This window comes from Paenibacillus sp. FSL P2-0322, from assembly GCF_037975315.1.
In the GTDB taxonomy this organism is placed as follows: Bacteria; Bacillota; Bacilli; order Paenibacillales; family Paenibacillaceae; genus Paenibacillus; species Paenibacillus polymyxa_B.
Genome location: NZ_CP150243.1, coordinates 562,844 through 620,514 on the forward strand (window position 1 = coordinate 562,844; position 57,671 = coordinate 620,514).

58 protein-coding genes, 2 tRNA genes and 1 pseudogene (2 of these 61 running past the window's edge) are annotated in these 57,671 nt (G+C 43.6%); 35 read left to right on the top strand and 26 right to left on the bottom strand.

The features are described 5' to 3' along the window. A protein-coding gene (locus MKY24_RS02535; RefSeq protein WP_025723693.1) for a patatin-like phospholipase family protein crosses the window boundary here: on the top strand, positions 1-805 show its 3' portion. The gene continues 2 nt to the left of window position 1, outside the view; the window shows 805 of its 807 coding nt (coding positions 3-807); its start codon straddles the left edge of the window (only 1 of its three bases is visible, at position 1); it ends in the stop codon at positions 803-805. Between the two features lie 180 nt (positions 806-985). On the opposite strand, the gene MKY24_RS02540 is transcribed toward MKY24_RS02535, so the two are convergent. The 3 genes from MKY24_RS02540 to MKY24_RS02550 all read right to left on the bottom strand — a co-directional run bounded on the left by MKY24_RS02540 (position 986) and on the right by MKY24_RS02550 (position 6,289). Then, positions 986-2,737: a methyl-accepting chemotaxis protein gene (locus MKY24_RS02540; protein ID WP_023986749.1), complete on the bottom strand. Its 1,752-nt coding sequence runs from the start codon at positions 2,735-2,737 to the stop codon at positions 986-988. A 166-nt stretch (positions 2,738-2,903) separates the two neighbouring features. Continuing rightward, on the bottom strand, positions 2,904-3,935 hold the full coding sequence (locus MKY24_RS02545; protein WP_023986750.1) for a ribonucleotide-diphosphate reductase subunit beta: 1,032 nt from the start codon (positions 3,933-3,935) through the stop codon (positions 2,904-2,906). A gap of 20 nt (positions 3,936-3,955) precedes the next feature. Continuing rightward, positions 3,956-6,289 carry a ribonucleoside-diphosphate reductase subunit alpha gene (locus tag MKY24_RS02550; RefSeq protein ID WP_339201360.1) on the bottom strand — a complete coding sequence of 778 codons (2,334 nt, stop codon included), beginning with the start codon at positions 6,287-6,289 and terminating at the stop codon, positions 3,956-3,958. 526 nt (positions 6,290-6,815) lie between these two features. Here MKY24_RS02550 and MKY24_RS02555 point away from each other — a divergent pair. The 3 genes from MKY24_RS02555 (at position 6,816) to MKY24_RS02565 (ending at position 8,986) form a co-directional block, all read left to right on the top strand. Beyond that, positions 6,816-7,163 carry an MTH1187 family thiamine-binding protein gene (locus tag MKY24_RS02555; RefSeq protein ID WP_013308518.1) on the top strand — a complete coding sequence of 116 codons (348 nt, stop codon included), beginning with the start codon at positions 6,816-6,818 and terminating at the stop codon, positions 7,161-7,163. A gap of 73 nt (positions 7,164-7,236) precedes the next feature. Beyond that, positions 7,237-7,308: transfer RNA gene (locus tag MKY24_RS02560), tRNA-Thr, on the top strand. 256 nt (positions 7,309-7,564) lie between these two features. Beyond that, positions 7,565-8,986, top strand: coding sequence for a transcriptional regulator (locus MKY24_RS02565; protein WP_075153676.1), 1,422 nt, complete (start codon positions 7,565-7,567; stop codon positions 8,984-8,986). 318 nt (positions 8,987-9,304) lie between these two features. On the opposite strand, the gene MKY24_RS02570 is transcribed toward MKY24_RS02565, so the two are convergent. Both MKY24_RS02570 and MKY24_RS02575 read right to left on the bottom strand, forming a co-directional pair. Next, the gene (locus MKY24_RS02570; protein ID WP_028541186.1) at positions 9,305-10,480 is read right to left on the bottom strand and encodes an MFS transporter; all 1,176 of its coding nucleotides are present in this window, start codon (positions 10,478-10,480) and stop codon (positions 9,305-9,307) included. Between the two features lie 24 nt (positions 10,481-10,504). After that, complete coding sequence (locus MKY24_RS02575; protein ID WP_339201363.1) at positions 10,505-11,323, bottom strand: helix-turn-helix domain-containing protein; 819 nt, start codon at positions 11,321-11,323, stop codon at positions 10,505-10,507. Between the two features lie 310 nt (positions 11,324-11,633). Here MKY24_RS02575 and MKY24_RS02580 point away from each other — a divergent pair. Then, positions 11,634-11,694: transfer RNA gene (locus tag MKY24_RS02580), tRNA-Thr, on the top strand. Between the two features lie 296 nt (positions 11,695-11,990). Here the strand turns inward: MKY24_RS02580 and MKY24_RS02585 are convergent. Continuing rightward, positions 11,991-12,509 (bottom strand): annotated as a pseudogene (locus MKY24_RS02585) (DUF3231 family protein). 291 nt (positions 12,510-12,800) lie between these two features. Between MKY24_RS02585 and MKY24_RS02590 the strand changes: the two are divergent. The 3 genes from MKY24_RS02590 to MKY24_RS02600 all read left to right on the top strand — a co-directional run bounded on the left by MKY24_RS02590 (position 12,801) and on the right by MKY24_RS02600 (position 14,995). Then, entirely contained in the window at positions 12,801-13,451 is a 651-nt protein-coding gene (locus MKY24_RS02590; protein WP_339201364.1) for a glycosyltransferase, read from the top strand. Between the two features lie 409 nt (positions 13,452-13,860). After that, positions 13,861-14,742, top strand: coding sequence for a glycosyltransferase family 2 protein (locus MKY24_RS02595; RefSeq protein ID WP_071639358.1), 882 nt, complete (start codon positions 13,861-13,863; stop codon positions 14,740-14,742). A 145-nt stretch (positions 14,743-14,887) separates the two neighbouring features. Beyond that, positions 14,888-14,995 (top strand): hypothetical protein, encoded by a 108-nt coding sequence (locus tag MKY24_RS02600; RefSeq protein ID WP_023986758.1) that lies wholly within the window; start codon positions 14,888-14,890, stop codon positions 14,993-14,995. A 241-nt stretch (positions 14,996-15,236) separates the two neighbouring features. Here the strand turns inward: MKY24_RS02600 and MKY24_RS02605 are convergent, their stop codons facing one another. Together MKY24_RS02605 and MKY24_RS02610 are read right to left on the bottom strand one after the other, a co-directional pair. Beyond that, on the bottom strand, positions 15,237-16,358 hold the full coding sequence (locus MKY24_RS02605) for an SPRY domain-containing protein (protein ID WP_220030665.1): 1,122 nt from the start codon (positions 16,356-16,358) through the stop codon (positions 15,237-15,239). Between the two features lie 183 nt (positions 16,359-16,541). After that, positions 16,542-17,183 (bottom strand): hypothetical protein, encoded by a 642-nt coding sequence (locus MKY24_RS02610; RefSeq protein WP_339201365.1) that lies wholly within the window; start codon positions 17,181-17,183, stop codon positions 16,542-16,544. 418 nt (positions 17,184-17,601) lie between these two features. On the opposite strand from MKY24_RS02610, the gene MKY24_RS02615 reads away from it, so the two are divergent. Then, positions 17,602-18,657, top strand: coding sequence for an acyltransferase family protein (locus MKY24_RS02615; RefSeq protein WP_339201366.1), 1,056 nt, complete (start codon positions 17,602-17,604; stop codon positions 18,655-18,657). A gap of 130 nt (positions 18,658-18,787) precedes the next feature. On the opposite strand, the gene MKY24_RS02620 is transcribed toward MKY24_RS02615, so the two are convergent. Continuing rightward, entirely contained in the window at positions 18,788-19,777 is a 990-nt protein-coding gene (locus MKY24_RS02620) for an SPRY domain-containing protein (RefSeq protein WP_339201367.1), read from the bottom strand. A gap of 227 nt (positions 19,778-20,004) precedes the next feature. On the opposite strand from MKY24_RS02620, the gene MKY24_RS02625 reads away from it, so the two are divergent. Further along, positions 20,005-20,820 carry a DUF2935 domain-containing protein gene (locus tag MKY24_RS02625; RefSeq protein WP_071639362.1) on the top strand — a complete coding sequence of 272 codons (816 nt, stop codon included), beginning with the start codon at positions 20,005-20,007 and terminating at the stop codon, positions 20,818-20,820. Between the two features lie 82 nt (positions 20,821-20,902). Here MKY24_RS02625 and MKY24_RS02630 read toward each other — a convergent pair whose 3' ends face one another. From MKY24_RS02630 to MKY24_RS02640, 3 genes are all read right to left on the bottom strand, one after another. Then, positions 20,903-21,715: an alpha/beta fold hydrolase gene (locus MKY24_RS02630; RefSeq protein ID WP_339201369.1), complete on the bottom strand. Its 813-nt coding sequence runs from the start codon at positions 21,713-21,715 to the stop codon at positions 20,903-20,905. A gap of 164 nt (positions 21,716-21,879) precedes the next feature. Beyond that, positions 21,880-22,245: a cupin domain-containing protein gene (locus MKY24_RS02635; RefSeq protein WP_025721907.1), complete on the bottom strand. Its 366-nt coding sequence runs from the start codon at positions 22,243-22,245 to the stop codon at positions 21,880-21,882. 17 nt (positions 22,246-22,262) lie between these two features. Then, positions 22,263-22,805, bottom strand: coding sequence for a GNAT family protein (locus MKY24_RS02640; RefSeq protein ID WP_339201370.1), 543 nt, complete (start codon positions 22,803-22,805; stop codon positions 22,263-22,265). 178 nt (positions 22,806-22,983) lie between these two features. Between MKY24_RS02640 and MKY24_RS02645 the strand changes: the two genes are divergently transcribed. Genes MKY24_RS02645 through MKY24_RS02655 form a run of 3 tightly spaced genes read left to right on the top strand, consistent with a single transcriptional unit; the run spans position 22,984 to position 25,628 of the window. Then, complete coding sequence (locus MKY24_RS02645; protein ID WP_339201371.1) at positions 22,984-23,838, top strand: aminoglycoside 6-adenylyltransferase; 855 nt, start codon at positions 22,984-22,986, stop codon at positions 23,836-23,838. Next, the gene (locus MKY24_RS02650; RefSeq protein ID WP_339201373.1) at positions 23,822-24,415 is read left to right on the top strand and encodes a dienelactone hydrolase family protein; all 594 of its coding nucleotides are present in this window, start codon (positions 23,822-23,824) and stop codon (positions 24,413-24,415) included. The genes MKY24_RS02645 and MKY24_RS02650 overlap by 17 nt, the downstream gene beginning before the upstream one ends. A gap of 58 nt (positions 24,416-24,473) precedes the next feature. Further along, entirely contained in the window at positions 24,474-25,628 is a 1,155-nt protein-coding gene (locus MKY24_RS02655) for a hypothetical protein (RefSeq protein ID WP_339201374.1), read from the top strand. Positions 25,629-25,651: 23 nt separating this feature from the next. Here MKY24_RS02655 and MKY24_RS02660 read toward each other — a convergent pair whose 3' ends face one another. Next, positions 25,652-26,341, bottom strand: coding sequence for a winged helix-turn-helix domain-containing protein (locus MKY24_RS02660; RefSeq protein ID WP_339201375.1), 690 nt, complete (start codon positions 26,339-26,341; stop codon positions 25,652-25,654). A gap of 98 nt (positions 26,342-26,439) precedes the next feature. Between MKY24_RS02660 and MKY24_RS02665 the strand changes: the two genes are divergently transcribed. The 4 genes from MKY24_RS02665 to MKY24_RS02680 all read left to right on the top strand — a co-directional run bounded on the left by MKY24_RS02665 (position 26,440) and on the right by MKY24_RS02680 (position 28,795). After that, positions 26,440-27,069: a flavin reductase family protein gene (locus tag MKY24_RS02665; protein WP_279835066.1), complete on the top strand. Its 630-nt coding sequence runs from the start codon at positions 26,440-26,442 to the stop codon at positions 27,067-27,069. Between the two features lie 650 nt (positions 27,070-27,719). Beyond that, entirely contained in the window at positions 27,720-27,980 is a 261-nt protein-coding gene (locus MKY24_RS02670) for a recombinase family protein (RefSeq protein WP_337194206.1), read from the top strand. A 108-nt stretch (positions 27,981-28,088) separates the two neighbouring features. Next, a complete protein-coding gene (locus tag MKY24_RS02675) occupies positions 28,089-28,241 on the top strand; it encodes a hypothetical protein (RefSeq protein ID WP_305953841.1) in 153 nt (50 codons plus the stop codon). Positions 28,242-28,435: 194 nt separating this feature from the next. Continuing rightward, positions 28,436-28,795, top strand: coding sequence for a hypothetical protein (locus MKY24_RS02680; RefSeq protein WP_279835065.1), 360 nt, complete (start codon positions 28,436-28,438; stop codon positions 28,793-28,795). Positions 28,796-28,820: 25 nt separating this feature from the next. Here the strand turns inward: MKY24_RS02680 and MKY24_RS02685 are convergent, their stop codons facing one another. The 3 genes from MKY24_RS02685 to MKY24_RS02695 form a co-directional block, all read right to left on the bottom strand. Then, positions 28,821-29,219 carry a hypothetical protein gene (locus MKY24_RS02685; protein WP_028541163.1) on the bottom strand — a complete coding sequence of 133 codons (399 nt, stop codon included), beginning with the start codon at positions 29,217-29,219 and terminating at the stop codon, positions 28,821-28,823. Positions 29,220-29,536: 317 nt separating this feature from the next. Next, complete coding sequence (locus tag MKY24_RS02690) at positions 29,537-29,707, bottom strand: helix-turn-helix domain-containing protein (protein WP_231517155.1); 171 nt, start codon at positions 29,705-29,707, stop codon at positions 29,537-29,539. Next, a complete protein-coding gene (locus MKY24_RS02695; protein WP_279835064.1) occupies positions 29,704-30,036 on the bottom strand; it encodes a sigma-70 family RNA polymerase sigma factor in 333 nt (110 codons plus the stop codon). Before MKY24_RS02695 ends, MKY24_RS02690 begins: the two co-directional genes overlap by 4 nt. Positions 30,037-30,309: 273 nt before the next feature. On the opposite strand from MKY24_RS02695, the gene MKY24_RS02700 reads away from it, so the two are divergent. Beyond that, entirely contained in the window at positions 30,310-30,657 is a 348-nt protein-coding gene (locus MKY24_RS02700) for a hypothetical protein (RefSeq protein ID WP_339201376.1), read from the top strand. Positions 30,658-30,919: 262 nt separating this feature from the next. Next, a complete protein-coding gene (locus MKY24_RS02705) occupies positions 30,920-31,378 on the top strand; it encodes a DUF5301 domain-containing protein (protein WP_279835062.1) in 459 nt (152 codons plus the stop codon). Positions 31,379-31,444: 66 nt separating this feature from the next. Here the strand turns inward: MKY24_RS02705 and MKY24_RS02710 are convergent, their stop codons facing one another. The 4 genes from MKY24_RS02710 to MKY24_RS02725 all read right to left on the bottom strand — a co-directional run bounded on the left by MKY24_RS02710 (position 31,445) and on the right by MKY24_RS02725 (position 33,212). Then, positions 31,445-31,888, bottom strand: coding sequence for a hypothetical protein (locus MKY24_RS02710; protein ID WP_049828373.1), 444 nt, complete (start codon positions 31,886-31,888; stop codon positions 31,445-31,447). A gap of 535 nt (positions 31,889-32,423) precedes the next feature. Continuing rightward, positions 32,424-32,546 (bottom strand): hypothetical protein, encoded by a 123-nt coding sequence (locus tag MKY24_RS02715; protein ID WP_257791707.1) that lies wholly within the window; start codon positions 32,544-32,546, stop codon positions 32,424-32,426. 38 nt (positions 32,547-32,584) lie between these two features. Next, a complete protein-coding gene (locus tag MKY24_RS02720) occupies positions 32,585-32,713 on the bottom strand; it encodes a hypothetical protein (RefSeq protein ID WP_339201377.1) in 129 nt (42 codons plus the stop codon). Between the two features lie 106 nt (positions 32,714-32,819). Beyond that, a complete protein-coding gene (locus MKY24_RS02725) occupies positions 32,820-33,212 on the bottom strand; it encodes a hypothetical protein (protein ID WP_339201378.1) in 393 nt (130 codons plus the stop codon). Between the two features lie 59 nt (positions 33,213-33,271). On the opposite strand from MKY24_RS02725, the gene MKY24_RS02730 reads away from it, so the two are divergent. From MKY24_RS02730 to MKY24_RS02765, 8 genes are all read left to right on the top strand, one after another. Continuing rightward, positions 33,272-34,564, top strand: a complete 1,293-nt coding sequence (locus tag MKY24_RS02730; protein WP_339201379.1) for a homocysteine synthase — start codon at positions 33,272-33,274, stop codon at positions 34,562-34,564. Between the two features lie 191 nt (positions 34,565-34,755). Further along, a complete protein-coding gene (locus MKY24_RS02735; protein WP_053324523.1) occupies positions 34,756-36,408 on the top strand; it encodes a CoA-disulfide reductase in 1,653 nt (550 codons plus the stop codon). A 137-nt stretch (positions 36,409-36,545) separates the two neighbouring features. Then, positions 36,546-36,875, top strand: a complete 330-nt coding sequence (locus tag MKY24_RS02740; RefSeq protein ID WP_023986776.1) for a hypothetical protein — start codon at positions 36,546-36,548, stop codon at positions 36,873-36,875. Between the two features lie 339 nt (positions 36,876-37,214). Beyond that, positions 37,215-37,337: a hypothetical protein gene (locus MKY24_RS02745; RefSeq protein WP_023986778.1), complete on the top strand. Its 123-nt coding sequence runs from the start codon at positions 37,215-37,217 to the stop codon at positions 37,335-37,337. Between the two features lie 100 nt (positions 37,338-37,437). After that, positions 37,438-37,746 carry a hypothetical protein gene (locus MKY24_RS02750; protein WP_023986779.1) on the top strand — a complete coding sequence of 103 codons (309 nt, stop codon included), beginning with the start codon at positions 37,438-37,440 and terminating at the stop codon, positions 37,744-37,746. 784 nt (positions 37,747-38,530) lie between these two features. Next, positions 38,531-40,033, top strand: a complete 1,503-nt coding sequence (locus MKY24_RS02755) for an HD domain-containing phosphohydrolase (RefSeq protein WP_023986780.1) — start codon at positions 38,531-38,533, stop codon at positions 40,031-40,033. A gap of 172 nt (positions 40,034-40,205) precedes the next feature. Next, positions 40,206-41,651: an ATP-binding protein gene (locus MKY24_RS02760; RefSeq protein ID WP_023986781.1), complete on the top strand. Its 1,446-nt coding sequence runs from the start codon at positions 40,206-40,208 to the stop codon at positions 41,649-41,651. Positions 41,652-41,697: 46 nt separating this feature from the next. After that, the gene (locus tag MKY24_RS02765) at positions 41,698-42,417 is read left to right on the top strand and encodes an NAD(P)H-binding protein (RefSeq protein WP_076158780.1); all 720 of its coding nucleotides are present in this window, start codon (positions 41,698-41,700) and stop codon (positions 42,415-42,417) included. A 75-nt stretch (positions 42,418-42,492) separates the two neighbouring features. Here MKY24_RS02765 and MKY24_RS02770 read toward each other — a convergent pair whose 3' ends face one another. Together MKY24_RS02770 and MKY24_RS02775 are read right to left on the bottom strand one after the other, a co-directional pair. Further along, entirely contained in the window at positions 42,493-43,767 is a 1,275-nt protein-coding gene (locus MKY24_RS02770; protein WP_339201380.1) for a DUF4179 domain-containing protein, read from the bottom strand. Next, positions 43,764-44,291 carry a sigma-70 family RNA polymerase sigma factor gene (locus MKY24_RS02775; protein ID WP_028541151.1) on the bottom strand — a complete coding sequence of 176 codons (528 nt, stop codon included), beginning with the start codon at positions 44,289-44,291 and terminating at the stop codon, positions 43,764-43,766. Before MKY24_RS02775 ends, MKY24_RS02770 begins: the two co-directional genes overlap by 4 nt. A 262-nt stretch (positions 44,292-44,553) precedes the next feature. Here MKY24_RS02775 and MKY24_RS02780 point away from each other — a divergent pair, with 262 nt between their 5' ends. Beyond that, the gene (locus MKY24_RS02780; RefSeq protein ID WP_013308546.1) at positions 44,554-44,934 is read left to right on the top strand and encodes a RidA family protein; all 381 of its coding nucleotides are present in this window, start codon (positions 44,554-44,556) and stop codon (positions 44,932-44,934) included. A gap of 123 nt (positions 44,935-45,057) precedes the next feature. Next, a complete protein-coding gene (locus MKY24_RS02785; RefSeq protein WP_339201382.1) occupies positions 45,058-46,122 on the top strand; it encodes an undecaprenyldiphospho-muramoylpentapeptide beta-N-acetylglucosaminyltransferase in 1,065 nt (354 codons plus the stop codon). A gap of 98 nt (positions 46,123-46,220) precedes the next feature. Here the strand turns inward: MKY24_RS02785 and MKY24_RS02790 are convergent, their stop codons facing one another. Beyond that, a complete protein-coding gene (locus tag MKY24_RS02790; protein WP_339201383.1) occupies positions 46,221-46,976 on the bottom strand; it encodes a tryptophan-rich sensory protein in 756 nt (251 codons plus the stop codon). Between the two features lie 244 nt (positions 46,977-47,220). Here MKY24_RS02790 and MKY24_RS02795 point away from each other — a divergent pair, with 244 nt between their 5' ends. From MKY24_RS02795 to MKY24_RS02805, 3 genes are all read left to right on the top strand, one after another. Next, entirely contained in the window at positions 47,221-48,171 is a 951-nt protein-coding gene (locus tag MKY24_RS02795) for a bile acid:sodium symporter family protein (protein WP_104497221.1), read from the top strand. Positions 48,172-48,421: 250 nt separating this feature from the next. Further along, the gene (locus MKY24_RS02800) at positions 48,422-49,546 is read left to right on the top strand and encodes an NADH-dependent flavin oxidoreductase (protein ID WP_339201384.1); all 1,125 of its coding nucleotides are present in this window, start codon (positions 48,422-48,424) and stop codon (positions 49,544-49,546) included. Between the two features lie 112 nt (positions 49,547-49,658). After that, positions 49,659-50,246, top strand: a complete 588-nt coding sequence (locus tag MKY24_RS02805) for a GNAT family N-acetyltransferase (RefSeq protein WP_071559390.1) — start codon at positions 49,659-49,661, stop codon at positions 50,244-50,246. Here the strand turns inward: MKY24_RS02805 and MKY24_RS02810 are convergent. Further along, complete coding sequence (locus MKY24_RS02810; protein WP_053324528.1) at positions 50,212-51,846, bottom strand: response regulator; 1,635 nt, start codon at positions 51,844-51,846, stop codon at positions 50,212-50,214. The genes MKY24_RS02805 and MKY24_RS02810 overlap by 35 nt on opposite strands. 7 nt (positions 51,847-51,853) lie before the next feature. Then, complete coding sequence (locus MKY24_RS02815; RefSeq protein ID WP_023986789.1) at positions 51,854-53,668, bottom strand: sensor histidine kinase; 1,815 nt, start codon at positions 53,666-53,668, stop codon at positions 51,854-51,856. 208 nt (positions 53,669-53,876) lie between these two features. Between MKY24_RS02815 and MKY24_RS02820 the strand changes: the two genes are divergently transcribed. From MKY24_RS02820 to MKY24_RS02830, 3 genes are all read left to right on the top strand, one after another. Beyond that, positions 53,877-54,758: a sugar ABC transporter permease gene (locus tag MKY24_RS02820; protein WP_023986790.1), complete on the top strand. Its 882-nt coding sequence runs from the start codon at positions 53,877-53,879 to the stop codon at positions 54,756-54,758. Then, the gene (locus MKY24_RS02825; protein WP_023986791.1) at positions 54,759-55,595 is read left to right on the top strand and encodes a carbohydrate ABC transporter permease; all 837 of its coding nucleotides are present in this window, start codon (positions 54,759-54,761) and stop codon (positions 55,593-55,595) included. It abuts the gene before it with no gap. Between the two features lie 227 nt (positions 55,596-55,822). Next, entirely contained in the window at positions 55,823-57,118 is a 1,296-nt protein-coding gene (locus MKY24_RS02830; protein WP_068941227.1) for an ABC transporter substrate-binding protein, read from the top strand. An 82-nt stretch (positions 57,119-57,200) separates the two neighbouring features. Here MKY24_RS02830 and MKY24_RS02835 read toward each other — a convergent pair whose 3' ends face one another. After that, a protein-coding gene (locus MKY24_RS02835; RefSeq protein WP_023986793.1) for a dihydrofolate reductase family protein crosses the window boundary here: on the bottom strand, positions 57,201-57,671 show its 3' portion. 69 nt of this gene lie beyond the right edge of the window; the window shows 471 of its 540 coding nt (coding positions 70-540); its start codon lies off the right edge, out of view — the gene reads right to left on this strand; the stop codon is at positions 57,201-57,203.

Genomic DNA, 57,671 nt, shown 5'->3' on the forward strand with positions numbered 1-57,671 from the left:
GCCGAAGGTAGGATTGGTTTTGGGTGGGGGAGCAGTCAGAGGACTTGCTCATTTGGGGGTACTGAGAGCGTTCGAAAGACACGGGATTCAGGTCGATTGTATCGTCGGTACGAGTATGGGCGGCATTGTTGGCGGACTTTATGCGGCGGGTGTTCCTACGGATGCTCTATTGGATTGTATTAAAAAGACACCTAAATACCGCCTGTTGGATATCGGCATACGCCATCGTGGTTTAATTGGCGGTAACAGCATGAATACGGTGGTGAATGAGCTACTGCAGCAGTATGGACAGCATACGCAGAAGATTGAGGATCTTCTTATCCGTTTTGAAGCTGTTTCTGTCGATTTACTGGAAGGCAAGCAATTCATTTTTGAACAAGGTGATTTGGTGACAGCACTGCGGGCTACGATGGCGTTTCCTGGCTTATTCGCTCCTGTGATGCATGAAGGCAAGATGCTGGTCGACGGAGGGGTATTAAACAATTTGCCTGTAGAAGAGATGAGTCGGGAAGCAGATTGTTTAGTAATTGCTGTTGATGTGGCACGGGGACATGAAAAGAAGCCGCCGCGAAATATGGTGGAAGTTGTATACCGCTCTTACAGCTTGATGACCGCCGAACGAAAGCATAATAGTCTCCGGCTAGCAGACGTTGTTATTCGCCCTGAAGTCGGACATATTGCGGCGTTTGATTTTACAAAATGGCCTGAATGCGTCGAGGCTGGCGAGGAAGCGGCTGAATGCATCATGGATGAACTGAAGCCGCAAATAGCCAATCATGGGCAATCAGCACAGATGCATGTTTAGTATGTAAAGAAAAGAAGTGCCTCTTAGTCGACACGCACGCATAGATCATCTGCCACTGATCCGCTCCAGACACATCTTGTATTCATCTGTTGAAAACGCAAATGACCCGTAAAAGAAACGCTTTTTCAAAGGTTCATCTTACGAGTCACAATTCATCATGCATGGGTAATCCCTTTTTTACTATTCAGCGTTTTTCACCCGGAACTGGTCAGCATGTCGCTGCAGATTGTTTGATAGTGTGGTCAGATTGCGGGCTACTTCGGATAGTTCTTTTACCGCTAGGGCCTGCTTCTGAGCGCTTGCTGATACATCTTCTGTCATTCCGGCAGTCTGCTGTGCCGCGCTGGCTGTGTGATTTAAATGTTGATCTACGCTGTGACGTACCTCTTGCATCTCTGCCGTCAATTGAGCCAGATGTGCAGCTAACTCCTGAACTTCCTGTGAAACCTGGGTGACTTTGTCAACAGACTGTAGACATACCGAAATTTGTACTTCTTGTTCATTGACGGTCTTTATGTTTTCATCAAATTGATCACCCATTTGCTCAATTTGCTCAACAAAGCTTCTTAAGATTTCATCGATTTCACGAATCGATATGGCGGATTGCTGGGCAAGTTGTCCCATTTCATGAGCGACCACAGAAAAACCCTTGCCAGCTTCGCCTGCACGTGAGGCTTCAATAGATGCATTAAAGGACAAAATCTGCGTCTGCTTTACGATGCCCTGTACCTGCTGACCGATGTTAGCCGCCTCGCGGGATTTTTCGGTTAACGCGTGTGACATGCGCTGCATCTGCTTGATACGCAAGGCGCTTTCTCGTCCTTTCTCTAATAACAGTTCATGCTCACTAGCTACCTGATTACGAACCTCATTGAGATGATGGGCCGTATCCGTAAATTGTTGCACATGGCTTCCGACTTCATCCAGCGTTTGTCCTAATCGATCAGATTGTTGAACCGATTCCACCGCTTGATCCGCTTGGTTAATAGAGACATCGGCAATTTGCTGGAGTGTACGGGACAGTTCCTCAGTCTGGTGGAGTGTTCCTTCCGTTGTCACGACGATATTCTCCGATGCGTGCTGGAGTGTGCTTGAACTGCTTTGAATATCCACAATCATATTCGACATGGCTTCCACCATTTTGTTCGTCAATTTGCTGATTTCGCCTAACTGATCATATGTTACTTGCGACGATGTAACCGTAAGGTTGCCGTCGGCTACTTGCTCCAGTGTATTTTTAATAAATCTCACCTGACGCAGTATCCGTCGGGTTACCAGCATCATAGCCGCAATTGAGATGATCAGAATGATGGAGATAACAGGGATAACTAATCGGTAGGCCTCGGGCAAGGTATGTTCGTATACTTCAGTCACAGAGGACAGGGATCTGTCGATTCCCAAATATCCAATGATGGTTCCATCGGTATCCTTAATGGGAGTAAAGGAGGAAAACATCGTCCCCCACTCAGGGTCCGTTGTAATATCTGTAGTTACCGTTTCCCCTTGTTTTAATTTCTCTTCCGTTTCTTTAAGGGTAAAACTTACAGGAGTTCCGAATGGACTGTAGTCTTTGTCGTCCCATGCGGCTCCATCCACTGTAATTTTCCACTCATTTCCAACCCGGTTGTACATATAGATGTACAGGATTCCAGTTTGCAACCTGAGCGTATTTAACTCGTTCCGAAGCTGCTTATACTCGCTGCTTTGCTCAGATGAATTAGTGTTTAAGCTCTTGACTGCGGACTTGTCCAGTAACTGGGCCGTGTTCTTTGCCAGCGTTTCATTGTTTAGCTGCATGGTTGATAGAGAAGCATTTTGGATAGATTGATTGGTCGTCCACAGAACAATAACGCCAATCACTATTAAAGGAATGAGCAAGATGAAGTAGAGTTTGGATTGTAATCCCATTCTTTTTTTAACGCTGCTTTTCATAATATGCTCCTTACTATATTTTTTTCACCTTCATATATATCGTGTACAAATAGGAAAATATGAATAGTAATTCAGATGTTTCATGATTTTTTTTGCGTATTTGCGTAAATTCTCATGAAAAAAGCCTTAGCCCGGTAAGTACCGAGTTAAGGCTGTATCTTATGACTTACAAATCGTCAAATCCGTTGTCATCTCCGACCTTGCCATAATTGCGTGATTTTGCTTCAAAAAAGTCTGTTTTTGTCGCATTCAGCGCTTCGTCTGAGAATGGTTTAATCCAAGGCATACAGTTTACATCTACGCCTTCGTATGCTTTGTCCATACCAAGCAATCTCAGGCGCATATTTGCCATGTATTTGATATAATCGCTCAGCTCGTTCAAGTCGATGCCGCGAACCTCTTTGAGCGTATAATGCGCCCAATTCGTTTCCAGCTCCACAGCGCGGTTAATCATACGATAGACATAGTCCGTATTTTCCTTGGTGTTCAGCTCAGGGAAATCGGACAATAGCTGCTTGAACACTTCGGCAAAGAAGTAGCAATGCTGATTTTCATCACGCTGAATATACGAGATCATTTGGCTGGTTGCCATCATTTTCTGATCACGGGCCAAATTGTAGAAGAAAGCAAATGTGCTGTAAAAGAAAATGCCCTCCAAAATCAAATCGGCTACCATCGCTTGGAAAAAGGTTTGCGGGTTCTGCTCATCGCGGAACTCCTGGTAAATATCCGAGATGAATGTGTTACGCTCCAGCAGGACAGGATCGTTTTTCCAGTATTCAAAAATTTCCTTCTGTTCCTGATCTGACACCAAAGAAGACAGAACGTAGGAGTAGGACTGGTTATGCACCACTTCCTGCTGCCCGATAATCGCCGAAATAGCTTCCAGCGAGGAATCGGTAAAATAGCGTTTTACATCCCCGACAAACATCGTTTGCATGGAATCCAGCACAGCCAGCAGGCCGATGTTAATTTTGAAGGTGCGCTGTTCTTCGGCATCCAGCACAGGGAACTGGGACGCGTCCTTGGACATCGGAATTTCATCTGGAATCCAGTGGTTCAGCAGCAGTACTTTATACAGTTTGTACATATGCGGCATCCGAATATCGTTCCAATTCAAAATACCGGAGCTTTCGCCTTCAATAATACGGGTAGAGCGATTTGGCGCTTCCGTGTTAAAAATCTTCTGTAACTGCATGAGAGCTTCTCTCCTTTAGTTTAGGATGCGCAGCTATCACATTCTTCAATCGTCAGTGCGCGGCTGCGTACATAATAGGTCGATTTCATACCTGATTTCCAGGCATGGATGTGCAGCTCTAAAAATTCAGTTGCTTTAATATCAGGCCGTACATACAGGTTAAAGCTTTGGCCTTGGTCAATATGACGCTGACGTGCAGAAGCCATGTTGATCGAAGCGTGTTGATCCAGCAAGAAAGCTGTCTTGTAGTACCAGATGGTTTTCTCGTTCAAATCCGGTGCTGGGTTAGCGATCTTGTAAGTTGTTTTCTCTTCATAGGAAAGCAACTCATACAATGGGTCAATGCTGGCGGTAGAGCCTGCAATAATAGACGTGGACCCGTTAGGCGCGATGGCGAACAGCCATGCGTTGCGGACACCGTTTTGTTTGACTTCTTCTGCAAGCTCGATCCACTCGGACGTTGTGACAAATTTCCCTTCGAGTGTACCGTCCGTATAGCCACGGGAAGTGAAATAATGCCCGCTAGACCAGTCAGAACCCTCGAATTTCGCATAACGGCCTTTTTCTTTCGCTAGCTCCATGCTGGATTTGACTGCCAGGTAGTTAATCTTTTCATACAAATGATCGTTATAGGTTACCGCTTCATCGGATTCCCAACGGATACCTTCCAGTGCAAGTAGATGATGCAGTCCAAATGTACCCAGACCCACAGCGCGATATTGGCTGTTCGTATATTGTGCTTGCAGCACTTCAATGTTGTTGATATCAATAACATTATCCAGCATACGTACCTGAATCGGTACGAGGCGATCCAGCACACCTGCCGGAACCGCACGAGCCAGATGGATGGAGTTCAGGTTGCAAACAACAAAGTCGCCAGGAATTTTGGAAATAACAATGCGTGTTTGTCCGTCCTTGGTGACCAGTTCTTCTTTTTCCACTACAGTTGCAGATTGGTTTTGCATAATTTCCGTACACAGGTTGGAGGAATATACCATACCATGGGCGCGGTTCGGGTTGGCCCGGTTTACCGTATCACGATAGAACATGTACGGTGTACCTGTTTCCAGTTGTGATTTCATCAGGCGCTTCATGATGTCGATGGCAGGCACTGTAATACGAGAGAGAATGGGATGCTGTGACGCCTCCTCATACTTTTCGCGGAAGGTACCTGAACCGAAGGTTTCATCATAAAAATCTTCCAGGCCCAGTGGACGACCCTTGTCATCTTTCCAGCCCATCACCTTCTTCACTTCATGCGGACAGAACAGATTCCATTCGCCCCGTGCTTCGACCCGCTCCATGAACAGATCGGGCAGACATACGCCGTGGAACACGTCATGTGCACGCATCCGCTCGTCACCGTTGTTCAGCTTCAGGTCAAGGAACGCGAGGATATCCTTATGGAATACGTCCAGATATACGGCAATTGCACCTTTGCGAGTACCCAATTGGTCTACGCTAACAGCTGTATTGTTGAGCTGACGAATCCACGGAATGACGCCAGAACTTGTATTTTTATGTCCACGGATATCGGACCCGCGCGCCCGTACTTTACCGAGGTACACGCCGATGCCGCCGCCCATTTTGCTAAGACGGGCTACATCCGTATTGGAGTCGAAAATACCTTCCAACGAGTCGTCTACGGTGTCTATAAAGCAGCTGGAGAGCTGTCCGGCCACCTTTTTTCCGGCATTGGACATGGTTGGTGTAGCTGCTGTCATGTACATGTTGCTCATCGCCCAGTACGCTTCTTTGACCAGCTCCATACGCTTGTCGGCAGGCTCTTGGTGCATCAGGTACATCGCGATGATCATGTAGCGTTCTTGCGGCAGTTCCATTACGCGTCCATCAAAATCATTGGCCAAATAGCGCTCAGACAGCGTTAATAGCCCGATATAATCGAACAGCAGGTCATTTTTCGGCAATATGGAATCGCCCAGCTCATCAATCTGCTCCTTGGTATAGTAGTCGAGCAGTTCTTGACGGTAAATTCCTTTTTGGACCAAATCGGTAATCAGCGGATAAAAAGCGCCGTAAGGCTCGTCCGCATAGGATTTGTAACGTCGGTGAGTAGCAGCTTTTTTATACAAGGAAGTGAGCAAAGCACGTGCAGCGGCAAATTTCCAGTCCGGTTCTTCCTTACTAACCAATTCAAGGGCAGCCATCGCAAACGCGTTGCTGATGTCATCCCCCGTGACTTCGTCCCGGCGCAGCTTGCTAGTTACACCGCGAATGAGACGATCTTTATCCAGCTTGTCCAGCCCGCTGAGTACACGGTCGGCATATACGGAAATGCGTATTTCATCAAAAGCCAACTGGCGATTGTTTGGTTTGGTTACGAGTTGTGGCATAGGATTAATTCCTCGCTTTCCTGATTTGGAATCATACTTGGGAATAGCATGAAAATGATCATGATGAGAAGATAATGGCGAAAAAAGCGATGGTCAGACAGCATTTGGGGGCTGTATGTAATCCAATAACATAGAAATAGCGATGCACCTGCCAATGAAGGGGGAAAAGATGGTTCCCGTACGATTTATCGGCTACATCACTATATTTAGACGTGTTATGAATATTTAACCCAACATATTGTGTGTATAAACTTAAAATTTCAAATAAGTGCAAGGAGTATTATAGCAACATTCGAAGCCATACGTAAAGGAAAAGGAATGGAAAATCAAAATATGCAGAGAAGTCGCGGGCTGTATTTGAATTGAGGCAGTTTGAACGGTACAATGAATGATAAAGATGTTTCCTACAGAAACAAGCAGCATACATATGAACTTTTTTTGTGAAATAAGGTTGCTCGTTCTATCGGACTGAGGTTTTAGATTTTTAAAGAAGTGACGATTTTAAATTAAAAGGAGGAACTTGGCGATGGCTATTGCAGAAGTGACAGTGATCCCGATTGGAACGGGGAGTACAAGCCTGAGCGACTACGTTGCCCAGATGCAAAAAGTGTTGAAGACGCAAAAAGGAATTACCTATGAGCTTACCTCCATGAGTACGATTATTGAAGGTTCGTTGGACGATGTGTTCACCGCCATTGCTGCGCTGCACGAAGCGCCATTCCTGTCTGGAGCTAAGCGTGTTTCCACCTCGGTCAAAATTGATGATCGCCGTGACAAGCCTTCCTCCAGCCACCAAAAGCTCCGTTCCGTCGCAGAGAAACTATCGGGCACCGCGACAGGAAATGTTACCGAACTAAATCCAAATCCTAGTTGAAAAAGTTGATGTAAGTGATTGATTTTTATGTAACTAAGAGTATAATAGTTTTTGTTGTCAGTTACACTGACCTGCTGGTGTAGCTCAGGGGTAGAGCAACGCACTCGTAATGCGTAGGCCGGGGGTTCAATTCCCTTCACCAGCATAGCTATAAACTCAAGCACAGCGCGGCTTCCAAGCTTTTGGAGGGCGCGCTTTTTTGTGGTTTTGGACAATCTTCTACGCTGAGGTCTTTTTAGTAGGATTATTATGCTATATATAATTAGTTCTTTGTTTTGTTTCATGCTAAAAATCGAATTCTTACATTAGTTGCATAGTATATTGACAGGTGGTTAATTTTGGTGAAAAATGAAGTATGTTTTTAAAAATTATGGAAAGTTTATGCGAAGGGTGGCTATGGCATGAAGCATACACCTACGATACGAGCAGAATTAGACAGATACTTAAAACAAGAGAGCATGAGTCTAACGCAATTCGGGCATATAGCAGGCATGAATAGGGGAATAGTAAGTGCTATTGTGACGGGGAATAAGTCTATGTCTGTTAACCAGCTTGACCTAATTACTGAAGCTATGGATTTACCGGAGGGCTACTTTTACGACTTATTTATAGAAAACTACATCATCGACACTCCCCCGAATATGAGACGAATCGAGCCGTTTTTGTTTCGCTGTGCGGAGTTGGACAAGCTGGATGCGATCCGTCGAGTGGTGGGAAGCATTATGGACAACGTACTCTATTCGCCTAAACTATTTGATATAGCAGAAGTACTATTAGCACAGGGACGACATGAGGCTGCATTGCTGCTCTATGAGGGCGTAGCTGAAGCGGAGAAGTACCAACATTCTGAACGTTTAGCCATCTGTCAATATCGTATATTCACGATTCAAGTTGGAGACGATCAAAGTCGCAATCTCAGTGCAGCTACGATATTTGAAGCTTTTGTTGAACGCCTAGATGAAATAGACCAGCTTGATGCATTGAAGGACTTGGCTAATGTGTACAGGTCTTTGCGTAAATGGAACAAGGTAGATGAAGCGGCGAAAAAAATGAAGCAGAAAGCGAAAGCTCAATATTCGTTAAAACATCAACAAGAGAGTCGAGAGCGTGATGAGTCTGCCAAGAAGCTAAGTCGCCCGTTGTTTGTATATATTTCATATGCCGATTTATTGTGTGCAAGTGTCTGTGAAGCCCAAGGCGACTATCAACAAGCTCTAGATTATACATACACCTACGCTAATCTAGATTGGGTCAAAGAGACTGACGAAGACACTCAACACTGGGTTAGCTTGTTTAAAAGTTGGGCAGAAGGTAATACTTACGTATATAAACTGTTGTCAGGAGATATAAGTGTGCTTCAAGATTATGTTGAATATATTGCAGTGACATCAGCCACTAACGAGAATGAGAAAATCTCAAAACTGTTGAATGTTATAATTTCAGCAAACCAATATAACATAGATGTGGAAGGTATACTTCAACAATTTGAAGCCGAAATAAACGCTTTTGCACAACAGCAACCATCATCAGATGATATGTATACCCAACAGGTGATACCGGATTATATCGCGTGGTTTGGTTACGAGTTAGCTTATTATTATTTACATCGAGGCTCTTACATTGATGGTTTTAAACATTTGATGTATGCAATGGTAAGTTATCATACATTAAATAATGAGACTAATTTTATAAACTGTATGGGTTTGTTTTTACATTTTCGGGATTATGCAGTTTCAGAAACTAAAGCAGCATTTTTAAATTTCATTGAAAAGGTGTGGATGACCAATGTTAAAAAAAATGGTACTGCTGATCATCGCGGCTAGCTTTTTGTTTATTGTTACTGTGCCGGATCAAGCCCTTAACCACCACAATAGTATTCAGCCTTACGTTACCATTGGAGGTGCTTAAACGTAAGCAAAGCAAATCCCCGCTAACCTTAACTGGTCGGCGGGGATTTTTGTTGAAGGAATTACTACATCGTTCACCGAATGAATTATCAAGGTGATCAGCATGAATCATACATATAAAGTGTCAAAATCGGATATAGAACTGTTTGCAGCTACATTAAGCTAGGATCTGTATTTTAAGACGATATATACCATCTTTGAAATTGCACTGGATGTGGGTGTCCAGTCCATTTCTTATTTAGTAACAATAGGGGTTCCAGTCCTACTGCTCATTTTTTTAAATAGTAAGATGGCAAGAAGTAAAGCTATGCTTACAGCGGCAAAACCCAGCCAATTCAAATATAGGACAGATGTACGACTGATGACTAGCCCACCTAATCCAGATCCCAGTGCAAAACCAAATTGGATGAACGAAGTATTTACGCTAAGAGCAATGTCCGGATTTCGAGGCGCCAGAGTAACCAGATAAAGTTGCTGGGCCGGGGAAATACTCCAAGTTGCTAACATAAAAATCATTAAAACCAAGATTAATACCAAGAGATTGACTCCGGCTAGAGCGAATAAAAGAAGAGTCGCCCCTTGTAAGATGAGCCCGAGACAAATGGTAAATTTCGATCCCTTTGCATCTGCCAATTGTCCGCCCACTCTTGATCCGACAAAGCTGCAAATGCCCGCCAGGAACAGAACACCGCTAATTTCTGTCATGGAAAGAGAGGACGTGGCTTGCAAGAAAGGCGTAATATAAGTAAACAGTGTAGAATAGCCGCCGACATAAAATAACGTAATAACCAAGGCCATCAGAATGGTTGGATTTCTTAAAATAGAGAGCTGCATTCTTAGGGTAACCTTTTCTTCTTCTTTGATTGCCGGAACTTTTTTATAGATGATAAGTAATGGAAGAACACTTAATAATCCGATTAAAACAAATAGCACTCTCCATCCAAACATCTCACTAAAAAATGTGCCCATGGGAACACCAAGCACTAGCGAACTGCTAAGCCCCATCAAAATGATACCGATGGCATTGCCCCTTTTTTCTTTTTCAACGAGTCGTGTCGCTACTGCCATGGCTACAACGGTAGCGATTCCTCCGCTAGCCCCTTGGATAATTCGTATCCATAGTACTGTTTCATAAGCAAGATCTACAAACATAAGTCCGTTGCTGGCAATAAACACACCAAGGGTGGTCATTAGTAGTTTCTTGCGATCTGCATTGATCGTTAATGCAATCAAAATCGGAGCGACAATGGCCGCGGCGAGAGCAAACACAGTCACCAATAACCCAGCTTCTGAAGTAGATACTCCCAAGTCCACAGCGATCATCTCAATGACTCCCGTAATAATATATTCAATGGTTCCAATCAGAAAAACAGCCAGTGCCAGGACATAGATGATCCGTTTATTTTTCAATTTACCCCACTCCACCTTCTTCAGTTATCTATTTATAATGGGAATTTGTATTTCTATGAATTGTGCATCTCGTTCTGGAGTTAACGGTAAATATAGTTCCCTACCTAATTCGTTTTCCTTGATCTGATAGTTATTTTTCTCAATCCATTTAGCTAAATGAACACAGGCCGCACCATCAAATTTTGAATTTGAATGAAAAGCCATTGTAGCCATCATCGGTTCAGGAGGAAGAGTCCGTAGCCGAAACGGTTCTGGAAATGACCGCAGCTCACAGGTTAAAAAATAACCGACTTCAAACTCAAACTCATCCTCTTTTCCGTCGATGTCTTTCCACAAAACAACCTGAGGGCCTTGGATCAGCTGGCGAATTTCCGTTGTTAATAACTGATCAAATTGACGAAACAAATCCGGAATGTCCTCTTCTTTCCCGCATGTTTTCTGATAAAAAAACGATTGAGCACCATCTGCCTTGACTCTGACTTCTTGACCCGTTTCGAATTGCCCCTCTTTTTCTATAAGCTGCATACGCTCCTCAATCCTGACGAGTTTGGCTTGTTCCGTATCGATGATATGCTGGATTTCACTTCTTTTCAGCTTAAACATGCCTTGAATATTCTCCAATGAAATATCTTCCTGAAGCAGCTGTTTAATTTGGGGCAATGTAAAACCCAATTCCTTATAGATTAAGATTCGGTTGAGCTCAAGAAGCTGATCTGCGGAATAGTAACGGTAGCCCGTATCGTAATCCACTTTTCTCGGCTTAAGTATGCCAATCTGGTCGTAATAACGCAGTGTTTTTAAGGAGACCTTGCTTAGCCTGGAAAATGTACTGATTTTGAACAAAATATCATCTCCAATCTATAACATAATGTGAGTATACAGTTTCCCGTGCAGGGGAAAGTCAAGGATGTGAATGCTTTTCCTTTTTATAGCTAAGACCGACTGCCATCCTTGTCACCACTCTATGGATTCTGTTGGTTCAAGCCTTAGTAATTGAGTTAATCTATCTATTGAAAAATCCTTCTAAAAGATGCTTTTATTTATTCGAGAAATTTCTCTCATGCCGATTGTAGCACTAGCTATAGCCTAACTGTCCTTTAGCGAACAAAAGGATGCCACTTATCACGGCATCCTCTAGATATTCATTAATCTATCCTGAACTGTACCGGAACGCACTCGTAATGCGTAGGCCGGGGGTTCAATTCCCTTCACCAGCATTCAATGAAACTCAAGCACAGCGCGGCTCCCAAGTTTTTGGAGGACGCGCTTTTTTGTTGGAGTGAGCATTCTTCTCCCAATCAATTCATATTATAACTACAATTGCATGTGTCCTTAGCTTTAGGCTTGTTATCTCCTTATATCTTACAAAGGAGACATCTGCTCAAAATATCAAACGGTGAAGTTAAGTGAATACTCTAAATAAGATTAAATCCCCGCAAACCTTAACTGGTCGGCGGGGATTTTTGTTAAACAATCTAAGGAACGGTGTGTTGAAGATCGTACAGGAAATTTAGGCTTTAACTGGTTCAGGTCTTTTTAATTGAAGAGGAGGAGGTATTAGCCAACCCTTTTCTTTGTTCATTTTTAGAATACGGACTCCCAAAGCAGTCTTAGTTAGATGATATTTCGCAAATAAAGCCCCGATGTCTTCTCTAATGGATTGACCCATAGCTTGGCTGCAAGATGTCAATCCCACAGAGGTATCTAATGCGATTTTAGCTGCAATTTCGGGATCAGTAAACCTTGCACCAACCGGGATATCCTCAAGTTTCACAGGGGGTCTTTCAGGCAAAATAGGAGCTGGGGCAATTCCATTATCAGTAAGCATTGCGTCGCATTCTTGAATTTCCAGTTTAGCTTGATCAATAAGATCATCCAGTACTTTTTTGAGTTCCTTGTCTCCTGCGTGGTTTAAACATGCTTGGTAAAATGAAACGCTGCCTTTCGCTAACGCTGACAACTGCTACACACTATAAATTTCTCCGTAATGCATGGGCTCGTCTTTTGGATTCCCGCTTAGGATACCCATTATAAAACCACTCCTTGTTTATTTTAATGATGTACAAATTTATGATTCCCAGTAGTAAAGAATTAATGTGTGTATATGAAATAAGTTCTATTGGGCATGCTAAATACGTATGTTGAAAAAATGAAGATAATGGTTGTTGTTGCATTAATGATTTCATGTTTTGAAGCGTATATAAAGTCGCTCTGCTGGCTAATCACCGGCAGGCTTTTTTTGTGTTTTGAATTAAAAACGGATATTTGAACCATAATAAGACAGCCTGTTTTATTCCAAAAGTACAGAGGAGCAGATGAATTGAAAAACAAATGGCTGTTGGCATTGCCGTTAACCTTGGCGCTCGTTTTTAGCATGACTCCGTTAGTAGTCGCGCAAGCGAAGGTAGGGGAGGAGAAGGATTCTACTTGCCTAAGTTCCAAAATGGTGCAACTGAAAGGCGATATGCAGAAGGTATGGATCGACCATACGATATGGACGAGGAACTATATTGTCAGCGCCATATCTAATCTTCAAGATCAGAAGGACGTATTGGACCGGCTTTTACGGAACCAGCAAGATATAGGCAATGTGATCAAGCCTTATTATGGGGAAGCCGCTGGTAATAAGCTGACTGATCTTCTGAGGGAGCATATTCTAATCGCAGGGAAAATTGTAGCGGCTGCTAAAGCGGGTAATCAGGCGGATGTGAAAAAGCTAGAGGCGGATTGGCGTACAAACGCCGATGATATCGCCAAATTTTTAAGTGCAGCGAATCCGAACTGGCAGTTTAAAACACTACAAGATATGCTGTATACGCACCTTCAGTTGATTACGGAATTAGTCCTTGACTATATCAAAGGAGATTGGAAAGCGGGTATTGCATCAACTGACAAAAACGAGATCCATATGATTCATTTAGCGGACATCCTGACAGAAGGCATTGTCAAACAGTTTCCTGGAAAATTTTAAGTGAGCGCTATAGACGCTGCAAAGCAGATTAGCTTTCTATGATCACCCCAAAGGGTGATATAGAAAGCTTTTTTATCGGTTTAATGAATCGTTAATACAAGCTCAGTTCTATTGAATCTATTACGAAGCACTCGTAATGTGTAGGACAGGGGTAAGGTGGTTCATGAATAAAAAAATTACAATAAGTCTATTTTATTTCAATAATCTTTTTAAAAGGGGAAATTATATTGTCGGTTCTACTAGTCTTTTTTAGTACGACCTTTTTTACCGAGAAGCCGCCTCAAAATATATTTCAATACATATACTTGGAGCATGAACATATGAAGAACTGGTTTCGAGAAAAAAGGGTAGTTCGCTTATGTAAAATAATATTTTCTTATTTTAAAATGTAGAATGGAGGGAACTTCTTGTGCCACGAGCTTCAGTTATACTGCCAGTTTATAATACTGTGGCTTATGTTTGGGAAGCAGTCCACAGTATTTTAGTTCAAACCTATTCCGATTTTGAATTAATTATTATTGATGATGGCTCAACAGATGGATCCGCTTTTCTTATTTCACAGATAACAGATCCTAGAGTAATTAAAATCTTTCATAGTACCAATCAAGGTTTGGTCGCTACTTTAAACGAGGGATTCAATAGGGCAACTGGTGAATATATCGTTCGTATGGATAGCGATGATATTTGTACGCCAGATCGATTGGATGTGCAAATATCATTTATGGATCAAAATCCCTTAATTGATGTATGCGGTGCTGCTTTTACTACTTCTAGTGGAGGAGTACTTAAGGTGAATCCGGCCAGTCATGAAGAAATTAAAACATGGTTGTTATTCCATTGCTGTATCTGCCATCCTGTCACAATAATACGCAATAGCATGATACGTCGGCTAAACATTCAATATGATAGTAATTATCCCCATGCCGAAGACTACGAACTGTGGAACCGATTAGCTTCTCAGGTACAAATAGCGAACCTCCCCATAAACTTATTGTATTATCGTCAACATAAAGGACAAGTGTCCAATCAGTACAAAGCAATACAAGACGCCACTGCTCGGAGAATTCGACAAAGACAGTTTAGCCAGTTGGGCTTGGAATTATCAGATGAAGAAAATCAGATTATGCTGGATATTCTTGAGTATAAAATTAATCCCTATGATTATAATTGCTACACTAAAGCTGTAGGATTTGCGAATTGGGTGTTGGATCAAAACTGTAAGTATCAGATTTACAATCAGGAACTATTAAGCATGGCTTTTTCACGGTGTATATCCCATCTCCCATATTAACAAAGATATCAGCAAGCGATTGGAAAGTATCCTAATATCCCGCTGGCGTGTGTAAATGGGGTGTTTTATGTTTACCTGAATGCCCGGTCATAAAACATATTTACACATATATTAAAATGACGACAAATAAAGGAGGGCTAAAGCTATGAGCGGATGTGCAGGTGCAGCTGTTTGCGGTGTGTGGACTTCTACAGCGGCCATTTTGGTGCTCTATATCCTCTTGGTTATCATCCTTAAATCATGTTGGGTTTAATTTTGTGAAAAGAATTGTATGATTTCATAATCTGCCCGAAATTAGATTAGATAAAAAGCTCTGCTAACCCTATGGGTCGGCAGAGCTTTTTTCTTTTGAACAATTTCTTAATCACTTTAAATATATCGAACATGCTGCGATTGTACACCTTATTGTAAGCAACCTTGCGTGGGTTTCTGGTCCACTTAAGCCGCGAGGCATCTTGAGTCCTGCACAGCGGACAGTCTACCTCTTTTGTTGTTTATTTCGTTGAATACTCGCTTACTTCAAATGTAAGGATTTTATTGAATATTACGTAGTCCTTACGGTTGCTGAATGGACCTTTGTTATTATTATGCTTATCAATGGCAAAGAAAGAAGCACCTCTCCCGGCATCTTTAGCATCATACCAAGCGACAAAGGCATTCAGTTCTTTTTTACTCAGATCGAATTCCTTATCCAATCCATTGTCCATCGTTACAACCAAGATGGCACGGTCACCACTAGGTTGTTCTGGTTCGGTTGGATCAGACGGATCGGGCGTGGATTTCTTTACAATAGCATTTGCTTCATTGGATACAACTTGATCCATGGAGATATTCGCAGAAACTACGTAATAATAGGTAGTGTTTTCTTCAACTTTATTATCAGTATAAGAAGTACCAGAAATATCTGAGGCAATTTCTTCATACGGACCCCCAGGGGCTAGTGCTCTTTCAATTTTATAAGTAGTGACTCCTGTTATTTCATTCCACTGCAATTGAATATTTTCTTCATTCCCTGTTGCATTAAGAGTTAATGAATTTTCAGGTTGTTGGTAGGGGAGGAACCCTTCTGGAATACTGTGCGTGAATGGAGTCGCACCAAAATTTGTGTCAAACGAAAAGCTGCCAGCTGAACCACCTGTGATCGAAGGAGTCACAATCTCTCCTGGAAGATCGCTTGGTTTAAAGGTACTTGTATAAACGAATACACCATTCTTATACCAGCTTATCTTGTCATCATCCATATTCAAAGCCACACCAATAACGTCTTTTAATGTGTAGGTTGTTCCAGAAGAAACGATCCCCGGATAAGTGTTTCCGTTTGCAGCATAATACATCCAATTCTGAAGAGCTCCTGCACCTGGTCCATTGTATTGCTTACCTTCACCGACGATACCAATGCCAGTTGTGGTACTTGCTTGAGCTGTTACTGTGACTTCCCAATACCATTTTCCTTTGGTTTTTCCCACACTTGCTTTAGTTCCACTTGAATCTACGGTGGCCGAAACAGACTGGCTCTTTTCCCACACTACGTTTTTTGTAGCAGCGTATGTCGAGGAACTAAAACATATTAGAGTAAAAAATCCCAGTAGCAATAATGACGAAATAACTCTTTTCAACAAAATCTCTCCTTATTTATGTATTATTATGCGAGTTTAGCAGTTTCAATATGTATCGTCTAAACATTTTAATGCATATATTGAATAAGAAGTAAAATAATTACTTTTTAACAATGAAACGTAACAATTTAATTCTGTTTTTGCTTAAAAGAAAAAGCCCCGAAGGGCTTACATGATTAAAATTTATTGATTTTCTTTCGTGAGAAAAGAAGCTGCTAACAGTGTAGTATTCGTATAGCCACCTGAAACATTTTCATATGAAAAATTAGCGATAGGAACTCCAATAACTGTAGCAACGTCTCCTTCAAAAATTTCTCCACTTGCTCCCGGATAAACTGCCATTACTGTATTATCATTTTCATCACTAATATAAACGATAGCCGTTGTCCCTATAGGAATATTATCTTCTTCTATATCTATTACATCCCCGCTTATTTTTACAAATTTGTTTAAGTATAAGTTCAAATTTTTATTTAAGTGTTTTGTTGTTACGGATTTGTCTACTAGATTAATGACTTTGCTTTTATCTGTGGAAGGAAATAAGTCACTGTTTTTAGCAATGAAGTCATAAGAGGTTTGTTCCATAGAAGCTTGATCTTCTGTTAACACGGGTGTTCCATCTTTCAAGAATTCAGCAAATAAATATTCTTTATCTGTGACCTCATTTGTAGAAGCTTGCTGAGCAGTATTTTCATTGCTTACTGTTTGTTCAGTAGCAAAGGACGTGCTTGAAGACCCAGACCTTGTCGTTGTTTCTTTAAAATTGCTTCCACAAGCTGTTAGAGCTACAGAAAGTAGAGCAATGAATAGAACCTTTTTTAACATGACGAATTCTCCTGTGAGTGTCCTCATCGGTTGAGGTAGTTGCTCATTTTATCTTGTTACCTTTATTATCGAATATTAGTGTTGAATACATAATACTTTTAAGTTTAACAACAAGGATAATACAGTGGATTTTTCTATTCTAGAGGCCTTTCATTAATATGTGATATCGGACGCACTGAATTGCTAAAAAATGTATAAATTACTCATTCTATCAAATTAGGCAATACCGCAAAGGCGGGGGTTATCTCCTTCACCAATAACTTACAAACTCAGGCACAGCGTGGTCCTAGGCTTTTAGAGACCGCTATTTTTGTATAAAAATGGAGGATGTAAGGGTATTAAAAAAAATAAATATTCTATATTTTTGGTTTGTGCTAATATATCTCTATTCAAGTACAACTAGAAAAGAGGATATTGTGTGCACCATGACAAGGAATTAAAGCTTGCAGAAACAAATATTGCAAAAGGTATTGCTGTAATACTACTTTTGATCCATCACCTTTTTGCTTTTCCTGACAGATTAAAGTACGACTATGTTTCATTATTTAGTTTATTTCATGAAAGAGGGGAATTTTATGTAGGACATTTTGGGCAAATAGCAATATCTATTTTTTTGTTTCTAAGTGGTTATGGATTATATAAGAGCAATGTTCAAAATCCACATCATTTGATGCAGAAAAGCTTTACAAGATTAAGCAAAATAATGATAAATTACTGGGTTGTTTTTTTGCTTTTTATCCCAGCTGGTCTATACTTTTTTGGAAATTCTGATAGGTTTCAAAATAATTCAATAATGGATTTTTTGCGGAATTTTATAGCCCTATCAAGTTCATATAATGGTGAGTGGTGGTTTTTATATGATTATATTCTGCTGCTATTAATTTTTCCGGTCACCTTCCAAGCCTTTCAACGTAACGCATGGGTAACTCTACTCATTTCCGGCCTTGTTTTTTATAATTCATATTCACAAGGAAATTATTACAGTATTATGTATTGGCAGTTGCCGTTTATGATAGGGTTGTTCTTTGCTAAATATAAATTGTATTCATGGATGAATAAGATTTATAATTCCATCATATTTAATAACATACTGTTTGATATTATAATAATTGTAGTGCTATTTCATTTTCGTACCACGAGTCAATTATTTGAGAAGACAACGATTGATATGATCATAGCTCCTGTACTTATCCTCGTTAGTATTCATTTAATGAATAAATTAAAACTAGCCAGACCTTTCGCTTACTTAGGTAAAAATTCAATGAATATTTGGTTAACTCACACCTTTTTTTGTTATTATTATTTTCAAAGTATTGTTTTCTTCCCCAAGATATCTATCTTGATCTTGTTGTGGCTAACGTTGTTAACGGTCCTTACTTCAATTGTAGTTAACAGCATCATTAGTCTCATTAATACCAAAGTGTACACAAAAAATATTGATCTAAGTACAAACAAAGTTGGGGGCCAAGTGTAGGTGTGCAAAGCTTTGGTCTAGGAAAAATGTATCATCCAGTATAGCAATGTAGGCGTGATTTCGAGATTAGGGTAACGGTGAAAAAAGGACTTCATTGGCATGTTAGCCGATATGAAGTCCTTCATCATGTTTATTTCGTTGAATATTCGCTTACTTCAAATGTGAGAATTTTGTTGAAGATTACGTAGTCTTTACGATTGCTGAATGGACCTTTGTTGTTATTGTGCTTGTCAATGGCAAAGAAAGAAGCACCTCTACCAGCATCTTTAGCGTCATACCATGCGATGAAGGCATTGAGTTCTTTTTTACTCAAATCGAATTCTTTATCAAATCCATTGTCCATCGTTACAGTCAGAATGGCGCGATCACCAGTTGGCTGGGTGGCCCCATCGGTATCTGACGGATCCGGCGTAGTAGATGGATCAGGCTTTGTAGACGGATCCGGTGTAGTAGATGGATCAGGCTTTGTAGACGGATCCGGCGTAGTAGATGGATCAGGCTTTGTAGATGGATCCGGTGTAGTAGATGTACCCGATTCTTGGTAAGGCAAAAATCCTTCAGGGACTGGATATTTAAATTGGCTAGCACCGAAATTAGCAGTATATATAGTAGGCCCTTGTAATAGATCGTTGCTTATGAAAGGATGTATAGGAGTACCGACTAAAGAAGGGGTATACTTTGAAGCACCTTGTGATACACCGTTGTTGTAGAAGGTTATTGTATTATTTTCTAAATCTAAGGCAACCGATATCACATCATTTGCCATGAAAGATTTTCCATAATCATAAATACCAGTGCCAAAGGCAGGGCTTGTGGGACCGATATTCACCCCCAAGTGACTACCGTAAATGATTCTTTTTGTCTTGTCTGCACTAGCGACTCCGATGTATCCACTTCCTTTATCAAGAGTTACTTCCCAGTACCATTTTCCTGAGTTTTTACCTATCATAGTAATATCGTTTTGATTCCATTCAGGAATTGTTTTTGTTAAAGACCCATTTGTCCAAGTCACGTTAGTAGTCTCAGCTTTTGTAACGGTAGGGAACAATGAGAACACCGAAACCCCAATGAGAAGGGCTAACACTATTATTCCTAGTTTTTTGAATATAATATTTTTCATGACTTCCTCCTAAATATATGTAATAACAAGTGAATTATAGAACTGGATTGGGATAATTGTCCAAACATTAAATGATATATATTCCAATATGAGTATTATTATGGAATTTAATTTGTTGACTTCAGAATTAGATTAGTATGAGGCGTGGGATTCGATATTCATAATGACCTGGCATATTCCATATGACTAAGTAAGTGCTTTTTTGCTCACATAGAGGAGGGATATGATTGGATGCATTCGTTTCACGCTCATTAGATGAAATACGATTTTGGTCCAGGATTATGAAGGAGCATTCCTTTTTTCTGGGGTTAGGTTTTAGAGCGGAAGATACTCAACTTAAAACAGAAGCCAATCAGTTTTACGCTATTTTTGAGGATATTGAGAAAAGATCGTATGAATTTAATATCGAGACAGATCCTTATACAATCAAAGAGTTTAATACGGAAGTTCAGAATGCAGCGACAAATATTTGGGCATTTAAGAGAATGGTATTGGGTCTTATATTACAATGCAAGCTTCCTGGGCAAACCAATTTCCCCTTACTGGTAGATCACGTAAGCCGGGAAGCCAATTATTTCAGAAATCGTTTAGGAGAACTCAATTCAGGAAAGCTTGAACCATTACCCGATGCAATTATTGATGAAAATGTATTTTTCTTAAAAATCATGGCCGATCACGCAAAATTTATAGGCCATTTGCTTGATCCATCCGAACGTAAACTGGTTGAACAAGCGAGGGAGTTTAGTAATGATTTTGATATGCTGATGTTTCAAGCGATTGACCTAAGTCATATGCGGCCACAGTCACAAACCGTTCCACTCCTGAGTCAATTTGTTGATGAGAACCGTGTCTCTGTGAAGTCTTTGCGTGATTTTAAGAAAACAGCGCGTGATTTAATCGATGAGTGCCGAATAAAAAGCATTATCCATCCTTTATTGGCCGATCATGTATTTCGTGAAGCTGAGAGGTTCCTTTTTATTCTCGATATGTTTGATCAATCCTTATCAGGTGTTAAGGTGAACAAGAGAGAAATCATGCACTAAACTTTAAAGTGGACAAAAAATCAAACAGCGGCAGACCAAGACTTGAAAAATAAAGTTTTAGACAGCCGCTGTTGTCATCCAACTAACGTGTATGAGTACATAGAAAATCCAATATGTCAGCATTAAGCATCTTATGGAAATGTTCGCGATCAAAGCCGGGAGGGTCTTGCGATGGGAGAAAGGCCGGAGTCCTCATCGATTCCGGGAAAGGACTCAGAAAGGAGAAATGTCCGGCGTTTTTTACTGTTTTGTATTGCACCTTCTTAGGATCTGGCACGCCATCTAATATTAAACGAGCGTGTAAAGAAGGAGTGTACTGATCCTTCTCTGCATCCATCATTAAGATAGGTAGATTAACCGCACGCAAGCTACCTTCAGCTCGAAACCAGACCGACGCTGGCGCTAGTAAAACGAGACATTTTACTCGGTAATTTGGTGTAACCTCTATAAGCTGGGGCTTTCCGTCCGAGGTCTCGTGAGGCAAAGAAGTCGGCACGCCACCCGCCACCGCTAATGCCGTGTAACCGCCCATGGAATGTCCGATGAGAGACACAGCATTCTGTATTAATTTGTCCTTGAACAGCATACTATCGAAAAACCAGTCGGTGACCATATTAAGGTGTCTAGGTCTATAGGTAAGATTCTGTGCTGTTCCTTCCAAACTATTGTCATTTCGATTGTTAAATGGATGCTCTGGAATGCCGACAATAAAACCATTGCGTGCTAAATGCTGCGCCAAAATCCGATACACAAGCGGCGTACTGCCAGTACCGTGAGAGATGATAACCAAAGGGAATCTTCCTTCTGATAGATCTGCCTCTCTCGCCAACTCTAACTGGTATGGACCCAATCGCTCTATTTGTTCGGGTTCGTCCGCTGGATACATTACCATCATGGGAAATGTAATGCCTAGGGAGGAATCCTTTATTTCTACTTCTCGCCATCCTGCATAACTATTCTTAAATTCTGCGTTTCTTATCATCCACCATACCTTTCCTTTCTCGAATTAGCACAAAATACGTATGTTTATTCTGTATTAAAGCTCGTCATTATTGCATTTTAAATCCAAATATCATTGACTGCCGTTAATTCTGACTCTGCTCCTCCAGTATTTACTACACCTCTCGGCTCTACTAGCATGATATGGCACTCCTGATGTGCGAATGGCTTGTGTTCGACCCCCTTAGGTACAATAAACATTTCTCCCTGAGAAACCTGTACCCGTCCATCTCTAAAATCAATGAACATCTCACCTTCAAGTACAATAAAGACCTCGTCGGTATCTTGATGATCGTGCCATACAAAATCCCCAACTATTTTCACCAATTTAAATTGATAGTCATTCATTTCACCAATAACTTTCGGAGACCAATGATCACTAAACTTAGATAACTTTTCATTCAGTTTGATGGATTGATACTTCATAATACCCTCCTTTTAAACTAGATATCCTCAGACGGATTTATAATCGCCAGAACCTGGTGATCCTCCCATTTTCCGTTGATCTTTACGTTGCTTCGAGAGATGCCTTCTTTATGAAAGCCAGCCTTCTCAAGCACACGGATGGATCCTGGATTCCGAGGAGAGGCTTCCCCGAAGATCCGGTGAAACTTTAGCTCATCGAAAGCATAGCGAACCACCTGCTTCACCGCCTCCGTCGTATAGCCCTTGCCGTTATATGCTTGGTCTAGGCTGTATCCGATCATACAGCTCTGAAGCGGTCCCCTCACCACAAAAGATAGATCTATGCTGCCTATAATCCGGTCGTCCTCCTTGTGACATACCACGAAGGAATATTTCCGGTCCTCCATCATGTCGGCCTTGCTCTTAATAATCGTCTGGAGCTGGTGCTCCTCCGTATAGTACTTCTCTTGGTTGTTTGGCGAAAACTTCTCAAACAATTCCCGATTGCGCTTGTACATTGCTGTCAATTCTGCGGCGTCCGTCTCCTCAGAGAACCGGATGTATACTGGCTGCTCCAACATCTGCACCATCCTTCCAAACTGTAATATTGAAAGAATTATATCACAGGCTGAAGACTAGGAAATTGATTTGACGAATGGTGTATATCAGGAAGCATTCCTTTGAATGTTAACTAAAAAATATATACCGTAATTATTGGAAGGGATATAATGTTTTCTAAAAAAAGGAGGATATATTGTAATGAATAATGCTTACGAAGTGCTCGAGGAGCGCATATCTGAATGGGGACTCTCTAATGAAGAAATTATTGCGGTTTATATCGTTGGGTCCCGTGCAAGAGAGGACAAACCTTTTGATGAGTTTTCTGACTTGGATGTAGTCGTCTTTTCAACGAATCCAGATTACTATCTTCAAAATGATCAATGGTTACTAAACATTGGCAAGGTTTGGACCAGCTTTATGTTTCGAACGGCAAAAGGAGATCCAGAAAAACTAGTTCTCTTTGACCAAGGGGCTGAGGTTGATTTTCTATTCCGTCATACTTCTGATCTGGATCATATAATCAAAAATGGGCATATTCCTGAAGGATTTCAGCGTGGGGTTAGGATGCTGCTCGATAAGACGGGAAATGGAAACCAAATCATCCCTCAAACCACTACGATCCCGGGTACTCCTCCGATATCTGAAGGTGCTTATCTACAGGTTGTTAATATGTATTGCTTCGCCTCTCTATATGTGGCTAAACAAATTTTGCGCAATGATCTGTGGGTAGCTAAGCAAAGAGATACGGACTGTAAACAATTATTGCTGCAAATGATAGAGTGGCATGCAAAAGCTGTACATGGATCGGAATATGATACTTGGCATGCAGGGAAATTCATAAATGAATGGGCTGATCAAGATGTGTTTGCTGATTTGAAAAAATCTTTTGGGGAATACGACCCCAATCATAGTTGGGAAGCACTGATCGTATCCTTGGAGTTGTTCAAACGGTTATCCTCGGAAGTAGCAGCTAAGTATAAATACGCGCATCCGAATGAATTATTTTCCCATATTCAAGCCTGGTTAGGGGGACAATATGATAAGCATAGATAAAAAGTCGGACACCCTAATTGTTGTGCTGCATGAGATTTATGGGATTAACCAGCATATACAAAATTTTTGCAGCCTATTATCGGATCAGGGTTATGACGTCATTTGTCCAAATTTACTAGGCAAGGAAACACCTTATGACTATTCGCAAGAGGAAACTGCCTACACCAATTTTATGGATAATATAGGATTTGAGCGCGCTTTCTATCATATCGAAAGTTTATTATTAAGTATTCGAGCTCGTTATAAAAAGGTATTTATCGTCGGCTTTAGCATAGGGGCAACGATTGCCTGGCTGTGTAGTAAAGAAAAGTATGTTGATGGAATCGTAGGATACTATGGCTCTCGTATTCGAAATTATTTAGAAATAGCTCCACATTGTCCAACATTGCTTTTTTTCCCACAGGAAGAACCATCATTTAATGTGCATGAGCTCATTTCAATTTTAGACAACCGTAATATCCGGGTACATAAATTCAGTGGACAGCACGGATTCAGTGACCCGTACTCTCCCCGATATAACGTACACTCAGCCCAGCAATCATTTAAAGAAATGGTAGGGTTTTTCAAGGAAGGTTGATCAATGAACAGTTCATCTAGCCCACACCTTTTTCATTGTTCTAGGGAAACGCACAGTCATGATGTGCCGATTAGTCATATGTATATACATCATTGACTATGAAAAGGGGATGTATGTGGCTTTGGCTACCTTTTATCAAGCCTTCAAATTGAAAAGCCGGATTTGGCGAACGATGCTAAAGCGGAACGGAGTAACAGGGATTGGCGTAGGTTATGCTGATCCCAATAGACCGGCAAAGGGTGCGGCGATTGTGTTATATACCTTGAGAAATCTTTCGGCTGTGACACAAACCAAATTGCAGGCAGTAACAAAGGATATAAGTCGAGCTTCTGCGATTCCTATCCGAATTCTAGGTGCAGGCTCCTTCAAGATGGAAGCGGCGGCTCCTACCCAAACGAACCCTCGCCAAAGATGGCGTCCTGTGCCCGGTGCGGTTAGTGTAGGAACGACGGTTCCCACCACTGCGGGAGGGACCGGTGGGCTCATTGTCATTAAGAATAATACACTGTTTATTTTGAGTAATGCCCATGTTCTAGTCCCGACGAATACAAACCAATTTCACAATACCATTCAGCCTTCTCCGGCAGATGGGGGCAGAACGGCGGATCAGATCGGGAGAGCTTTTCAATTTGTCCCGCTTACTACGACAGGGGTTAACTTTCAGGACTCCGCCATCGCTATTGCCAATTCAAACAGTCTGCTTAACCCAAGGTATCTGATTAACCAAAGTGGTGGCCTCATTACCGTACCCGGGCACTTATTAAGCTACCGTCTGGGAATGACGTTTAAAAGAATGGCAAAAACCAACGGCTTCGCCAGAGGGGTCGTGGAGGCGATTGGCGTGGAACAAAGGGTGAGAGGCGATTCGGGAATCAAGATTTTCCGTGATCAAACCGTCATTCGTTTTACCCAGGGACGAACTGGGCCTGGAGATTCGGGTTCCGTATGGCTGAATGACAGTAACGATCGGTTGAATAACTATGCGGCCGCGGTCCATTTTGCCGGATCTACCGACGGAACGCGTTCCGTATCTTTCCCGATTGAACGTGCGATGAGAACGTACGGAACCTTGGTCGCCATCCCGGCTGGAGCTGGAAGATATAAAGCAGGTGTGACAAAAGGAAAGGCTCCAAAAAACAATTATGCCTATGTCCGTCCGATGACGAGAAAACAACTGGCCTTGTCTCCAATCATAAAATCCGACGCGGATTAAGAAAAGATTAGAACTATGATGATCTAGTCGACCTCTATCGAAAATATCTCTTTAAAACCTCTTTTACCATCGGCTGTAACACGTATCGCTCGGGTTGTAGGCAGACGCTCGATCCAATTTAATTCGAATAATCTGTCCAGAACAGCATTTCCTAAAGCACCTGCAAGGTGATGGCGTCGTTCACTCCAATCCAGGCATTTATGTGAGAAGGAGCGGCGCTTGTGTCTTGTTTGTGTAAGGTCAATCTGAAAGTCAGTGAAGAAAGTCTCTCCTGGTTCCGTGATATGAAGCCCGTCCTGATCTTCGGAAAGAATCCCCTTTTGAATGAAAAAACTCATGAGCTGCACGCCTAATTGACCCGCAACATGATCGTAGCAAGTTCTTGCCAACCGTAGGGCCTCGTTTTCGGAGGCATGTTTGAATGAATGAATGGGAACAGGTGGAGCTATGGATAAAAGTGACTCCATCACCCGGGCAACTTCGGGGTCTTGAATGCCATAGTAACGGTGACGCCCTTGTTTTTCCACAGTAATGACTTGTGCCTCGGTCATTTTAGCCAGATGGAAGCTGGCTGTTTGCGGTTTGATGCCTGCCATATGGGCCAATTCACTTGCCGTGTGGAACCTGCCGTCTAATAAAGCGGTGAGTATAGCTGCACGGGAAGGATCGCTAACAAGAGAAGCGATCATGGCTATATTTGATTTGGTGCTCATGGCACGGTTATCCCCCTTTGTAATCCATACTTCGATGAAGGTTGAAATATTTATATTTTACAATAGGGAGGTAGATCTGAATAGAAGGAGAAGAGATGATGAACCCAATAAATCAGATGAATGAGATGAATTATAGTCCAGACGTTAAAACGATTAATCCTAGCATTTTATATTACGGAACCCCTGTGATTTTACTCAATACGCTGAATGAGGATGGAACAACCAATATTAGCCCCATTTCCTCCTCGTGGGCATTAGGAGATTGTGTGGTATTAGGCATTGGAACAGGTGGCAAAGCATTAGAAAATATGGAGCGGCATTCCGAATGTGTAATCAACGTCCCGGGGCCTTCAATGTGGGAAAATGTAGAACGTTTAGCCCCTTATACAGGCAAGAATCCTGTTCCAGTGGAAAAGAAGGAACATGGATTTATGCACCATAAAGATAAGTATGAGATCAGCGGACTAACTTCGATTGAGTCGAATAGGGTCAAGCCCGCCCGAATCAGGGAATGTCCTATTCAAATTGAAGCCAAGGTGAAGGATGTAAGAATTCCTGACCATTCTCCTTATTTTGCGATCGTCGAAACTCAAGCCATCCAGGTGCATGTTCATCAGGATATGATCCTCGGTGAGAACCATATTGATCCGACAAAGTGGAGCCCACTCATCTATAATTTCCGTCATTATTTTGGCCTGGGTGAGCATTTGGGCAAAACCTTCCGATAATGAGTGGGACAAGGTAACTGGTGGGGAATGACACGGCGAAGCTACCCGAAAGGGGGGGCTGCCGTGTCTCTTGATTTGTATCTGAAGCTTTTGGACGTTGTGCGGAAGCTGGTTGGTATTATTATTGGCATAAGTATGATAGTAAACGTCTATAAGCGAGCGTGAGACAGGAGAAAACCACCGGGAATAGGTATGGAGCATATTGGCGCGGTCAATCTTCGGCTGCTGCTTCAACTACTTTATCAAGCGTTTTTAAGGAGCCAAGCAAGGCGAATATGCGGAGTGGCTTGGCATGTATAAGCCCGAATATCTCAGATAAAAAAATATTATAGTCATGGCCTGTATATAAAAAAGCCTAAGAAACAACTAAAGAAGCTCCAGCCTTCGCCATCGGTATGGAGCTTCTTTGATTTGTTCAGCCATTATTTCGCGTCCGAATGCAACGAACCGGCTACGCCCCATACTTCTACATTAACTTTGTTTGAACCGTGTATATCTTCCGGAAACTTTGTGAATGGATTCCTAAAAGCATGCTTTTAGGAACGGTTCTAAATCAGTCTACATCATGTTCCGAAATGTGTATAAATCACTATTGGAACGTTCCTATATTAATGGTGCACTTTTTTGGAACTGAAAGGACGATGCATCACATGGTAAAAATGGCTTATGCCCGGGTGTCGGCCAAAGGCCAAAATCCAGAACGGCAGCTCCTAAAATTCCGGGAGTTGGGCATTGAGGAACGGTTTACTTTTATAGACAAGCAAAGTGGAAAATACTTTAACCGGATACGATATAACGCCATGCGGCTGATGCTTCGGGAAGGGGATCTGTTATACCTGTATGCACTTGATCGACTTGGCCAAGATATAATGGCATTTTGTGCGAGTGGAAATATATTACCCCTGAGCTGAAGGCCGACATTTTATGCATAAGAATGAGAGCTTATTTGATAGTCACCGTTTCAAGGCCCTGGGTGATATAGGCAAGCTACTGGAAGACCAGTTTCTTAGTATGCTGGCATGGGGAGCCGAACAGAGGACCGGAAAAAGAATCGTGTCAGGCAAGCAGAAGGGATTGCTGTTGCTAAAAAGGAAGGTGGGGAGTTTGGTACGGCCCAAGAAACAGATGGGTTCGATATTTACTCAGGTGTACGAAAAATGGAAAGCCAATGATTTTACTAGAGTCGCGGCCATGAATGAATTGGGCGTGTCGAAGAGAATCTTCTACCGATACGTAGCCGAGTATGAAATACAATTATTAAAACGGATAAAACCGATCTTGTGGTTACAAGTATGTTTATTTTATGGAATCTTCATACACATACTGTATAATAATTGTAAAAGAAGTAAGGGGAGAAACTGAAACTATGCTAAAGAAACCCTATTATTCAATTGTCCTTATTTTGATTGCTTTCTTGGCCACCTTAACATTGCGTATTGTTTATCATCCATCTCATTTTATTTATGATTGGTTGATGGCTACTTACGCTATTCGTTTGATTGGTCGAGCTTTGTACGAAAAATACCAGGCTAATCAGAGAAGCAGGATTAAAAGTGATACAATTGTAGAAGTGATTATGATTATAATTTCATTCGGAGTTATCATGTTTTTATTTCTGTCACAAGAAACATGGATGCATAAGCTGCTTTTTCTAATCGCAGAATTATATTTCCTCATTTACAGTAGTGTAACTTTTACTGAGATTATAAAAAAAGGGCGGAATTGATCCGCCCCTTTTTTATGTTTACTGCTTAGACTGCTTCATAGGAGACTGTCGTATAATAGGTGTAATAACCCATTGTCGGACCTTCATGCCATTCCATCCAAATGGTCGATACTACTTTGAATCGGGTGTACTGTCTAGGATTATCGACTAGATTTTGCAACAAACCTACAAAATTCTGTCTTTCAGTATAGGTGCTAATATCCTTAAGAAGGGCTGCACCAGCTACAACAGTAGTAATTGCCCCCAGCCATGCTACAATCACAGGTGGGATTTTTGCTTTAAGGGCGTTAGAACAAAGTTTATAACCGAATGCACCAATTGCATATCCTAATGTCGAAGCGGATTTTCCAGTATATTGTTCGATCATTTCCTTTAATTGATCTTTTGAAAGATAGGTTGCGTGTTGAGAATGAATTTGTGCCATAATTTATTACCTCCCGAATTTTTATGAGAGAATTGATGGAGTCGCTGACATCTAAATGGCTCCACATTTTTTGACGTCAGTCTTCAATTCCCTCTCACTTATGTAGGTGATTTAAGGCTGTGAATTACAACCAAATCGTGAAAATTGCGAAGTCATGAATTTTTGTAATTCATGTTCTTTACTCGATTATCCCTACACTTATGTAGGAGTTAGGGACTGAAACTACACAACCTGAATATGAAATTTTTTCTGGATCAAGAAGACTAAATAAGCTGCTCACGGTAGGGCACCGGAAGCAGCTTATTGCCAAGGGCTCTTTATTTTTTCATGATAAACTCAAGAAGTTCGGTTTTCATACTCTGGATCGCATCCTCTTTTGGCATACGGATAAATTCACTTAATCGTTTAATATCTGGATCGAAGTATTGAAAAATTGCATTCATTGCCTCTACATCGGATTTGGTTTGGGCAAGTTCTACTAGTTTCATAAACTCATCATCTGACATAAATCGTGTAGCGCCTTCTTTTTCCATTTGTTCACCGCCTGTTGTGTAATATGGAGTTCCTTGGCAACTTGGGCTTCTGTTTTATCGTTTATGTAAATTTCATAGATGACTTTTTTACCTATCTCAGACCTTAATCTATTAATATACGATTGTATCATTATTTTGTTATCAGACTCTTCCGAAAAAGAGGATTGAAAGAGATTAGGCTTGAATTCTAAAGAAATTTCACGTTTACGATTGCGTTTTGTATGATATTGAATTCTCCAAGCAATTCTATATAACTCGCGTCGGTAATCTTCAATAGCATCCATAGAAAAATTTCCTCCCTTATGTTCATATACGTACATATAAGGTAGGAGTTCTCAAAATTAATATAACAACCAATTTATAGAATGAATTTTCTTTTTTAGCGAATATAATAAAATTTTGAATTATTTTGGAACTATTTGAAATTTCCTTTAAGAAGACGATATAGCGAAGCCAACTGCTAGTATAGAGTTGTTAATTCGTATGGGGAGCTGAAGGAATCTATTTTTGCTTACGACTGGGAAAAGGAAGCAAAGTAGGTGCTCACGCTCACCATTGTGATTGAAGAAGCCATATGTGCTCTGACTACATTTGATGAAGTCGGTCATGCGAATTATGATTTAAAGAACGGTGAAGGTGCAGGCAACCCACAAGAAGCAGAGGAACAGAAGGAAATAGCCCGTAAGGAAATGCGCCTGATCCGAGCCTTTATACGTAAACACATTTATTGGTTCGGCGGTGGAGCGAAAAGACAATATACCTGGCTTTGGGCAAGCCCAAGAGCAGGGCGGCCAGAATTATTAATACTGGGCGAGAAAGGCGTGGACAATAGAAAAGATTCTGAGGGAGTGTGCCGGATTTTATCCGGTCCAAATTACACCGAATTATTTAAACCTGTTCCGTGAGCAGGCCATAAATCTAATGAAGTTCCGATGCTTATACTAAGTGATTTTATTCCAAGTATCCTGCTCACAGCGTTTTTTTGTTATTTTTTTAAAAAACAGTCTGGCGGCTTTACCGTCGATAGGACATATATGAAGACAAATTGCATACAAAGATGTTCGACAATCATCAGTTCTCTTTTTTACAAACAGCAACAATAATACCATGGAAATATTTTTATATTAATGGTACATTATGTATACTTCGATTTATAAGGAGGGCTTTATGAAAATACAAAAAAAGTATGCTCTAAGTATCATAATACTTTTCGTAGTAATCGTCGTCGTGGGAGGCATTTTTGTATCTAAATCGACTATTTCTTTTAAAGAAGCAGCTTTAGAGCAAGTGAATCTGAAAGAAATTGATACCATTGAAATCATTAAATCAGAGGACAATTCTGCCAATGAAAAAAAGATAACTGTGTCAAATGCTAAAGAAATTCATCAAATCATAGAAGAACTTTCGAAAGTACAGCTAAAAAAATCTGATTCAAGCGCTCCTTCGTCCGGCTTGTATTGGATTACTATACGATCAAAACAAGAAAGAAGCGTTGGATTAACCATTTTTGGAGAAAAAAGTTTAGTGGTTTATAAATACAACACGCCCGTTCCTAAAAGTAATGTTGTTTCATATGAAATCATCAGTGGATATAATGGGAAGCTAATAGAAAACTTGTTCGAATAAATTTTGAAGAAACAAACGACCGCTTGTCTTAGCTAGGCAAGCGGTCGTTTGTTCTATAACTGACTATTACATAAGCATCCATCCACCGCTGGTGGAATGCACTCGTGTTACTACACCTTTACCAGTAATGAATCTGATCCCCTGTGTTTCATATTCAATAAATGGAAATTTGACATCAATCAAATCATATTTCCCTTGATTGTCCTCCAAAAAGTCTTGAAGATATCCCATCTCCCAGTAACCATTAATAACCATACTTTTGAGAGCATCTTTTTCATTAGGGACCATACCTAACAGGAGAGAGGCAATGCCTGCTGCCAAACTAGGTGCAGTATACTTAAAAAATATAGCCCCTAGTATAGAAAGCGAAGAACTCAACCCAGCGGCCAAAGCATTAGTATTCTGCTCTACAAGGCCCTTATCATAAACAGTTCGTTGTGCTCTTTGCAGTTGTCTAACCTGGTCCAAATTCAAAACAACATTAGCAGTGTATTCTTTTGTAAATGCCATAATTAATTAGCTCCTTTTACTTAAAGTTTTTTTGTCTAATCAGACTAGAGAGCTGCGCGCTTTATTTGCTTCTCGTTATATAGGGAAAAAAAGGAGCCATTTTTACAACACATTAATACTTTTTATTTGGAGGTTTCTATTTTGGGCCGGGTGGACATCCAGAGAGTAGTAAGTTTCTTGATGTATACGTACAGAATGGCCTTCTAGGGATCGTTTCAAAGAAAAGGCTTCAAAGGATGCTTAAAAGGCCATCAGAGCTTTTGTGGCCTAATGGGGACGCTGGAATGGGTGTTAATATAGCCCGAAAGGCACCGCCCAATTGGTCTAAAATCCAAACTTACAAACAAGGAAAGCCCCTGCCAGCTGCAGGGGCTTTCCTTGTTTATTCGAGTCCTGAGGAAATGGCTTGACCGCCAATCCCTGGGGGGAAGTCCTACGTGTTTCTTGAGACGGTTGGCTGATTGTTCCGCTGGAGTCTTGCTTATCTCTGGGTTAGGGGGCAGAATAGCATTGGGATTATTGCCCCCTGTTGTATTTAAATAGTGGACTGCTGCGATTTAAGGAAACCAGCCTGGCTTCCAAATTTCTTCATAGCAGCTAAAATGTCTGCATGTTTGTCTGTGTTGAAAGTGACTTCTATTCTTACTTTATCGCCCATTTGTTTCACTCTGATCTAGCGGCTACCATAGCTTTTGCTTATTTGTAAAAACCGAGCACATTAGCGATTTCCGAATCCTCTACAAACCGGGCAAATTTGTAATGTGCTTTAACTTCCTTCTGACCGATTAGATTGGACCGGCCACCAGTAAATAGCACGGTATTCACGGTATCATTTCTTAATGTTGCCTTTAATGTTGTACTAATCGTATTCAGGATTTCTCTTGTATACTTTATAACAGCTTTTACCACAAAAATGGTGATAGGGAAAGATTTATTTTTTATTAGGTTGTAAGAAGTATCTTTCCTTTGTGGAAACAATTACTTCGAGTATAGAAGTTTTCGCTTCTTCATAGTCACGTGCTAGTTCAGCCAGAGCAAAATCGGTAAGGAGTTTGAATTCTTGTCGTTTGTAATGATCTTCAAACCCAATTGTATTTATAAATCGGTCTTTGGCATGTACCAAATGAAGATCGGTGCCCCATGTATATGAAAATCCTTTATCTATTCCAGAAACAAATTCATCAATATGTAGCTTATTGCCTGTAATTGCTGTATGTTGGTAGAAAACTGATATTTTAATAAAATTATAATATCCTACCTGAATAATGAGAATTATCTTCCCAAATCGTTCTTTTTGTGCGAGAATGATTGAAAAATCATCCATGAGTACGCATACAGGAAGAGACGATTCATACAGCACGTATAACAAGGGAGGAAATAACCATGTCAGAAGAACGCAAGCTGTCATTCGAAACTCTCGCTGTCCATGCCGGACAACAAATTGATCCTACTACCTTTGCCCGCGCCGTTCCGTTGTATCAAACCACTTCATATGGATTTCGGGATGCGGAGCATGCGGCTGATTTATTCTCGCTGAAAGAATTCGGCAACATTTATACGCGTCTGATGAATCCGACCACGGATGTGTTCGAGCAACGGATCGCCGCGTTGGAAGGCGGGGCTGGCGCGTTGGCAACGGCTTCGGGAGCGGCGGCGATTTCCTTCTCCATCCTGAACATTGCGGGAGCTGGGGATGAAATTGTGTCGGCCTCCAGTCTGTATGGCGGTACATATAATCTATTTTCTACAACACTGCCGAAATTGGGCATTAAAGTACATTTTGTTGATTCGGATGATCCGGAGAACTTCCGCAAAGCCATTACGGATAAGACGAAGGCATTATTTGCCGAAACGATTGGCAACCCACAGGGCAATGTGCTGGATGTGGAAGCTGTAGCGGCGATTGCGCACGAATATGGTATTCCGCTGATTGTGGATAACACGTTCCCAAGTCCTTACTTGTTGCGTCCTATTGAATACGGAGCGGACATTGTCGTGCATTCTGCAACGAAGTTTATTGGCGGACACGGTACGTCTATTGGTGGGGTGATCGTGGACAGCGGCAAGTTTGACTGGAAAGCGAGTGGTCGTTTCCCAGGACTGACTGAGCCGGACCCGAGCTACCACGGAGTTGTTTACACCGAGGCGGTGGGACCTATCGCATATATTATCAAGGCACGGGTCCAATTGCTGCGGGACTTGGGAGCGGCCATTTCTCCGTTTAATTCATGGCTGCTGCTTCAGGGCTTGGAGACACTTCATCTGCGGTTGGAAAGACATAGTCAAAATGCCTTGAAGGTAGCGCAATATCTCGAAGGCCACAAGGATGTGGAGTGGGTCAGCTACACCGGGTTGCCGAGCCATCCGTCCTATGAATTAGCTCAAAAGTATTTGCCGAAAGGACAAGGAGCAATCCTGACCTTTGGTATTAAAGGTGGAAGCCAGGCGGGAAGCAAGCTAATTGCGAATGTAAAGCTATTTTCTCATTTGGCGAATGTAGGTGATTCCAAGTCTTTGATTATTCACCCGGCAAGCACAACGCACCAGCAGTTGAATGTGGAAGAACAGGTTGCTGCCGGAGTCAAACCAGAGCTGTTACGCCTATCTGTCGGGACAGAAGCGATAGACGATATATTGTACGATCTGGAGCAGGCGATCACAGCCAGCCAGCAGTAGTAGTAGTCGAACACTTCTTAGACCAAGTGTGACAGAGCATTCGTGTAGCATTCGCAAGTGATTTTTCGACCCAGATCAGTATTCGTTCAATGTTTATCAGGCGGGGGGCAACCTCCGTCTTTTTTTCGTATTGACAACATACCCCCATAGGTATATATTATACCCCGTAGGGTATATGAGGAGGGGAAGAAATGGGTAGGAAAATAGTTATTATTGGCGGGGTAGCAGGTGGAGCCTCTGCTGCTGCGAGATTACGTAGATGGAATGAGGAAGACGAGATTATTTTGTTTGAACGCGGAGAGCATGTTTCTTTTGCAAACTGTGGCCTTCCTTACTATATTGGCGGGGCAATCCATGCGCGGGAGAAGCTGTTTCTCCAGACACCTCAAGGGATAAGAGACCGCTTTAATATAGATGTGCGGGTACTGAAAGAAGTGATACAAATAGACCGAGAGCAGAAGCTCGTCCATTTCCGCGATATGATTACAGGGGAAACAGATGAGCAGCCGTACGATATTGTGGTATTGTCGCCGGGAGCCAAACCGATGATACCGGACATTCCTGGATTACATGAAGCTATGAATTTATTTACATTAAGAAACATTCATGACACGGACGTTATAAAGGCATATGTAGATGAAAGGCATCCAAAGCATGTCACGGTGATCGGGGCCGGATTTATTGGGCTGGAGATGGCCGAGAATTTGCGGGAGCGTGGACTTGCAGTAACCATTATTGATATGGGACAACAATTATTGAATCCGCTGGACCCTGAAATGGCCAAATGGGTAGAACAGCATATGAGGCTGAACGGGGTGGAGGTGCGTTTAGAGGAGGGAGTCACGGCTTTTGAAGGGCAGGGTACACAACTTCGTTTGACTTCCGGGGGTGTGCTTCAGACGGACATGGTTATTCTCGCGATCGGTGTTGTTCCTGAAAATGAGTTGGCCAAGCAAAGCGGATTGGAACTTGGTTTTCGCGGCGCTATTCAGGTGAACACCCAACTGCAAACCAGCGATCCGGCCATTTATGCGGTCGGGGATGCCATCCAGGTCAAAGACCGCAATCATGGGTTTGCAACGATGGTATCGCTAGCCTGGGGAGCCAATCGTCAGGGGCGTTTGGCAGCGGATCATATTAACGGTCAGGCAATTTCTTATGATGGGGCGCTCGGAACATCCGTAATTAAGACCTTTGCATTGACTTCAGCTTCTACAGGTAATAATGAAAAAACATTACAGCGGCTGGGCGTTCCTTATCAGGCTGTTCATATTCATCCTGGTTCACATGCCGGCTATTACCCTGGCGCATCACCCATTGCTATGAAGCTGCTCTTTAATCCCGAAAACGGGATGATCTATGGGGCGCAGGCTGTTGGAGCTGATGGAGCAGACAAAAGGATTGATGTCATTGCGACGGCTATTCGTGGCCATTTGAACGTCCGTGAACTGGCTGATATTGAACTTGCTTATGCACCTCCTTATTCTTCAGCGAAAGACCCTGTGAATATGGCGGGTTACGTGGCTTCGAATATCATGGATGGGCTGGTCCAAACGATACAGTGGCATGAAGTTGATGATTTTCACCGCAATGGTGGTCTTATTATTGATGTTAGGGATGCGGTGGAGCTACAGGCAGGGGCCATTCCAGGTTCGATTCATATTCCTCTGGCCGAGATTAGAGAGCGGATGGCAGAAATCCCTAGTGATCTAGAGATCGCGGTATCCTGCCAAGTCGGTCTGCGAGGCTATATTGCTGCCCGAATTTTGACTCAATACGGTTATCGGGTGAGGAACGTTGATGGTGGCTATAAGACGTATTCGGTTATGGCTGAACGTGAGTGAACATTTCCTTTCATGTCTTTGGTGTAGGATCGCTACTGTACATTATTTACGTTATCCGCAGGGTTTACCCCTTTTCTGATCAAATTATGGCTTGGTTCACTGTGTGACGTCTGTTACAATAGAAGAGGCATATACGAATGGATAGAAAAGAGGTTGAGCAGGTGGGCACTTCAGTGATTTGGGAAGCAGTTATATATTGGGTGATCTTGGTGATTTCCGCTCTGTGCGTGATCGCAGTATCTGGTACTCGGAAGACAGCAAGCACGATTATTTTAGCGCCCGTTGTTTTGTTCTGTACCATATTTATGATGCAGGGATCAGTGTTTACTGCCATGAATCACCCGACGATGGGGTCTAATGTCGGTTTGGGTATGGCATTTCTGACAACATGGGTGGTCAGCGGAATATTGTTTGCTGTAGCGCTTGTAATTGCTTTTATTAAATATAACAAGAAGAACAAGGCGTAATTTAGCCTTAACCTCAGATGGATAAAGGCTTTCGGTGATGTACCGAAAGCCCTTTTTGTATTCCTTTTTAACCATGCAGGATGTCTCCGCTTATCTGCGTCTTCTCATAAGCAACACAACGATCAGCACGACGATGATCACGATCAATAGGAATTTCATATTCGATAACCTCCTTGGTCTGTCTCATATTTGGTATTAACCACTTTTAGTTAGTATGCACCGATGGATCTCAAGCAAGTATCTATTGTCGAGTGCTTGGGGAAAATTAGAATGTGGGACTAAAAAGAGGTTTACAGGCTTAGCTGGAAAGTGTATACATAAAGTAAGGAGGCGATTGCCATGAGTGATCGTGCATTTCATTTGTTCTATATTATTTTCTTAACGGTTCTGGCACTTGGAAGTGTGGGTGGAATCGCTTGGTGGCTGCGCTCTGTCGGTCGTCAGGAGAAGGAAAAAAACTAAATTCAACATGGGCATACAAGCCCGAATGCATCTTCCAGTAGGAGGGTGCATTTTTATATGTTATAATGGGAACATATGTTCTTTGTAGGGGGGGAAGACGATGTTGCCAGATTTGGAACGAAAGCTGCTACGTATTTTGTATAATTATTTCGCCCAGCATCGCCACATGCCCACAATGGCGGAATTGACCGTAAAAACGGGCAAGCGAGATGCTGAAATTACAGTCGCCTTGCGACATATGGAACAGGAGCGCTACATCACTTGGGAAAACAATTCGGGTACCCAGCATGTTGTTTTACTGGAAGGGTGGGAGCGTCCCTCGACCCAAAGGCGCACCCAAGCGGAAACAAGACGTTCCACTACGCAAACGATGCCGCCCGATGGTACAGAATACTGGACGAATTATTAGAAGGTATATAAAACTGGAAAATTAATGAGTTTTTAAGGTGCATATCATTTAGTTTTAAGAAAGCGAGACTATAATGACCCTATTAACCCCTTTTTGATCAAGCTATAGGCCCTGCCGATGTATCGGCAGGGCCACTTTTTTGTTCATAGATACGCTTATGTATATGAAAAATCCCCCGGGGATCATCCGGAGGATGGTGCAGTTTGCATATACTGCACGGCCTGCTCAAACTTCATCGTTTGATGGCAAAATATATATTCAACCCCTGCTACCTTGCATTATATGGTCAGCATGTTCATAAGGGGCAGTGTGATTCCACTGTTCATTTTCCAAACGACAAAAGCCCTACCTCTCTTTCGTCCTTGCGGCTCCGATGACCGCGCCAGTGTGAATGTGAAAATCTTCGGCAAAAGCTCAAAATTCTACATTAGGGTTATACATAAAATTAGGAGAAGCTCCATACGGTGATTAGGAGTAATAGCTTGTTGCGTGGAATCTTATGGGGTTAATACATACTCCAATAGTATAGCAAGAATGATTATAAAACACAAGTCATTTTTGGCTTTTTGATTATAGACTGGAAAAAATGTTGGCTAAAATGCTCTTCCCTCGAGAGTTTCTTAATTAAGAATAAGATGATTTCCCATCTATAGATTGCAGATTAAAAGCCGTCCTCGTATTTATGTAAAATGCTCGAGCAAGAAGGTAAACTTTTGATGGTTGGACTCCGATATTGAATACACAAGATATTTTAGAGTGTACGGATGAAAAGAGGGGTAGCAATTTGCCGACCTATAAGCGCTTTATTCAGCATGTTATCCTGAACTATATTATAGGTTCGTTTATCGCTGTATTGTTGGTAGGTATGATTTTTGTATTTTCCACGTTAAATGTAGCCCACTATGAAATTCTGGGTCTTGTTAAAATTATTGCATTTTCCAGCGTCATTATGATTGCTTGTGAAACCATAGTGTTTCGAATGCATTTGAGACCGGTTCATCGTTTTTTTTACGGCAATCAGGAAACACTCAAGGATGTAGAAGCGGTGTATATCCGGGTTCATCATCTGCCTAATTTGTCAGTTTTACGTATTGTTGGACCGCATTTGTTGGGTTTCTCTATCCCGGCAGCCGTCATTGCCTTATGGATGATACATACTGGACAACTTACCTTTCCCTTGTATTATGTAGGAATCGCCTGTATAGGAGCTTGTCTGGTTGCTTCGATGCACGCACTGGTTGAATTTTTCCTGACAATGAGAGCAATCAAGCCGCTGCTGGAGGAAATCCGTGATCGAACCTATCAGCAATATGGATTAAACCTGTCCCTGCGAGGACGAGTCCTACTATCGCTTCGGCATAAATTTCAGTTAAGCGCGACGCTCATTGGTGCTTTTCCTCTGTTTTTATTTTGTCTAGCTACACAGATTCGCCTGGAACGTTTGGAGGCGACGGATTCGAGTTCCTATTGGGCATGGGCGGGTACGATTTTAATTTTTGGTGTAGCCTTTGCTTATCTGGGAGGAAGGTTGTTGACCCGTGAGATCGAACAGCCGATCCACCACCTGCTGGAAAAAATGAATGCAGTGAGGGAAGGCCGCCTGAACAGTAATGCCAGCGACTTGTACTCCGACGAATTTGCCGAGCTGGTTGAAGGCTTTAACATGATGATCGAGGGCCTGAAGGAACGGGAAGAAAAGAACGGTCAGCTATTGGACAGTTACTTCGCCACCTTGGCGGCAGCGCTGGATGCGCGAGATGCCTATACCGCAGGACATTCTTTGCGTGTGGCTGAATACTCCGTACTCATTGGGCGCAAGGGAGGTTTGAATGAGACAGACCTCGACTTGCTGCGCAAAACAGCTTTGCTGCATGATATCGGTAAAATCGGCGTGGCTGACGCTGTTCTGCTCAAGGACGGCAAGCTGACGGACGAGGAGTTTGATCAGATTAAAATGCACCCGGTTATGGGAGAGAGTATTCTCCGGCAAGTTGAACCAGCTTATGCTATGGCCCCTTATTTGCCCGGCGTGCGATCGCACCATGAACGTTATGATGGCAAGGGATACCCTGACCAGCTCGCTGGGGAAGATATCCCCTTATTTGGGCGAATCATTGCTGTAGCGGATGCTTATGATGCGATGACGTCTGATCGTCCCTATCGGCAAGGTATGAAGGAAGAGAAGGCGGTTATGATATTGGAAGAGGGAAAGGGAACCCAATGGGACCCTTATTTTGCCGAATTATTTGTCAAGGAGTGGCGCCGGAACAAAGGCATCACAAGCTGACTCTGTATATATCAGCACAACAGGGCGAGCCATTGAGGTTCGCTTTTTTATATAGGAATGTAAGCATCTTTTATGTCGAAAGATGGGGCTTCATGTTATGATGTACAAGAAAGGCAAACGCGGTTAACATAGGCCTGGCATCCAATTTTTTGCGCTATGGGAGTGTGAGTCCATGCAATTTTCAATGATGTTTTTAATGAATTTAGGGATGCTGATTGCCGTTGCCTATGTGGCGAACGTGATTTATAAATATGGTTTGAGTCGTACCTCTTCGCGGTTCAAATATGTCAGCTCGGTGCTGCTAGTGATATTTGGCGGATGGGTCAGTTCTTGTTTTGGTTTTAACTTTAGTGAAACGGTTATTTTTGATTTGCGTTTCGTACCGCTGATTATCGCGGCATTGGTGTATCCCCGCTCCTATACGCTTATTATTATTGGGGTCGCAATCGGACTAACGAGATTTACCTTCGGTCTGCATATGGCGGCGTGGGTCGGCTTTTTGAATATGAGCATTCTGGGCGTCCTGTGCGCCGGATTGAACTACTGGATGCGCCGTTCCACCTGGCGTTTGATTATTAAGGCATCGGTGACCATTTTAGCGGTTAATATCGTAAATACGTTAAATATTGCCTGTCTGGGCGTCATTCCCTGGCGCTATTATGTAGCGGAGGTTGTTCCTCTTACACTGCCAATCGGCATCGTCCTCAGTTTTTTATTTGCTCTGATTTTAAGGGACTTTCAGATGGAACAACAGCGGAATCATCAGATTAAGCAGGCGAATGAGTTGTTATCAGAGCAGCGAGATGAGTTGCAGAAGGCAAAGGTCATTCTAGAGGAACGTGCCAAGCAACTGATGATGGCTTCCCAATATAAATCGGATTTTATGGCAACGATGTCGCATGAGTTACGTACACCTCTTAACAGCATCATTAACCTGGCGCAGATTATCAACGAGCAGGGAAAAGAATTGGATGAGGACGAGTTATACCAATACAGCGATCTCATCTATGCCTCGGGGCATGATTTGCTCCAAATGATTAACGACATTTTGGACTTGTCCAAGGTCGAGGCTGGGCACATGGAAATCGTAAGTGAACCAGTCAATGTGCGTGAGATTGCGCAGGTGATGATGATGCATTTTGAAGTCACTGCGAAGGATAAAAACCTGGAATTCAGCTTAAAGGAGCATGAGCCTATACCGAATGAAATTCGGTCCGATTCTAAACGTGTACAGCAAATTTTGCGTAATCTGTTATCCAACGCCTTTAAGTTCACTCATGAAGGACGTGTATTGCTAGAAATGAGTACACAGCATCTGGATCGAAAGGGACAGGAGGGAGATTGGGTTGTATTTGCTGTAAAAGATACGGGCATCGGTATTTCCATGCTTCAGCAACACGTTATTTTTGAGGCATTCCAGCAGGCGAACGGTTCCATTAATCGTAAATATGGAGGAACCGGGTTGGGATTGTCCATCAGCCGTGATTTTTCCCGCTTGTTGGGCGGGTTTATCCGTTTAGAAAGTGAGGAGGGTAAGGGAAGTACGTTTTCCTTGTACCTACCCATGTGTCCGTCCGTAAGCAAGGAGGCGGACGAACAACCCTTTAAATTAACCTAATCGCAATTGTAGGAGCAGGAGCGCTATGGCACAAAGGAGGTCTATCATGGAACGTAAAGCGGTCGTTGTGGGTGCAACAGGGCTTGTCGGGGGTTATGTTGTACGAGAGCTGCTGGTGCAAAAGGAATACAACCGCGTCATGGTTATGGGCAGACGTCCGTTGGACATCAAGCATCCCAAGCTGGAACAGGCGCTCATCGATTGGGAACAGCCACAGAAAGCGGCGTTCGCCTTCGAAGGGGTGGATGATGTTTTTTGCTGCCTTGGGACAACGATGAAAAAAGCTGGCACCAAGGAGCAGTTTCGTCAGGTGGATCTGGACTATCCGGTGCTGGCTGCCCAGTTGGGCAAAGAGGCTGGTGCTGTACAGATGCTAGCTATCTCAGCGATGGGGGCCGATCCAGATTCACGTGTGTTTTATAACCGCACCAAGGGTGAGGCTGAAGAGGCGCTTGCCGCTATCGGGCTGCCTGCGCTGCATTTGTTCCGTCCGTCGCTGATTTTGGGCGCGAGACCTGAACGACGTATGGGCGAAGCCGCTGCCGCTGTTGTCATGAAAGCGCTGGACGGTCTAATGACGGGCAAGCTGGCTTCCTACCGCGCTATCCCGGCCTCGGTCATCGCACGAGCCATGGTACGAATTGCTCTTGCGCAGGCGAGCGGCGTACATATTTATCCGAACGACATCATTCGGGTCATTGGTGCAGAGCTAACATCCGATGTTGAGGAGCCTGTTACAGGAACGGCTCCTGATGAGAACGTGTAAAACCACGGCAGGATTAAAATGACAATAACGCCGCTGCTGCCCGAATCATCGGGCAGCAGCGGCGTTATTTGTGTTTTATTGGTGGTTTGTATTTTGCGGCACATCTATCGTAATCTCTAATTCATCAATGTAATGGCGTGTCCAGTTGCCATTAGCATCGAGCAGGGCACTACCTCCTGGTTGTGTTGGCAATATATAAGGCTTGAAATTGATCTTCTGGGGAGTGTCCACAAAAGGAGTAAACAGGGTGATCATTTTGCTGTCACGTTCTTTGGTAAGGGGAACTCCAGAGCCGCTCAGGAGCTGGAGTTCTCTTCCCTGCTCGTCGAATATAGCATACTCAAGCATATCCAATTCCTTTTTGGTGTACTGGATCGTGTGGCCGTTTTTGTTGTACTTGTATTCTCGCTCCACGGTGTAATCATCCGGCATATGTGCAATATCGGTCAGCATTTTGAACGACGTTGTGATCTTGGTCGTGATGGGTGTAAGTTCTACCTTTTCTGCCGTAAATGCAAGATACGGATTAGACTTGCTCATTTGCAGCTGAAGTATCTTATTATTTATTTTAGTTTTGTGAACCGTGGTTTGTATGCGAAACGGCTCGGCTACACCTTTTAACTTTGCATATACCTCTAGCTCAAACTGATCTGGTAAGGCGGGTTTACCACTGGCAGGGTCACGCATATACGCAATCAGCATAGAATTACTGTCTTTACCTGGGCGGCCATACATGAAATTAAAGGCGCCATTATTGCTATTGACCGATGTCCCATTGATGAACAGGTCCACTTTCTCCAGAATGTCCTCCTCGGGCTGTCCTTGCGTTTGGATGGCCGGATATAGGGTTTGATGTTGTGAATCTCCACCGCTCTTTTCCAACGCCACGACCAAGCGTGTCCCGTCAAATATGATTTGTGGTACCTTTAATGTAATGCCGCTATGGGTAATACTGAGATTCGAGGAAGTTGCCAACCCTTTCTGATCAGCGGTTTGTAGCCCGAGATCCCCAGCAAGCTTGAACACACTATCTACAAGGGGAACCTGTTTCAATGATTCTGCCATTGTAGGCGAAACAAAGGCGCTACCAATGATCATAACGCTAATGGCAGCCGCAGAAGCAGCGACAATTGCGGTTCCCCGAAGAAATCTTTTGACTGGTCCATGTAAGGAAGAGGAAGGAGACTTGGATAACGGCTCCACATCCGATTCCATTTGTGTGTAAAATGCATCTAAGCGTTCTCTTACCAAATCGGGAATCATTACCGTGTCTGCTTCCAAGTTTTCTTTTTCTGATTGTAATTTCTGGTCCAGCTCTTTATTCTGTTTCTCAAACTCTGAAGGGCTCATTGAAAGGTCACCTTCCTTTCTCCGCGATTTTGTAGCAGGTCCATTAATGTTCTGCGAGCACGGTGTAATCGTGTTTTGACGGCCCCCTCTGATACATCCAGTACCTCTGATATTTCTCTGATCGGCATATCCCGCAAATAGTGCAGGGAAATCACAGTTCGCATGGACTCCTCCAAGTGGTCGATGGCCTCGCGCAGTTCGATTTTTTCATATCCGCCCGAAATGGAGGGTTCCTTTATAAATTCCGCCACGGGTACGATCCGTTTTTGCTTGCGGATAATGAGATGGCACTCATTAATGAGGATGCGAAGCAGCCATGTTTTAAAATAGCGAGGTTCACGCAGTTCACCCAGAGACTGGTATGCCTTGAGCATCGCCTCTTGCATCGCGTCCGCGCAATCTTCATTGCTGCGAAGAATGGAACGCGCCATGCCATACATATCGGATTCCATATGTTTCATCAAGGCGACGAATGCCTTGCGGTCCCCCTGCCTTGCTTGGTGTAAGTTTGTTTCGAGATTCAAAGGATGGTGCTCCTTTCCCGTCTATACTGGCTATGATCATTGTACCTGTATCTGTATTTGTAGAATTTATTTTGTAGCAGGTTATAGGAGTTAGATGATACATAGGCGCTAAAGGTTACAGCGGATATAAAAAAATATAGCACCGTCGCAAGGGATGGCTTAAAAGAAGCCCATTGCGTTAATCCGTCGCACGGAATAGTGGCTTTGGACTTCACATGCTATAATACGGTGAACCAGTATCAGGAAGGAGAATCCAACCCATATGAAAAAAACAATTGCTACTGAAAAAGCACCCGGTGCTATCGGCCCTTATAGCCAAGCGGTAGAGGCAGGCGGGTTTATTTACACCTCGGGACAGCTTGGACTGAATCCGGCAACAGGTGAGTTCGGTAAGGATGTACAGGAGCAGGCACGCCTGTCCTTGAGCAACGTACAAGCCATTCTGGAAGCGGCAGGCAGCAACATGAACCAGGTTGTGAAAGCGACTGTATTCCTGAAGGATATGAACGATTTTGTCAGCGTCAATGAGGTGTACAGTTCTTTCTTTGAGCAACCCTATCCAGCACGCAGTGCGGTGGAGGTAGCTCGTCTGCCTAAGGATGCACTGGTGGAGATTGAAGTCATTGCATTGAAGGGCGAATAGTCTGAAAGGTCCGTTCATAAAATAAAAAGTTTGTATGGCAACCGGGTGTCCCTATTAAATAGAGGCACCCGGTTGCTCAAATTTAATGTGTTTTGTTTTTTTGAATACAGAGTGGAGGTGGAGATGATTAAAAAAATAATTTTCACTGGTGGAGGCTCTTCAGGACATGTAGCAGTAAACCTAGCTTTGATTCCTCACTTACTGGAACAACATTGGAGTGTCCAATACATAGGCTCTGAACAAGGGATTGAAAGAAAATTGATTTCTGGACTAGAAGATGTGTGTTATTTCAGTATCTCAACTGGGAAATTACGCAGATATTTTGATTGGAATAATTTTAAGGACCCTTTTAAAGTGCTGAAGGGGATTTCTCAAGCGTACCGGATTATAAGAAAAGAAAAACCGGATGTTATTTTTTCAAAAGGCGGGTTTGTTTCGGTTCCTGTGGTATTGGCTGGGTGGTTGAATAAAGTCCCTGTAATCATTCATGAATCAGATATTACCCCTGGATTAGCTAATAAGATTTCCAGCACATTTGCTACAGAAATTTGTACTACCTTTCCTGAAACCACTCAGTACTTTCGCTCTAAGCATACCCGGTATGTAGGTGCTATTGTGAGAGATGAACTAAAAGATGGGGAGGCAGCCAAAGGTTTGACCTATTGCGGATTTACTCGAAATAAGCCGATCATTCTGATCATGGGTGGGAGTTTAGGTTCCAAGAAGATCAATGAGATGGTCTGGATGAATTTAGAGGCTTTGCTCGTTCATTTTCAAATCGTCCATATTTGTGGTAAAGACCAAGTGAATTATTCCATTCATATGCATGGTTACAAGCAGTTTGAATACATAAACGATGAACTGGCGGATGTTATGGCGATGGCAGATATGGTTGTTTCTAGGGCGGGTTCAAATTCCATTTTTGAATTCTTAACGCTGCGGAAGCCTATGCTATTGATCCCTCTTTCAAAGGCAGTCAGCCGGGGAGATCAAATTCTAAATGCCAAATCATTTAAAGCGCAAGGCTTTTGTGAGTTTTTAGAAGAAGAAGAGTTGGAATCTGAACGATTTGTTGACATGATTCTTGGTTTGTATGAAAAAAGGTCGGATTATATTATCAATATGAAGAAAATGAATGCAGATCACTCGACAAGCAAGCTTATAGATTTGATTAAAGTCTATACCTAATCACATGGTTAAAATGAATAAACAAAGCAAGCGAGCTTGGGCTAGATGATTCAGACCCAAGCTCGCTTGTTCTGGCTAGGAGATCATATTCGTTTTCTTTAATCCCGTTCTCGATTACGGGCAAAGAATAGCCATAGCGCGTACACCAGAATGATTGCCGCCAAGATCAATGCAGCCAGCCGTACATTTTCATTGTTCGGATGCTCGACGGCGATGGCGACATAGGCCCATACAAATACGAGAGGATAAATGCTGTCGCGATAAGGGAAGCTGACCATGATGGCCAATACGGTGCCGATGAGCAGGATAATGATCGCCCATGTCGTATCGCTGAGTCCCCAGCCACTCCATTCATTCTTTTCCAGTGCCACTGCAATATTGATAATAGTAGCAATAGATACCCAACCGAGGTTCAGGCTGAACGGTAGCTTGACGAACCACATTTCTCCGCGGGTTGGCTGCGGCGTGCGGGTACGTACATACACGACGCTCAAGGAAAGCAAGTATAGAATAATGACGATGACGCACAGCTCTACGTATACATACTGCCAGAGGAAAATCCAGATGATATTGAAGAGACAGCTTAGAATAAAAAAAATACCGATGGACTGAACGCTTGTCTTGGCTTGCCCTGTAGGTGTAGCTTGGTACACGACAAAGCAGGCGAGCAGTACGTAGATGACCGACCAGATGGAAAAAGCGTAACCCGCTGGGGTGATCAAGGTTGGGTACATGTTGGATACAGCAGCAGTGCTTCTGCCACCGATAGGAAGTGTAGCAGCCAGAACGTTAACGAGAACGACAGCGATAAATGCAATAATATTCCACCATTTATACGGATGGCTTCGTGACATAGGGATATCTCCTCCACAACGAATGATGATCCAAAAATGACCGACTGGTCACAAGTTTCTATTATGAATATACCCACTTTGCTTTCGAATATGTCCTAACCGGAAAAAGTTTCTTGATCCCGGTAAAATCATAAAAAGTTGTATGTATATGCAGTCATATGTAGTACAATGGTGAAAATTTTAAGCACTATATAAGCTGAATTTCCTCAAATTCAAATTATATAGAAGTAAGGAGATAAGTAGAATGAATGGCTTGGAGAAAGTAGGGAAATTTGTAGGAGGAACCTTTTCCATCTGGGTACTTTTATTTGCATGCTTGGGATTTTTCTTTCCTGCGGCGTTTACAGGGTTGAAAGGATACATACAGTTATTTTTGGGCATAGTCATGTTCGGGATGGGGCTGACTTTATCTGCGGCTGACTTTCGTGAAGTATTCCGGCGTCCAGTGGATGTGGCTATTGGCGTGGTCGGACATTATCTGATTATGCCGTTACTGGCCTTTGGATTGGCATTAGTATTGCAGCTGCCACCGGATATTGCGGTAGGTGTCATTTTGGTAGGCTGTTGCCCGAGTGGAACCGCGTCCAACGTAATGACGCTCTTATCCAAAGGCGACGTGGCATTGGGCGTGTCGATTGCTTCGGTGTCGACGCTGATTGCTCCACTGGCTACCCCGGCCATGATTAACCTGCTTGCTGGACGTTGGATGAATATTGATGCGAAGTCGCTGATCATGGATATTCTCATCGTGGTTATTGTCCCCATTGTGTTGGGTGTTATCGTCAAATCGCTATTTCGCAAACAGGCAGAAGCCAGTGTCCAGGCGCTGCCGCTCATATCAACACTGGTGATTATGCTCATCGTGGCTATTGTGATTGCAGGCAGCAAAGGCAAGATTTTGGAGACAGGTCCGATTATTTTTGGTGTGGTTATTTTGCATAACGGTATCGGGTTCCTGCTCGGATATTGGTTTGCCAAGCTATTCGGTATGAATCTTTCCAAGCGTAAAGCTGTTACTCTGGAAACGGGAATGCAGAATTCCGGACTGGGCGCTGCGCTGGCAGCAGCTCATTTTAATCCGATTGCTGCTGTACCGAGTGCGATTTTTAGCGTGTGGCATAATATTTCCGGCTCGTTGCTCGCGACCTGGTTTTCCCGCCGGGAGGAGAAGAACAGCACATCCGGGAACCATTAAGCTTTGTCAGTGGCTTGTGACAAGTGGCTGCGGTTCAGCTTTTTCGAACAGTTTGGGGAAGGTCAGAAAGGATAGATTTGACTTTATAGTTGCGGATCATTATACTGTGGTTGTTACAACCACTGTATTTAAGTAAGCAACAGTAGTTTGAGTTCGTTATGGAAGGAAAACTGCATCCAATTCATATTCGGCTTCATGCTTAACAGCCTTATATTATCTGATCTGATTTAAACTGAAGGAGAGAGAACGAATGAACCCAAAATATAATTCTCTATTTGAAGCTTTTACCCTGCCATCCGGTGTTACGTTGAAGAACCGTATTACCATGGCACCTATGACTAACTTTGCTTCCCACGAAAATGGTGAAGTCAGTGACGAGGAACTGGCATACTACCGTGAACGCTCCGGTGGTGTGGGCGCGGTTATTACCGCTTGTGTGTATGTAACTCCAGATGGCAAAGGATTTGTTAATGAGTTCGGTGCGGACAAGGATGAAATGATTCCTAGTCTGCGCCGTCTAGCAGATACGATTCATCAGGAGGGCGCGAAAGCGATCCTGCAAATTTATCATGGTGGCCGCCTGTGTCCACCGGATCAAATTCCAGATGGACAGCCGATCAGTGCAAGCGCAGTAGCCGAGGAAAAAGAAGGCGCGCCTGTGCCGCGTGAAATGACATCCGACGATATCCACCGCGTCATTCGTGCCTATGGCGAAGCGACTCGCCGCGCGATTGAAGCAGGCTATGATGGTGTGGAGCTTCACGGAGCGAACGGTTACCTGGTGCAGCAGTTCTTCTCCCCGCATTCCAACATTCGTACTGATGAATGGGGAGGAAGTCTTGAAAAACGATTGACCTTTCCACTGGCGGTTGTTCACGAAGTGAAGAAAGTGATCGCACAACATGCAAAGCGGCCATTCATCTTTGGATACCGCTTGTCTCCTGAGGAAGGACACACACCAGGCATTTCGCTGGATGATACGATGGTGCTTGTAGACCGTCTGGCGGATCAAGGGTTGGATTACCTGCACATTTCCGTAAATCATTTCTTTGGTGGTTCGTTCCGTGACCGTAGTGACGAACGGTCACGTACCGTTCTCATCCATGAGAAGGTAGGTAACCGTGTGCCGATTATGGGAGTCGGGTCGCTGAATACACCGGACGAGGCGCTTGCAGCACTGGAGACAGGTGTACCGCTTGTATCGCTGGGACGTCCGCTTTTGATGGAGCCGCAATGGGTTCAGAAGGTGCAAAACGGCACAGAAGATACCATTCGCACGACATTATCCAAACAAGCTCAGCAGGAGCTAGTCATTCCTGACTATTTGTGGAATGTATTGACGACCCTTCCAGGCTGGATGCCTGTTACGGACTAAATTTTGAATGATGGAGATACCCTAGGCTGCTCTCATGCACCTGGGGTATTTTCCTGTCTCATGACCATGAACACAATATTATAGGAATAACGGAGAAAGAAGGAAACTGACAATGTTGCATGAAGCTAATGGCGTAATTTTGATTAAGTCTACCCATCCGGGGCTACAGATTCGACTGTTACAAGTAAATGATGCAGAACGTTTATTAGAGATCAGACGTGAAAATTTTGATTTCTTCAAACCGTTCGAACCAGAACGACCTGAAATTTACTTTACGCTGGAAGAACAGGCGCGTCTGATTTCCAACGGTTTGGAAGCGGCACAAGCCGGACAGGGATATACGTTTGGACTTTTTTTGCCGGAAAATGATAAGCTGATTGGCAGAATGGAGCTGTCGGGTATCGCTAGAGGCCCCTTTCAAAACGCCAATCTGGGCTACTTTGTAGATCCTGCATACCACGGACAAGGCTATGCGACTTCCGCAGTGAAGGATATTGTACGCTACGCCTTGAACGAGTTGGAATTACACCGTATTCAAGCTGGAGTGATGCCAAGAAATACGCCTTCCAATCGAGTGATGGAAAAGGCAGGATTTCGCCGCGAAGGGCTGGCTCTCAACTATTTGAAGATTAATGGTGTGTGGGAAGATCACGTGCTGTATGCGGTCACGGCTGAGGATTTGCAGAATGGCGTCTTCTGAATTCGCCAGGCGTGACCCCCTCCAGTTTTTTGAACACCTTGCCAAAATATTTTTCATCCTGATACCCGACCATACCGGCAATATGATGAAGGCGCAGCTTGTCATTTAGCAGCAATAGCTTTGCCTTGCTCATCCTGATCTGACACAAATAGTCTGACAGATTAACCCCGTACTCCTGCTTGAATTTACGAGAAATATATTCCCGACTGAGATAAAAGCGGCTCGCCATATCCTGTAGAGAAATGTCCTCGTTATAGTGTGCATCCAGATAGCGGGCAATATCACGGATGGTCGGGTTGTTTGGGCTATGGCTTGGTGTGAGCGCCTGACCGGCTGCCAGCAGTCGGTTTTCAACCTGTCTTTGCCATAAGGGCAGGGAAAGCATGCCACGGTTGTCGACCGGCAATGCATGAATGGAGCCGGACTCATCTGCCAGTTCCTCGCCATCGGTATCTCCAGGTCTGTCATTCAGCCAGCGGGCCAGCATCCAGTCCAACTCCTGATTCCAACTGGCTAGCTGCTCTGCTGTCACCGAAGGCAGCTCGGCTACGGCTGCTATCCAATGGCCTACCGCTATCGACACACGATTGGCATTACAGCTGAGCGCACTAAGCCGCAGTTCCTCTTCCATCTCAGGCAACTGGGGAAGACGAATGCTCTGCCGTGTCTGGGAACTCTGGTGCATCCAGTCGGCGGTTTGCAACACATCCCGTTTCCACAACGCTTGCCGTGCCTCTTGGTAGGCAGTGGCTGCCGCTATGGGAAAAGCGCCAAAAGAGCCAAAAGAGCCAACCCCGATGTGCATGTAACACCGCAAAGCCGTTTTGATCCCTGTGTGAATATCCTGCAAGAGCAGCGGCCAACGAGATGGCTCGCCCCAATACAGCAGAATAATTTCGTCCATACGCTCCAGATGACGGAATGCAACTCCGGTTTGAGAAGTTCCGAGAAATTCGTTACAGATGTTAATGAGGGAAAAGCTCAAAAGCGCACGGCGCGTTTTATATTTGTCCAGTATATCGGCATCCAGCTGAGTGGTACTCATCACAGCTGCATTACATATCTGAATAGCTGCAGGAAGACGTAGCTCCTCACGTAAGGGCGTAATGGATAGAGGGGTATTCGCTATACCGGAAACGATTTCAGTCAGGAGCTTATCAGCATAGTGCGGCCTCATCCGATTGACCTCCATGGCCTGCATCGTTTGCCTGTTCCGGTCTTGCTCCGCCGTCCGCCAGGCTTGAGTGGCTTTATTTAGAGCCTCGTTAATCTCCACTGGATCCACGGGCTTAAGAATATAGTCCATGCCTCCCCGGCGGATGACCTGTCGAACCAAGTCAAAATCATCATAGCCACTGACCACCACGACTCGGGTTGCTGGGGAATTGACTTGAATCCACTCCATCAGTGCTACTCCATCCTTGCCGGGCATCCGCATATCCGTGAGTACAACAGGTGGGGAAAGGGCGGTAATGACCTCAATCGCCTGATCGCCCGACTCAGCCTCAATCACCTCGCTCACACCGCAAGCTTCCCAATGTACGAGCATCCGTATGGCATGGCGTACATGCTTCTCATCATCTACAATCAGGACTTTCATTGACAGATCACTCTCCCTTAATATGAATTTCCATAGGGACTTCAGTACGAATTTCGAGTGTATAACGGACGCCATGAGGCAGAATGTTGTCTACGCACAGGGTGTTAGAACCATCCTCCGAGTGAAGCTGAATACGCAATAGAACATTACGAAGGCCAATGGAGTCCTGCTCGCTAGTGTCCGGCTCCTCGTAGGCTTTCAGCGGACGTTTTAACATATGCTGGAGCTGCTCCAAATCGGCCTGTGGAATGGAAATTCCGTTATTTTCCACTGTTATTTTCACAATGCCTTCCTGGATTCGGCTGCCTGTAATGCGAATTTCACCGGGCCCCAGCCGGGGATCGGCACCGTGTTTAAAGTAGTTTTCCACCAACGGTTGGAGAATCATTTTTGGCACCCGATCATTTAGCACCTCATCTTCCCACTGGTAAGTGACCTCTAATTGCTCACCGAAGCGTTCCTTTTGTAAATCAAGATATTGTTTTACATGTTCGGCTTCTTCCTTGAGTGTAACTACCGTATGGTCCCGCATGTTATAACGCAGCATTTTGGCAAGGGAAGAGAGCAGAGAATAAATTCGCGGCACCTCATGCTGTAGGGCCAGGGTTCCAATAGACTGTAGCGTATTATATAAAAAGTGAGGATTAATCTGTGCTTGAAGCGCTTTCAATTGATGTGTCTTGTTAGCCAGCTCCAGCTTGTATTCCCGCAAAATGAGGTTATTGATGGTATCCATCATCTGTCTGAAACGGCGCGACAGTACTCCGATCTCATCGTTACTCATGGCCCGAATGTCTACATCCAGTTGACCGGACTGAATCTGGTTTATGTAGCGAGTCAGCCGCTTAATAGGTTCCGTGATTTTTATCGAAATCCATAACGTGGCAACAATGACAAGTAGCAACGCTGCGCCTGTAATGACCGCATTAATCTGAGTCAGGCGGGTAGCCCGTAAATACAGCGTACGATGTGGAATTTTCTTGACGAGCGTCCAGCCTGACAGATTGGCATCCAGCTTGCCGTACACGTGCAGTGCTGTATCATCCTCAATCACTCCGTGCTCGCCTTCTTTAGAAATTCGATTGAGCAGGCCAGATTCCTTCCAGTGTGTTCCAATCGATGCTTCTTTTCCGCTATATACGATCGTTCCGTTCCGATCGATCAAAAACAGCTCCTCTGTATCCGCATCATACAATTGACGGCAAATACTGCGCAGCGGCTCCAGATCAACATCTATAGCCAGTACCCCAAGCGTCTCTGAGGCAGGAATGTTCCGAATCGCCCGATGAAGTGTAAATACCTGCCGCTTTGTGCTGTGCTCCGCATAGGAAACCGCCGAAAAGCCGTACAAATGCTTCATGTGCGAAGGCTGTATGAATAGTCCGGAAGGGCCGTAATGAATAGAACCAGTAAAGGGCTCCAGTCGGAATTCCCGTAGCGGGACTGTACTGGTAATCAACGTGGATTGCCCAGCCTCAAAAGAATGCAAATACACTTGGTCAATGCCTGACGAAGCATTCATCATCGTTTGCAGTGTGGTGTAAATTTCAGCGACGGCCCGGTAATCATCCGGAATTTTGGCCAGATTACGCAGAAAATGGGGGTCATTATAGACTCCGATGGACGCGCGATTCAGTCCCTGTAAATAGTTATCCAGATTCGTAATTCCCTGAAAAATAAGCCGTTCATTTTCTTGTGTGGCCTGCTCCCGCAAGGATTGCTTGGTGAGAACAAAGGTCATAGTCATCGACAGCAGCAGCGGCAGAGTGACCGCAATGAGCAAAAACCAGATCAGGCGGGAACGAATACTGTGAAATTTCATGCAGTGAGCTCCTTTCACAATTCAAGGCGAGCCAGAGGTCAATATTTTCCCCCCTAATGGTTCACGATCCTACGTGTTCTCCAGAGCGCTTATTCGACATAATGAACATGTGAATCGCATATCCGTACGGACCAAGCATTATGCTGCTGAAAGAAAGCCGTAAGGGAGCGTTCCAGACACCAACAGACAACAAAAGGGGGGGATCGGATTGAATCGCGCCAAGTCGTCGCAATGGCTCCAGCAATGGATTTTTGTAGGGCCGTCGACGTTATTTTTCGTTATCATTATTGTAATCCCTTTTATGCTCGGAATGTACTATTCTTTTACAGAGTGGAATGGGGTAGCCAATGAGGCAAAGTGGGTCGGGCTGGATAATTTCAGTCACATTTTATGGAATGATGACAAATTTGGGACAGCGTTCTGGTTTACGGTCCGTTTTACGGTGGTAGGAGTGGTGGCTGCGAATATTTTTGGCTTTCTGCTGGCGTACTTTCTAACCAAACCGCTGAAAACAAAAAATGTATTGAGGACCATCTTTTTTATGCCTAATGTGATCGGAGGTCTGTTGCTGGGCTTTATCTGGCAGTTTATTTTCGTCAAGGGATTTGCAGCAATCGGAGAGAGCACGAACTGGTCCTTCTTCAACCTGTCCTGGTTGGGAGATGAGATCACGGCCTTCTGGGGCATTGTCATCGTGTTTATCTGGCAAACTGCCGGGTATTTGATGGTTATTTATATCTCTTCCCTGACCAATGTGCCCCGCGATATGCTGGAAGCAGCCGAAATTGACGGAGCAAGCCGGATGCAAATTTTGCGGTCGATTATACTTCCTTTGATCATGCCTGCCGTTACGGTTTGTCTTTTCCTGGCGATATCATGGTCATTCAAAATGTTCGATCTCAATTTGTCACTGACCAAAGGCGGTCCCTTCGGGTCCACAGAGTCGGTTGCACTCAATATTTACAATGAAGCGTTTGTGAATAATCGTTATGGGCTGGGAACAGCTAAAGCACTCATTTTCTTTATCATTGTTGCTCTGGTTACGAGCCTTCAGGTACGACTGACGAAAAGTCGGGAGGTGGAAGCGTAAATGGAAACAAGCAAGCGCTACCGCTTTGGAACATGGGCGACCGAGATGGTGATGATCCTCGTCGCATTGTTATTCCTCGTCCCGTTTTACTTTTTATTCGTGAATTCGGTCAAAAGCTTTGGTGACCTGCTCACCGATTCTGCGGCCTGGCCACAAACCTTTGTATGGAGCAACTACGCTAGAGCGTGGAGCATCACGCGTTTTCCCGAAGCTTTATGGAATTCACTCGTGGTTACGGTAATTAGTAATCTACTGCTCGTACTGATCAGCTCAATGGCTGCTTACCGAATGGTCCGGCGTCCGACGCGTTATAATCGGGTGTTGTTCAGCCTGTTCGTAGCTGCCATGGTCATTCCTTTTCAATCGGTGATGATTCCTTTGGTCAAGGTTGTAAGTACACTGGATTTAATGAACAGTATAAGTGGTCTGGTAATCTGTTATCTGGGATTCGGAGCTCCAATGTCGATCTTTCTCTTTCATGGATTCGTCAAAGGTGTGCCAGTCGAGGTGGAAGAAGCAGCTACGGTGGACGGCTGTACGCCTTACGGAGTGTTTTTCCGAATTGTGTATCCGTTGATGCTACCGATGATGGTAACTGTTATTATTTTAAATACGCTCTGGATTTGGAATGATTATCTCCTGCCTTCTCTGGTACTGCAAAAGGCTGAACTGCGCACGATTCCGATTGCTACCTATGCCTTTTTTGGACAATACACGAAGCAGTGGGATTTGGCTTTGCCTGCTCTGGTGCTGGGCATCTTGCCTGTCATCGTATTCTTTCTGGCCATGCAAAAATATATTATACAAGGTATTATGGCTGGTTCGGTCAAAGGTTGAGTGTGGGATGAGCTGAAAATGTACACGGTGGCCACTCCGCAAACGGATGGTGCTTACCATCGCTGTTGCCTCCAGATTCCCCTGAATAAACGAATAAAGGTGGGAATCTAGAGACAAAGGCGAGCGCTATCGCTTGTTCAGCACCATTCCGTTTTCCGTTTGCTCCGTTTCCACATGAATTTTTCGAGTTCATCTGATATGAATTTAGAATAGAAAGGAACATGAAAATGAAAACGCATACTCTTAAAAAGAAAGCTCAAGCACTCATCTTGCTCCTTGCGGCCTTTGCCCTGGTTTTGGCAGGTTGTAACAGCAGTGGCGGACAAAACGCAGGCAAAGAGGAAGTGAAGGAAAAAACAATTCACATTTTTCAGTTTAAGGTAGAGATTGCAGAAGCGCTGAATCGCATGAAGGCGGAATATGAAGCGTCTCATCCAGGGATCAAGCTCGACATTCAGACCGTGGGCGGGGGCAGTGACTATGGTGCGGCGTTAAAGGCGAAGTTCGCCTCCGGGGAGCAACCGGATATTTTTAACGTAGGAGGTTACCGTGAGCTGGATACGTGGCTGGAATATTTGGAGGACCTGTCTGACCAGCCTTGGGTTGGCGATGTGGTGGATGTCGCCAAAGAGCCGATGACCAAAGACGGCAAGCTGTATGGCCAGCCGATGAATCTGGAGGGTTACGGCTTTATTTATAACAAGGATTTGTTCAAGAAGGCGGGGATTACGGAGACCCCTAAAACATTGTCCGAACTGGAGGGAGCTGCGCAAAAGCTCCAAGCTGCAGGGATTACTCCATTTTCTAATGGATATCAGGAGTTTTGGGTGTTAGGCAATCATTTGCTGAACGTGGCATTTGCCAATCAGCCAGACCCTTCGGCCTTCGTTAAGGGACTGAATGATGGAACTGCAAAGATTCCGGGCAACGCTGTATTCGCCGAGTGGGTTAAGCTGTTTGATCTGACAATGAAGTATGGCAATTCGAAGCCGCTCACGACCGATTACAACACGCAGGTAACGAACTTCGCCACTGGAAAGGCTGCCATGATGCAGCAAGGGAACTGGACTCAGGTCCAAATTGACGGTATTAATCCGAAGCTGAATCTGGGTATTTTACCTATGCCGATTGGTGAAGACGCAACAGCCGGAGATAAGCTGTTTGTAGGTGTCGCCAACAACTGGGTGGTTAATAAAAATTCGACTGTCAAACCCGAGGCGAAGGAGTTCTTAAACTGGATGGTGACATCCGAGCAGGGTAAAAAGTATATCACCAAGGAATTCAAGTTTATTCCAGCATTCAAGAGCATCGAAGGGGCAGAGGCTGATATGGGCCAACTGGGTGCGGAAGTGGTGAAATATAGTAAGGAAAACAAACTGTTGGGCTGGTTCTTTAGCCGCTATCCTGAAGGAGCACAGCAAGAATTCGGAAGTCAGATGCAAGCCTATGTGGCAGGTAAATCGGATGCTGGGAAGCTATTCGAGGATTTCCAGAGAACATGGGATAATTTGAAGACCAAATAATGAACAAAAGCACGCGATAAAGCCTTCATATTTCAGGGAGATTACGTGATCCTGAAATATGAAGGCTTTTCTGTAAACAAAATTATAAATGGTAATGGAGCAGAGCGATATCCCCGCGGCGTTCTATTTCTTTGAGCTTAAACGTACTTGGCAGCGATCCTTCTGGAAATAACGGTATTCCTTGTCCAAGCACCTTGGGAATGATCGCAATGATAGCCTTCTCCAGCAGTCCAGCTTGTAAGAAGGCCTGGAGTAACTGGCCTCCACCGACTAGCCATACCGCACCTTCCGATTGTTCTTGTAGACGTGGAACCAGTTCAGTCAGAGCTTCGTCCGTAAATGTAACATGTGGCGCTTGCTGTTGCTCCGTTAATGCTCGTGTGAGCACATAGCATGGCTTGCCAGCATAAGGGAAATCATCTGAGAGCTTCAACACTTCCTCATACGTCAGCCTGCCCATCAGCACTGTACCTACGGTGTCGTAAAAGTCGGCATATCCATTGTCCCCGCCATCCCCTTTAACATCATACAGCCAGTCCACCGAACCGTCCGG

Excerpts from the sequence above, each read along its gene's own strand:
- MKY24_RS02540 (WP_023986749.1), bottom strand. The coding sequence starts at position 2,737 with ATGAAAAGCAGCGTTAAAAAAAGAATGGGATTACAATCCAAACTCTAC.
- MKY24_RS02545 (WP_023986750.1), bottom strand. The coding sequence starts at position 3,935 with ATGCAGTTACAGAAGATTTTTAACACGGAAGCGCCAAATCGCTCTACC.
- MKY24_RS02550 (WP_339201360.1), bottom strand. The coding sequence starts at position 6,289 with ATGCCACAACTCGTAACCAAACCAAACAATCGCCAGTTGGCTTTTGAT.
- MKY24_RS02555 (WP_013308518.1), top strand. The coding sequence starts at position 6,816 with ATGGCTATTGCAGAAGTGACAGTGATCCCGATTGGAACGGGGAGTACA.
- MKY24_RS02565 (WP_075153676.1), top strand. The coding sequence starts at position 7,565 with ATGAAGCATACACCTACGATACGAGCAGAATTAGACAGATACTTAAAA.
- MKY24_RS02600 (WP_023986758.1), top strand. The coding sequence starts at position 14,888 with ATGAGCGGATGTGCAGGTGCAGCTGTTTGCGGTGTGTGGACTTCTACA.
- MKY24_RS02610 (WP_339201365.1), bottom strand. The coding sequence starts at position 17,183 with ATGTTAAAAAAGGTTCTATTCATTGCTCTACTTTCTGTAGCTCTAACA.
- MKY24_RS02620 (WP_339201367.1), bottom strand. The coding sequence starts at position 19,777 with ATGAAAAATATTATATTCAAAAAACTAGGAATAATAGTGTTAGCCCTT.
- MKY24_RS02630 (WP_339201369.1), bottom strand. The coding sequence starts at position 21,715 with ATGATGGTAATGTATCCAGCGGACGAACCCGAACAAATAGAGCGATTG.
- MKY24_RS02635 (WP_025721907.1), bottom strand. The coding sequence starts at position 22,245 with ATGAAGTATCAATCCATCAAACTGAATGAAAAGTTATCTAAGTTTAGT.
- MKY24_RS02640 (WP_339201370.1), bottom strand. The coding sequence starts at position 22,805 with ATGTTGGAGCAGCCAGTATACATCCGGTTCTCTGAGGAGACGGACGCC.
- MKY24_RS02645 (WP_339201371.1), top strand. The coding sequence starts at position 22,984 with ATGAATAATGCTTACGAAGTGCTCGAGGAGCGCATATCTGAATGGGGA.
- MKY24_RS02650 (WP_339201373.1), top strand. The coding sequence starts at position 23,822 with ATGATAAGCATAGATAAAAAGTCGGACACCCTAATTGTTGTGCTGCAT.
- MKY24_RS02655 (WP_339201374.1), top strand. The coding sequence starts at position 24,474 with ATGATGTGCCGATTAGTCATATGTATATACATCATTGACTATGAAAAG.
- MKY24_RS02660 (WP_339201375.1), bottom strand. The coding sequence starts at position 26,341 with ATGAGCACCAAATCAAATATAGCCATGATCGCTTCTCTTGTTAGCGAT.
- MKY24_RS02665 (WP_279835066.1), top strand. The coding sequence starts at position 26,440 with ATGAACCCAATAAATCAGATGAATGAGATGAATTATAGTCCAGACGTT.
- MKY24_RS02670 (WP_337194206.1), top strand. The coding sequence starts at position 27,720 with ATGGTAAAAATGGCTTATGCCCGGGTGTCGGCCAAAGGCCAAAATCCA.
- MKY24_RS02675 (WP_305953841.1), top strand. The coding sequence starts at position 28,089 with ATGGGGAGCCGAACAGAGGACCGGAAAAAGAATCGTGTCAGGCAAGCA.
- MKY24_RS02680 (WP_279835065.1), top strand. The coding sequence starts at position 28,436 with ATGCTAAAGAAACCCTATTATTCAATTGTCCTTATTTTGATTGCTTTC.
- MKY24_RS02685 (WP_028541163.1), bottom strand. The coding sequence starts at position 29,219 with ATGGCACAAATTCATTCTCAACACGCAACCTATCTTTCAAAAGATCAA.
- MKY24_RS02690 (WP_231517155.1), bottom strand. The coding sequence starts at position 29,707 with ATGAAACTAGTAGAACTTGCCCAAACCAAATCCGATGTAGAGGCAATG.
- MKY24_RS02695 (WP_279835064.1), bottom strand. The coding sequence starts at position 30,036 with ATGGATGCTATTGAAGATTACCGACGCGAGTTATATAGAATTGCTTGG.
- MKY24_RS02705 (WP_279835062.1), top strand. The coding sequence starts at position 30,920 with ATGAAAATACAAAAAAAGTATGCTCTAAGTATCATAATACTTTTCGTA.
- MKY24_RS02710 (WP_049828373.1), bottom strand. The coding sequence starts at position 31,888 with ATGGCATTTACAAAAGAATACACTGCTAATGTTGTTTTGAATTTGGAC.
- MKY24_RS02715 (WP_257791707.1), bottom strand. The coding sequence starts at position 32,546 with ATGGGCGATAAAGTAAGAATAGAAGTCACTTTCAACACAGACAAACAT.
- MKY24_RS02725 (WP_339201378.1), bottom strand. The coding sequence starts at position 33,212 with ATGGATGATTTTTCAATCATTCTCGCACAAAAAGAACGATTTGGGAAG.
- MKY24_RS02730 (WP_339201379.1), top strand. The coding sequence starts at position 33,272 with ATGTCAGAAGAACGCAAGCTGTCATTCGAAACTCTCGCTGTCCATGCC.
- MKY24_RS02735 (WP_053324523.1), top strand. The coding sequence starts at position 34,756 with ATGGGTAGGAAAATAGTTATTATTGGCGGGGTAGCAGGTGGAGCCTCT.
- MKY24_RS02740 (WP_023986776.1), top strand. The coding sequence starts at position 36,546 with ATGGATAGAAAAGAGGTTGAGCAGGTGGGCACTTCAGTGATTTGGGAA.
- MKY24_RS02745 (WP_023986778.1), top strand. The coding sequence starts at position 37,215 with ATGAGTGATCGTGCATTTCATTTGTTCTATATTATTTTCTTAACGGTT.
- MKY24_RS02750 (WP_023986779.1), top strand. The coding sequence starts at position 37,438 with ATGTTGCCAGATTTGGAACGAAAGCTGCTACGTATTTTGTATAATTAT.
- MKY24_RS02760 (WP_023986781.1), top strand. The coding sequence starts at position 40,206 with ATGCAATTTTCAATGATGTTTTTAATGAATTTAGGGATGCTGATTGCC.
- MKY24_RS02765 (WP_076158780.1), top strand. The coding sequence starts at position 41,698 with ATGGAACGTAAAGCGGTCGTTGTGGGTGCAACAGGGCTTGTCGGGGGT.
- MKY24_RS02770 (WP_339201380.1), bottom strand. The coding sequence starts at position 43,767 with ATGAGCCCTTCAGAGTTTGAGAAACAGAATAAAGAGCTGGACCAGAAA.
- MKY24_RS02780 (WP_013308546.1), top strand. The coding sequence starts at position 44,554 with ATGAAAAAAACAATTGCTACTGAAAAAGCACCCGGTGCTATCGGCCCT.
- MKY24_RS02785 (WP_339201382.1), top strand. The coding sequence starts at position 45,058 with ATGATTAAAAAAATAATTTTCACTGGTGGAGGCTCTTCAGGACATGTA.
- MKY24_RS02790 (WP_339201383.1), bottom strand. The coding sequence starts at position 46,976 with ATGTCACGAAGCCATCCGTATAAATGGTGGAATATTATTGCATTTATC.
- MKY24_RS02795 (WP_104497221.1), top strand. The coding sequence starts at position 47,221 with ATGAATGGCTTGGAGAAAGTAGGGAAATTTGTAGGAGGAACCTTTTCC.
- MKY24_RS02800 (WP_339201384.1), top strand. The coding sequence starts at position 48,422 with ATGAACCCAAAATATAATTCTCTATTTGAAGCTTTTACCCTGCCATCC.
- MKY24_RS02805 (WP_071559390.1), top strand. The coding sequence starts at position 49,659 with ATGTTGCATGAAGCTAATGGCGTAATTTTGATTAAGTCTACCCATCCG.
- MKY24_RS02810 (WP_053324528.1), bottom strand. The coding sequence starts at position 51,846 with ATGAAAGTCCTGATTGTAGATGATGAGAAGCATGTACGCCATGCCATA.
- MKY24_RS02815 (WP_023986789.1), bottom strand. The coding sequence starts at position 53,668 with ATGAAATTTCACAGTATTCGTTCCCGCCTGATCTGGTTTTTGCTCATT.
- MKY24_RS02825 (WP_023986791.1), top strand. The coding sequence starts at position 54,759 with ATGGAAACAAGCAAGCGCTACCGCTTTGGAACATGGGCGACCGAGATG.
- MKY24_RS02830 (WP_068941227.1), top strand. The coding sequence starts at position 55,823 with ATGAAAACGCATACTCTTAAAAAGAAAGCTCAAGCACTCATCTTGCTC.